The 57,671-nt window shown below is 70.2% G+C and carries 46 protein-coding genes and 1 pseudogene (2 of these 47 only partly in view); 20 read left to right on the top strand and 27 right to left on the bottom strand.

The genetic code is table 11. The features are described 5' to 3' along the window. Both pheA and WME95_RS42800 read right to left on the bottom strand, forming a co-directional pair. Positions 1 to 45: the start of a prephenate dehydratase gene (pheA, locus tag WME95_RS42805; RefSeq protein WP_437905020.1), read on the bottom strand. Its footprint begins 1,035 nt before the window's first position; 45 of the gene's 1,080 nt are visible here — the first part of the coding sequence; it begins with the start codon at positions 43 to 45; its stop codon lies beyond the left edge, outside the window. Between the two features lie 451 nt (positions 46 to 496). Beyond that, a complete protein-coding gene (locus WME95_RS42800; protein WP_437905019.1) occupies positions 497 to 892 on the bottom strand; it encodes a winged helix-turn-helix transcriptional regulator in 396 nt (131 codons plus the stop codon). 123 nt (positions 893 to 1,015) lie between these two features. Here WME95_RS42800 and WME95_RS42795 point away from each other — a divergent pair, with 123 nt between their 5' ends. After that, positions 1,016 to 1,756, top strand: coding sequence for an SDR family NAD(P)-dependent oxidoreductase (locus WME95_RS42795; RefSeq protein WP_437905018.1), 741 nt, complete (start codon positions 1,016 to 1,018; stop codon positions 1,754 to 1,756). A 166-nt stretch (positions 1,757 to 1,922) separates the two neighbouring features. Here the strand turns inward: WME95_RS42795 and WME95_RS42790 are convergent, their stop codons facing one another. Further along, on the bottom strand, positions 1,923 to 2,441 hold the full coding sequence (locus WME95_RS42790; protein WP_437905017.1) for a hypothetical protein: 519 nt from the start codon (positions 2,439 to 2,441) through the stop codon (positions 1,923 to 1,925). 559 nt (positions 2,442 to 3,000) lie between these two features. Here WME95_RS42790 and WME95_RS42785 point away from each other — a divergent pair. From WME95_RS42785 to WME95_RS42775, 3 genes are read left to right on the top strand one after another with little or no spacing between them, the layout of a single operon-like run. Next, entirely contained in the window at positions 3,001 to 4,044 is a 1,044-nt protein-coding gene (locus WME95_RS42785) for a TauD/TfdA family dioxygenase (RefSeq protein WP_437905016.1), read from the top strand. A gap of 48 nt (positions 4,045 to 4,092) precedes the next feature. Continuing rightward, positions 4,093 to 5,115 (top strand): TauD/TfdA family dioxygenase, encoded by a 1,023-nt coding sequence (locus tag WME95_RS42780; RefSeq protein ID WP_437905015.1) that lies wholly within the window; start codon positions 4,093 to 4,095, stop codon positions 5,113 to 5,115. A gap of 25 nt (positions 5,116 to 5,140) precedes the next feature. Further along, positions 5,141 to 7,270 carry a 2-aminoethylphosphonate--pyruvate transaminase gene (locus WME95_RS42775; protein WP_437905014.1) on the top strand — a complete coding sequence of 710 codons (2,130 nt, stop codon included), beginning with the start codon at positions 5,141 to 5,143 and terminating at the stop codon, positions 7,268 to 7,270. Here the strand turns inward: WME95_RS42775 and WME95_RS42770 are convergent. Continuing rightward, on the bottom strand, positions 7,263 to 8,135 hold the full coding sequence (locus WME95_RS42770) for an ATP-grasp domain-containing protein (RefSeq protein WP_437905013.1): 873 nt from the start codon (positions 8,133 to 8,135) through the stop codon (positions 7,263 to 7,265). The genes WME95_RS42775 and WME95_RS42770 overlap by 8 nt on opposite strands. Continuing rightward, on the bottom strand, positions 8,132 to 8,995 hold the full coding sequence (locus tag WME95_RS42765) for a nicotianamine synthase family protein (protein ID WP_437905012.1): 864 nt from the start codon (positions 8,993 to 8,995) through the stop codon (positions 8,132 to 8,134). Before WME95_RS42765 ends, WME95_RS42770 begins: the two co-directional genes overlap by 4 nt. A 768-nt stretch (positions 8,996 to 9,763) precedes the next feature. On the opposite strand from WME95_RS42765, the gene WME95_RS42760 reads away from it, so the two are divergent. Then, entirely contained in the window at positions 9,764 to 11,503 is a 1,740-nt protein-coding gene (locus tag WME95_RS42760; RefSeq protein WP_437905011.1) for a trypsin-like serine protease, read from the top strand. A 38-nt stretch (positions 11,504 to 11,541) separates the two neighbouring features. Here WME95_RS42760 and WME95_RS42755 read toward each other — a convergent pair whose 3' ends face one another. The 3 genes from WME95_RS42755 to WME95_RS42745 form a co-directional block, all read right to left on the bottom strand. Then, positions 11,542 to 12,717 (bottom strand): UDP-N-acetylmuramate dehydrogenase, encoded by a 1,176-nt coding sequence (locus WME95_RS42755; RefSeq protein WP_437905010.1) that lies wholly within the window; start codon positions 12,715 to 12,717, stop codon positions 11,542 to 11,544. Next, the gene (locus WME95_RS42750; RefSeq protein WP_437905009.1) at positions 12,714 to 16,829 is read right to left on the bottom strand and encodes a hypothetical protein; all 4,116 of its coding nucleotides are present in this window, start codon (positions 16,827 to 16,829) and stop codon (positions 12,714 to 12,716) included. The genes WME95_RS42755 and WME95_RS42750 overlap by 4 nt, the downstream gene beginning before the upstream one ends. A gap of 137 nt (positions 16,830 to 16,966) precedes the next feature. Continuing rightward, complete coding sequence (locus WME95_RS42745; protein ID WP_437905008.1) at positions 16,967 to 18,157, bottom strand: PAS domain-containing protein; 1,191 nt, start codon at positions 18,155 to 18,157, stop codon at positions 16,967 to 16,969. A 325-nt stretch (positions 18,158 to 18,482) separates the two neighbouring features. Here WME95_RS42745 and WME95_RS42740 point away from each other — a divergent pair, with 325 nt between their 5' ends. The 5 genes from WME95_RS42740 (at position 18,483) to WME95_RS42720 (ending at position 21,554) form a co-directional block, all read left to right on the top strand. Then, positions 18,483 to 18,956 carry a macro domain-containing protein gene (locus tag WME95_RS42740; RefSeq protein ID WP_437905007.1) on the top strand — a complete coding sequence of 158 codons (474 nt, stop codon included), beginning with the start codon at positions 18,483 to 18,485 and terminating at the stop codon, positions 18,954 to 18,956. A gap of 132 nt (positions 18,957 to 19,088) precedes the next feature. Next, complete coding sequence (locus tag WME95_RS42735) at positions 19,089 to 19,394, top strand: MafI family immunity protein (RefSeq protein WP_437905006.1); 306 nt, start codon at positions 19,089 to 19,091, stop codon at positions 19,392 to 19,394. Positions 19,395 to 19,445: 51 nt separating this feature from the next. After that, entirely contained in the window at positions 19,446 to 19,937 is a 492-nt protein-coding gene (locus tag WME95_RS42730; protein WP_437905005.1) for an N-acetyltransferase family protein, read from the top strand. A 118-nt stretch (positions 19,938 to 20,055) separates the two neighbouring features. After that, positions 20,056 to 20,850 (top strand): glutathione S-transferase family protein, encoded by a 795-nt coding sequence (locus WME95_RS42725; protein WP_437905004.1) that lies wholly within the window; start codon positions 20,056 to 20,058, stop codon positions 20,848 to 20,850. 146 nt (positions 20,851 to 20,996) lie between these two features. Then, positions 20,997 to 21,554 (top strand): flavin reductase family protein, encoded by a 558-nt coding sequence (locus WME95_RS42720; RefSeq protein ID WP_437905003.1) that lies wholly within the window; start codon positions 20,997 to 20,999, stop codon positions 21,552 to 21,554. Here the strand turns inward: WME95_RS42720 and WME95_RS42715 are convergent. Next, positions 21,535 to 22,704: a DUF4419 domain-containing protein gene (locus WME95_RS42715; protein WP_437905002.1), complete on the bottom strand. Its 1,170-nt coding sequence runs from the start codon at positions 22,702 to 22,704 to the stop codon at positions 21,535 to 21,537. The genes WME95_RS42720 and WME95_RS42715 overlap by 20 nt on opposite strands. 483 nt (positions 22,705 to 23,187) lie before the next feature. Between WME95_RS42715 and parA the strand changes: the two genes are divergently transcribed. From parA to WME95_RS42700, 3 genes are all read left to right on the top strand, one after another. Then, the gene (gene parA / locus WME95_RS42710) at positions 23,188 to 23,871 is read left to right on the top strand and encodes a ParA family partition ATPase (protein WP_437905001.1); all 684 of its coding nucleotides are present in this window, start codon (positions 23,188 to 23,190) and stop codon (positions 23,869 to 23,871) included. Continuing rightward, complete coding sequence (locus WME95_RS42705; RefSeq protein ID WP_437905000.1) at positions 23,822 to 24,502, top strand: hypothetical protein; 681 nt, start codon at positions 23,822 to 23,824, stop codon at positions 24,500 to 24,502. Before parA ends, WME95_RS42705 begins: the two co-directional genes overlap by 50 nt. Positions 24,503 to 24,607: 105 nt before the next feature. Continuing rightward, positions 24,608 to 25,030 carry a response regulator gene (locus WME95_RS42700; RefSeq protein WP_272102242.1) on the top strand — a complete coding sequence of 141 codons (423 nt, stop codon included), beginning with the start codon at positions 24,608 to 24,610 and terminating at the stop codon, positions 25,028 to 25,030. Between the two features lie 85 nt (positions 25,031 to 25,115). Here WME95_RS42700 and WME95_RS42695 read toward each other — a convergent pair whose 3' ends face one another. Beyond that, entirely contained in the window at positions 25,116 to 28,064 is a 2,949-nt protein-coding gene (locus WME95_RS42695) for a HEAT repeat domain-containing protein (protein ID WP_437904999.1), read from the bottom strand. 191 nt (positions 28,065 to 28,255) lie between these two features. Further along, positions 28,256 to 29,386 (bottom strand): alkene reductase, encoded by a 1,131-nt coding sequence (locus WME95_RS42690; RefSeq protein ID WP_437904998.1) that lies wholly within the window; start codon positions 29,384 to 29,386, stop codon positions 28,256 to 28,258. A gap of 142 nt (positions 29,387 to 29,528) precedes the next feature. On the opposite strand from WME95_RS42690, the gene WME95_RS42685 reads away from it, so the two are divergent. The 5 genes and pseudogenes from WME95_RS42685 (at position 29,529) to WME95_RS42665 (ending at position 38,989) form a co-directional block, all read left to right on the top strand. Further along, positions 29,529 to 29,933, top strand: a complete 405-nt coding sequence (locus WME95_RS42685; RefSeq protein ID WP_437546281.1) for a winged helix-turn-helix transcriptional regulator — start codon at positions 29,529 to 29,531, stop codon at positions 29,931 to 29,933. Between the two features lie 374 nt (positions 29,934 to 30,307). Continuing rightward, complete coding sequence (locus tag WME95_RS42680) at positions 30,308 to 31,900, top strand: ATP-binding protein (protein ID WP_437904997.1); 1,593 nt, start codon at positions 30,308 to 30,310, stop codon at positions 31,898 to 31,900. Then, positions 31,897 to 32,337, top strand: coding sequence for a response regulator (locus tag WME95_RS42675; protein WP_437904996.1), 441 nt, complete (start codon positions 31,897 to 31,899; stop codon positions 32,335 to 32,337). Before WME95_RS42680 ends, WME95_RS42675 begins: the two co-directional genes overlap by 4 nt. 231 nt (positions 32,338 to 32,568) lie before the next feature. Next, positions 32,569 to 36,783: pseudogene (locus WME95_RS42670) on the top strand (HAMP domain-containing protein); the annotation flags it as partial. A gap of 16 nt (positions 36,784 to 36,799) precedes the next feature. Continuing rightward, on the top strand, positions 36,800 to 38,989 hold the full coding sequence (locus tag WME95_RS42665; RefSeq protein ID WP_437904995.1) for an ATP-binding protein: 2,190 nt from the start codon (positions 36,800 to 36,802) through the stop codon (positions 38,987 to 38,989). Positions 38,990 to 39,854: 865 nt separating this feature from the next. On the opposite strand, the gene WME95_RS42660 is transcribed toward WME95_RS42665, so the two are convergent. The 9 genes from WME95_RS42660 to WME95_RS42620 form a co-directional block, all read right to left on the bottom strand. After that, positions 39,855 to 41,096, bottom strand: coding sequence for a VWA domain-containing protein (locus tag WME95_RS42660; RefSeq protein WP_437904994.1), 1,242 nt, complete (start codon positions 41,094 to 41,096; stop codon positions 39,855 to 39,857). Positions 41,097 to 41,296: 200 nt separating this feature from the next. Then, the gene (locus WME95_RS42655) at positions 41,297 to 41,683 is read right to left on the bottom strand and encodes an AgmX/PglI C-terminal domain-containing protein (protein ID WP_437904993.1); all 387 of its coding nucleotides are present in this window, start codon (positions 41,681 to 41,683) and stop codon (positions 41,297 to 41,299) included. A gap of 50 nt (positions 41,684 to 41,733) precedes the next feature. Next, positions 41,734 to 42,366 (bottom strand): OmpA family protein, encoded by a 633-nt coding sequence (locus WME95_RS42650; RefSeq protein ID WP_437904992.1) that lies wholly within the window; start codon positions 42,364 to 42,366, stop codon positions 41,734 to 41,736. 23 nt (positions 42,367 to 42,389) lie between these two features. Next, entirely contained in the window at positions 42,390 to 43,058 is a 669-nt protein-coding gene (locus WME95_RS42645) for a UPF0158 family protein (RefSeq protein WP_437904991.1), read from the bottom strand. A 231-nt stretch (positions 43,059 to 43,289) separates the two neighbouring features. Then, on the bottom strand, positions 43,290 to 44,675 hold the full coding sequence (locus WME95_RS42640) for a sigma-54-dependent transcriptional regulator (RefSeq protein WP_437904990.1): 1,386 nt from the start codon (positions 44,673 to 44,675) through the stop codon (positions 43,290 to 43,292). Further along, positions 44,672 to 46,135, bottom strand: a complete 1,464-nt coding sequence (locus WME95_RS42635) for a sensor histidine kinase (RefSeq protein WP_437904989.1) — start codon at positions 46,133 to 46,135, stop codon at positions 44,672 to 44,674. Before WME95_RS42635 ends, WME95_RS42640 begins: the two co-directional genes overlap by 4 nt. Positions 46,136 to 46,295: 160 nt before the next feature. Next, positions 46,296 to 46,541: a hypothetical protein gene (locus WME95_RS42630; protein WP_437904988.1), complete on the bottom strand. Its 246-nt coding sequence runs from the start codon at positions 46,539 to 46,541 to the stop codon at positions 46,296 to 46,298. Positions 46,542 to 46,654: 113 nt separating this feature from the next. Further along, on the bottom strand, positions 46,655 to 47,137 hold the full coding sequence (locus WME95_RS42625) for a hypothetical protein (RefSeq protein ID WP_437904987.1): 483 nt from the start codon (positions 47,135 to 47,137) through the stop codon (positions 46,655 to 46,657). A 63-nt stretch (positions 47,138 to 47,200) separates the two neighbouring features. Continuing rightward, complete coding sequence (locus WME95_RS42620; protein ID WP_437712298.1) at positions 47,201 to 47,521, bottom strand: putative quinol monooxygenase; 321 nt, start codon at positions 47,519 to 47,521, stop codon at positions 47,201 to 47,203. 162 nt (positions 47,522 to 47,683) lie between these two features. Here WME95_RS42620 and WME95_RS42615 point away from each other — a divergent pair, with 162 nt between their 5' ends. Beyond that, positions 47,684 to 48,634, top strand: coding sequence for a LysR family transcriptional regulator (locus WME95_RS42615; RefSeq protein ID WP_437904986.1), 951 nt, complete (start codon positions 47,684 to 47,686; stop codon positions 48,632 to 48,634). 43 nt (positions 48,635 to 48,677) lie between these two features. On the opposite strand, the gene WME95_RS42610 is transcribed toward WME95_RS42615, so the two are convergent. Then, positions 48,678 to 49,133 (bottom strand): hypothetical protein, encoded by a 456-nt coding sequence (locus WME95_RS42610; protein ID WP_437904985.1) that lies wholly within the window; start codon positions 49,131 to 49,133, stop codon positions 48,678 to 48,680. A gap of 237 nt (positions 49,134 to 49,370) precedes the next feature. Here WME95_RS42610 and WME95_RS42605 point away from each other — a divergent pair, with 237 nt between their 5' ends. Then, a complete protein-coding gene (locus tag WME95_RS42605; protein WP_437904984.1) occupies positions 49,371 to 50,327 on the top strand; it encodes a hypothetical protein in 957 nt (318 codons plus the stop codon). A 71-nt stretch (positions 50,328 to 50,398) separates the two neighbouring features. Here WME95_RS42605 and WME95_RS42600 read toward each other — a convergent pair whose 3' ends face one another. From WME95_RS42600 to WME95_RS42575, 6 genes are all read right to left on the bottom strand, one after another. Then, a complete protein-coding gene (locus WME95_RS42600) occupies positions 50,399 to 52,864 on the bottom strand; it encodes a DUF5682 family protein (protein ID WP_437904983.1) in 2,466 nt (821 codons plus the stop codon). 13 nt (positions 52,865 to 52,877) lie between these two features. Further along, a complete protein-coding gene (locus WME95_RS42595; protein WP_437546245.1) occupies positions 52,878 to 53,963 on the bottom strand; it encodes an ATP-binding protein in 1,086 nt (361 codons plus the stop codon). A gap of 79 nt (positions 53,964 to 54,042) precedes the next feature. After that, positions 54,043 to 55,578, bottom strand: coding sequence for an Eco57I restriction-modification methylase domain-containing protein (locus tag WME95_RS42590; protein WP_437904982.1), 1,536 nt, complete (start codon positions 55,576 to 55,578; stop codon positions 54,043 to 54,045). 169 nt (positions 55,579 to 55,747) lie between these two features. Further along, positions 55,748 to 56,731, bottom strand: coding sequence for a hypothetical protein (locus WME95_RS42585; protein ID WP_437904981.1), 984 nt, complete (start codon positions 56,729 to 56,731; stop codon positions 55,748 to 55,750). Between the two features lie 54 nt (positions 56,732 to 56,785). Beyond that, positions 56,786 to 57,211 carry a MarR family winged helix-turn-helix transcriptional regulator gene (locus WME95_RS42580; protein WP_437904980.1) on the bottom strand — a complete coding sequence of 142 codons (426 nt, stop codon included), beginning with the start codon at positions 57,209 to 57,211 and terminating at the stop codon, positions 56,786 to 56,788. A gap of 202 nt (positions 57,212 to 57,413) precedes the next feature. Beyond that, positions 57,414 to 57,671, bottom strand: partial view of a sulfatase-like hydrolase/transferase gene (locus WME95_RS42575; protein ID WP_437904979.1) — the 3' end only. It continues 2,055 nt past the right edge of the window; only the last 258 of its 2,313 coding nucleotides appear in the window; the start codon falls outside the window, past its right edge; its stop codon occupies positions 57,414 to 57,416.

Here is a 57,671-nt window from a genome sequence, read left to right as displayed (position 1 = left end):
GTCGATGCTGTCGATGCGCTCGCGAAGGTCGCCCAGGGTCGCCATGGATTGTTCCTCCTCGGATGGGGAAGGGCGGGCATCAAAGCGCAGGGGGCGCCGCAGCGCAAGGCTCGCCTCGGCGCAGGGAATGCGGCGCGGAACGCGCGCGACGGAGACGAACGTCAGGGGCGAAGCGGCACCCGTGCGGGCTCGACGCGTGGAGCGATAGAGAGAGCCGATGAGGGCGCAGAGGAGAGGAAGAGAAAGCTCTTGGCGCGTGCGCGTGCGCGGGAGGATCGGGCGCGGGAGCGAGAGGATCGGCTGCCGGAGCGAGACCCGCGGGAATTGGGTGAGGTTGACCGGTGAAGAACGCCGGCCCTGCCGGTGAAGTTGACCGGTGAAGAGCGCGTCGGAGGGCGGTGAAGGCGGACGGATCAGTGCTTCTCGGTGCGGCGCTGCTTGGAGCGGGAAGCGTTGAGCTCACCAAGAGCTCGAAGCCGTGAGACGTGGCGCGAACTCAGACACGACGGCGAGCGGCGGCCGCGACCTCGCGGTCGTAGGCTTCCTGCCGCTTCTGGATCGTATCGAGATGCGCGATGGTCCAGTCGTAGAGCGCCGCGAACGGCTCTTGGAGCGAGCGGCCCAGCGGCGTGAGCGCGTACTCGACGCCGGGCGGCGCTCCGTCGAGGACGCGCCGGTGGATCATCCCATTGCGTTCGAGCTTCCGCAGCGTCTGCGTGAGCACGCGTTGGGTGATGCCTTCGAGCCGTCGCTTGATGGCGTTGAATCGCCGTGGCCCGGGGACGAGCACAGCAAGGACCATCATCGACCACTTGTCAGCGATCTGGTCGAGGATCACGCGGCTCGGGCAGTTGGCACGGTAGACGGGCTCGTCGTCGGTATCGTTCAGCATACTAGGGATGCTCAAGGTACGTTCTTGACCCTAGGTATTCAAGAGATATCTTTTGTGAGCTGCGGCTACGCGTGTGGGACCGTCCCCGCGAGGCGGGCGGCTTCTGAAGGAGATGAAATCGAGATGACGCGTTTCAAAGACAAGGTCGTCGTTGTCACGGGTGGGAGTGACGGCATCGGGCTCGCGACGGCGAAGGCATTTGCTGCGGAGGGGGCCAAGGTCTACGTCACCGGACGCAGACGAGAGCGACTCGACGCGGCGGTCAGCGAGATCGGCGGCGGCACCGTCGGCGTCCAGGGAGACGTCGGGAAGCTCGCCGACCTCGACCGACTCTATGAACGCATCGCGCGCGATCACGGCAGGGTCGACGTCGTGTTCGCCAACGCGGGGATCTCCGAGAGCGCGACGGTCGGCGCGCTCGACGAAGAGCACTTCGATCGTGTGTTCGGCACGAACATCAAGGGCTTGGTCTTCAGCGTGCAGAAGGCGCTGCCGCTGATGACGAGCGGCGGCGCTGTGGTTCTCGCTGGCTCGGGCGCTGGAAGCAAAGGGCTCCCGAGTCTGTCCGTCTACAGCGCCACGAAGGCCGCGATCCGCTCGTTCGCGCGAACCTGGACGACCGATCTGAAGAGCCGAGGCATTCGCGTGAACGTGGTCTCGCCCGGGATGATCGACACGCCGGCGATGCAGACGTACCTCAAGAACAACGCAGGGGCGGAGGACGCGATCAAACAGATGACGCCGCTCGGGCGGTTCGGTCAGCCGGAGGACGTCGCCAACGCGGTGCTGTTCTTGGCGTCGAAAGAGAGCAGCTTCGTCGCGGGAGTCGAGCTCTTCGTGGACGGCGGAGTCATGGCCGTGTAGACCGTTCGCATGCTCAGTGCTGATGTAGTGTGAATCGAGAAGAGCCCGCCGCGGCGAGCGAGCCCGCGGCCACGTAGCCGCCCGTGCGCCGCACGCTCAAGAGCCGCGCGGCCAAGGTCTACACGCCGTCGCAAAAGGCCGCGATCCTCGAGCCCCGGAGCTCGCGTCAGAGCGAGAGGATCAGTCGGTCGACGGGGAGCAGCCGCTCCCTCATGCCATTGGCTATCGCACGGTAAATGGCTTCACCGATCGCGGTCGTGCGGCTGAGATCCACGTCGGTCACGCGCGGATTGCTCAGGCGCACATCGAAGCGCAATCCATCGAGGGGCAGCACCTTGAGCGTGATGAGCAAAGTGACCGTGCCGTGCGCGTCGCGCCGCAGACGGCGGTGGAGCGTCGCCCCCAGACGCGCGGTCAGCTCGCAACCGGTCACGCTCACGTCCTCTGCACCGTGGATGACGAACGTCTTGTTGTCGGCCGGGCCCAGATTTTCGATGCGTATCCCCGCTGCGACCGCGTCGACTCGCTCCAGCAGATCATCGTGGAACACGGTACCCAGCAAACCGACGGATTCGCACGGCAGTGGCTCCTGGGCACTGGCGGGCGCCGACGCCAACATCGAAAGCGCAGCAAATGCAAGGAATGCAAGAAACATGGCGCGAAGCGAGAAGAAACGATGGACCATTACACTATCTCCTTTGCGACTCTCCTGTTCTGCCTTTACTACATCGAGCGTGGCGCGGGTAGCACTGACCTACGGCTCATAGGCTCGGACATTCAGGACGGACGACATGACATCGCTCGGACTGAAGAGCCCACAGCTGTTCAGTACGAAGAGGTGGCGGCGCGACCATCGTTCAGTGGTAGGGGGTTCGTCAACCGAGCGGCGTGCGCTGCATCGGACGGGTGATCGCCTCGGGGCGGCGCGCGGTCGCAGGGCCGGTGCTCGGACACCGCTCGGAGGCAGCGCTGCCCGGCGTGGATGTCGCCTCAGCGGCAGCACGTGCGCGCCGCGGAGCTCTCGGGCCGAGCCTGTCGAGACGGCTGCCTGTACCGGCCCGCAACAGCACGGACGCGCTCTGGTCCGAGGCGATCGAAGCCGGTCCCCCTCAGGATCCCATGATGCCGTTGCCTGGGAAGCGGTATACTGTGCGTCGACAATGCAGCACCATCGACAGGATCAGGCGGGAAAAGACGATCTCGTCAGCCTTGCCGGCTTCACGCCCCCGAGAGGATGACCCACCATGGAAGCATCGTTTGCTCCCTCCAAGATCCAAACGAAACAAATCAAACACCCCCGGGCCTGGGATGGAAAGAACCTGACCAAGGACGAAGTTGCCTTCGATCTCGGGCCCAGACACCTGGAGGCCTTTGACCGCGTGATCCGGGAAGCCCGGAGACGCAGCGTCACGCTCGAGAACGCTTCCGACGAGGACTTTCAGCTCGAGGACATCCAGGACGATGTGCAGCTCATCGCCGACAGGATCCTGAATGGCCGCGGCGTGGTCATCGTTCGCGGATGGCCGATGGACCGCTGCACGGAAGCGGAGATCGCTCTCCTTTACTGGGCATTGGGCAAGCAATGGGGAGAGCCCATCGTTCAAAGCTGGAAAGGGGATCGTCTCGGCTATGTGACCGATGTTCCCCACCTGGTACCGGGGACGCGGGGAAAAGGTTACACCTCCGAGAACGCGATGACGCTCCATACCGACTACGGTGGCATCATGGGGCTGATGGCCATCCGGCGGGCCAAATCCGGGGGATTGAGCGGCCTGGCCAGCGGAATAGAAATTCATAACCGCATTGCCGCCACGCATCCGGAATATCTGGCGCCTCTGTACGAGGGCTATTATATTCACTGGACGGGCAACGAGAAGAAGGGTGAGCGTCCGATCAACCCCGACTACCGCGTGCCCCTCTTCAGCGAGCTCGACAGGCAGGTCAGCGTTTCTTTCATGAACAAAAGGGTCGTCGAGCAGGCGGCCGCGGAGCGGAAAGAACCGCTCACGGAGCTGCAGCGCGAGGCGCTCGACTACTTTCATGCCATCGGGGATGAACTGAAATTCACCTTCATGCTGGAAGCGGGCGAGGCGTTGTTCGTCAACAACTACGCCATTCTGCACGACCGCGCTCCCTTCGAGGACTGGCCGGAACAGGAACGCCGCCGCTTCCTCCTGCGGCTGTGGCTGAGGACTCCCCAGGAAAAGCAGCCGGTCCATTCGAGCGTCCGTCGGTTCTACGACACCATGGCTGGAAATTTCTCGCCACCGCCGGCGAAGGTGATTTAGCGGCAAATTGCCCCACTTGCCCTGCAACCCTTCACGTGGGAAATCGACATGTCGAGCAGTCTTGCAAGGTACACTGGCCATCCCGGGGCCTGGAGAGCCTCGGACCTGACGAAAGAAAAAATCTCCTTCGATCTCGGGCCCCGGCACCTGAGAGCGTTCGAAAAGGTCATGGATGAGGCGCGGAAACGCAGCCTCACGCTCCGGACCGCTTCCGAGAGCGATTTTCCCCTCGTCGAGATTCACGACGATATTCGCCGGATCGCCGACGAAGTTCTCCACAAGCGCGGTGTCATCATCGTCCGCGGCTGGCCGGTCGAGACCTATACGCCGGAGGAAATGGGATTGTTGTTCTGGGCCGTGGGCAAGCAGCTCGGAGTGCCGGTCGAGCAGAGCCATCACGGCGACCGGCTGAACCAGGTCATCGATCGCGAGGGCGGGCGGGCCTACAACTCCAACATTCCCCTGGACATGCACAGCGACTTCGGCGCGCTGGTCGGTCTTCTGGCGATCCGCAAGGCCAAGCTGGGCGGCCACAGCGGAATAGCGAGCGCCCTCGCCATTCATGACAGGATCGTCGAGACCCACCCCGAATATCTCGCCCCGCTCTATGCCGGGTACTACATCCATTGGCAGGGAGAGGAGGCGAAGGGCGAGCGGTCGCTGATAACCGATTACCGCGTTCCGGTCTTCAGCGAAGTCGAGGGCCAGCTCAGCGTCTTCATGGTCAAGCCGTTCGTCGAGCAGGCCGCGAGGAACAAGGAAATGACCCAGCTTCAGCGGGACGCGCTCGACTATTTCCAGCAAGTCGCCGACAGCGACGAGTTCGCCTACAAGTTCATGCTGGAACCGGGAGAAGCCTCGCTGATGAGCAACTACACGGTCCTTCATTCGCGCTCCACCTTCGAGGATTGGCCCGAGGTCGAGCGGCGCCGGCTCCTCCTGCGGCTCTGGCTCAAGTTGCATCCCGGGGACCGCCGTCCCCTCCATCCCAATTTGCAACGCTTGCACACCCATGACGGGTTCTACGTGTCGGCCAAGAGCGGCGAAGCGCCGCAGGTATCGGCCGCGTGACGGAGCCTCTACCTGAAAGACGTCGATGATCGACCTGGCAATCGTCGGACTTGGGCGGTGGGGCACCTTCCTCGTGGATGCCGTGCAGGGCGTCAGCCCCAAAGTCCGTTTTGTCGCCGCGGTCAGCCGTGCTCCCGGGCGCATCGAACAGGCGGCGGCCTCGCGGGGAATCAAGGTCCTCGCCTCGCTGGAAGAAGCGCTGGCTCAACCGTCGATCGCGGGCATCGTGCTCGCCACACCCCATTCCCTCCACGCCGCGCAGATCGAGGCCTGCGTCCGCGCGGGGCGCCCCGTCTTCGTCGAAAAGCCGTTCACGCTCACCTCCTCCAGCGCGGTGCAGGCTTCCGCTGCCGCCTCGGCGGCGGGAGTCGTGGTGGCCACGGGGTTCAATCGCCGGTTTCTCCCCGCGATGCGCAAACTGAAGAGCGTCGTCGGGGAGGGCGGCCTGGGCACCCTTCGTCACATCGAAAGCAACTTTACCGCGAACCTCGTCGAGCGATTTCCTTCCGGGCAATGGCGTTTGACAGCGGAAGAAAATCCGGCGGGCGGCTTCGCCGGGGGTGGCATTCATATGATCGACGCGATCATCCATCTCGGCGGTCCCGTCACAGGCGTGTTCGCGGTGGGCTCCTCGCGCATCCCGGCCCTGGGGCCTCTCGAGGACACCGTCTCCGCCCTCTTCACCCTGGCCTCCGGAGCCACGGCCTCGGTGACGACGATGATGGCCACGGCGCCGACATTTCGTCTTCAGGTATTCGGGACCCAGGGGTCCGCGGAGATTCGTGGCCCGGATACGCTCGAAATTGTCGACCTCGCTGGCAATGGTGGCCCCTTTTCCTTTGAGGCTGCCTCCACGGAGCGCGCCGAGCTCGAGGCTTTTGCCGATGCCATCTCCGGAGAGGCCCCGTATCCCATCCCCATGGACGAGGTGCTCAATGGCGTAACGGCTTTCGAAGCCGTTGGCCGATCCCTCTCCACGGGCGGCCCTGTTTCGATTGCTGAGGGTGGGTGCCCTGGAAATACATTGAATCGCCGGCACGACCACTACCTGCTCACGCCGGGGCCCCTCACGGTCCCGACGGAGATCCGTGAGACGATGCTGCTCGACCGGAACCCCTACGCGGGCGACTTCGTCGACATGACCGCCGCGATCCGCCGCTATCTGCTCGAGATCGCCAACGGCACGGAGACGCATGCCTGCGTTCCCCTGCAAGGCAGCGCCAGCTACGCCATCGAAGCGGCGATGCAGACCCTGGTGCCGCGTGCCGGCACGATCCTGATCGTGCAGAATGGCTTCTACGGAGTCCGGCTCAGGGAGATCGCCGAGGGCATTCGCCTCAAGGTCACGACCCTCGACCTTCCGATGCTGCCGCTGCCAACGCGCGACGATCTCGAAAGAGCCCTCGACGCCGACCCCTCCATCACGCACATCGCCATGTGCCACGCGGAGACCGGCACCGGCGTGCTCAATCCGATCGAGATGGTAGCGGAAGTGGCCCGGTGCAGGGGCAAGCGCCTCATCATCGATGCCGTCGCTTCCTTCGGCGGCTTTCCCATCGACGTGGCCACGCTCGATCTCGAGGCGCTCATCATCTCTCCCAACAAATGCCTTGAAAGCGTCCCGGGCATCGGCCTCGTCCTCGTCAACAAGGACGCCCTGGCCGCCTCGGCGGGCAGGTCGATGTCGCTCTCGCTCGATCTCCATGCCCAATGGAGCACGATGGAGAAGAGCGGCACCTGGCGCTGGACGCCGCCAACCCACGTTGTCGCGGCCCTGGCCAGCGCCTGCGAACGGCACCGGAGGGAAGGCGGCGTGGCCGCCCGCGGGGCACGTTACCGGCGCAACTGGCGCATCCTGATCGACGGCTTTCGCCAATGGGGATTCCGGAGCTTGATCCCCGACGAGGTGGCCATCCCCATCATCGCGACCTTCCATGTTCCCGAGCCGTTCGCGCATGACTTCCGGCCTTTTTATGAAGCGCTGGAGCGGCGCGGGATCACCATCTTCCCGGGACGACTGACCGCCGCTGGAACGTTCCGCATCGGTGTCATGGGCGATCTGGTCGAATCGGACATCCGCATGATCATGAACGTCATCCGCGAAGTCCTCGGCGAAATCGATTCTCGCTACAAGGACCTCCCGCGGATCAGCTAGGATGTATTGCCGCCACGATGGCGTCCGCCAGCGCATTTGCCGACGCGGGGACCATGTCGAGATAGAGCGCGGGATCGAGGACCTCAACCTCCATCAAAACAAAGTGACCACCGCGCAGGATGCCGTCGATCCGCGCGTAAACGGGACGACCAGGGACATGCCGCAAGACCTCTTTCGCGGCCGCCACATGCTCCTTCTCGGGAACAACGGACACCGGAGCAAGCGGGCGGTAGCGCCCGTTCACCCGAAAATCGTCGGGATTGGGACGCTTCCTCACGCCATGGGCGAAACGTCCGTCGATAAACACGAGCGACAGCTCGCCTTCGCGGATTTTCGGCATGAATTCCTGGAGCAAGAGATCGTTCCGGCCCGTTTCGGCGCGCAGGGCCTCGGCCTGCGCGGCGACCTGGTGGCGCTCAACGAGGGTCACGCCCACGCCGCTCTCCCCGATGCAGGGCTTCAAGACGAGCCGGTCTCCAGGAATTTCGGACGCCGTGGTTTCTATATCCGAATTTTGATCGACGATGCGCGTGACCGGGCAGGGTACTCCGTGGGCGATGAGGTCCAGCAAGTACCGCTTGTTTGAGTTCCATAGTAGCAGGTCGACCTCGTTGATCACGGGGATCGCCTCGTCACGCAATCCATGAATCCATCGAAAGAATTTCTCGCTCTGTTCCGTGTAGTCCCATACGGAACGGACGACCACGCCCGCCGCGTGGCCCTTGGCCTCCTCCCGCGGTTTGATCTGGTCCCAGGGACGCAAGACGGTCTCCACGCCCCGATGTTCCAGGGCCTTCTTGAGCGCCAGATCGCAGCCGATTGCCTCGGGAGGGATCTTTGCGCAGGTCGCCAGTAGCAGCTTCACGACACGCCCTGCTTCTGGTCGACGGCGGCAACCACGCCCGCCTCGCTTCGATTGTGTCGCTCAAGAAGCACGGCGTCATAGACCGCCCCGGTATGGAGAAGCGGGGTGACGTGCCAGGACCCGGAAAGCTCCTTCTCGAACGGATAATTACAGATCGATTTGATGCCGTTGCCGTAGCGAAGGATGATCTTCGCCTGCCCGTGCATCTGGCCACCTAGTTGCCGAAGAACGGCGGCCTTCTCCTTGACCAGCCCGGCGATGATGAAATGGCTCGCCTGTTTGACCCAAGGGATCGTTTCGAGCGGACGGCAGCTACACCGGATCCGCTCCGCCAGACCCTGATGCATGACAAGCTGTTTCGCGAGACGGGTCGCTTCAGGATCGATATCGTGACACAGTAACTCCGCCTCACTTTCCCGGGCGAAAAGCAGCGCCGTGACGGGCAGCGCCCCGGCCCCTATGAAAACAATCCTCGATTTTTGGCCTATCCCAGAAGCCGCCAGTTCCGCCCGGAACGACTTCCGAAACTCCGTGTAAGTCGCATCCAGATAGGCTTCCAAAGGCAAGGTTCCCTCTGCCAGTCGCTGGCAAAGGTGGCGGGAATGGTCTTTTTCGAGGTCGCAGAGAGCGCGATCCAGGACATGGCGAAGCGTCGTGGCGTCGTGAAGAAGCTCGAGATCGCCTTCCCAGCGCCGCCAGCGCGAGGCGTTCTCCGCGTCCATGACGAACTGGCGAACGGAGCCCAGCTTCTTTTCCAAGGGATCGAAATCGCCGCAACGGCCGGCTTCCTGGCGAAGCTCTTCAAGCTGGGAGCTCAGGGCGCGTAATTCAGCCAAGAAGGAATGTTTGTTTGATTGCATGAACCTTCGCGCCTGGAACCGTGTTGGGGAGATGTGTCGGAAGTTAAGCATCAACGAGGTGCTCTACAACTGGGACCGCCTCGGCGCCCATAGGTGTTGACGGAGGTGATCGCGCTCGCGGATGGCTCGGCCGGGGAGCCCGGGGTCGCGCCCCCGCATCTGGACGAGAGATCCAGGGTGCTTGCGGCTCCTCCGAGAGCGTCGCCCCGCGGCGGGCGCAGCGCGGGTTGAACGGTGAGCTGTCCGCGCTGCAGCGCCGGCAGGCAAACGACGGCGCTCTCCCCCGCGATCACGGGGCGCTCGTGCCACGCCCTGACGCCCGCCACCCTCGGCGCGGCGGCCGGAGGTCCCGATCCGAACCCCGCCTCCGCGGGGGCGCGTTCGTGCTCGAAGAGCAGGGATCCGTCGCGCTGGAACTCCGGACCCTGGCGTGATGCCTCACTCGCCCTGTCTCTGTGGAGGAGACACCTGGTCCTCCCGGGGCGACAGCTCGATCGAGACGACGGGCTCGCGGGGGGGGCCGGAAGAAGCGTCCCTCCCCGCTCATGCGCACAGGCGATCCGCGGAAGCGAGCGCCGCCCCGACCCGGCACGTGCGTTGCTGAAGCCTGAAGAGCGACGCGTTGCTGAAGAGGCCCGCTGAACGCCCTCCGAAGATCGAGGGCGCGAGCGCGCGCCAGAGCAACCGATGCGTGTCCCCTTCGCGCGCCACCACGGCGGGCGAAGCGAAAAGGAGGGTAGCGACATGACGATTGAACCGATGACTCAAATGCATGTTCGTCGACGGCGCTGGCTGTGTCCCTTGCTGGCGATGCCGCTCGTCGCCTGCGCGGCCGACCCCGGTGGGGCGGGCGACTTCGAGGAGACGGCCCAGGTCGCATCGCCGATCGTCGACCCGACGCCGGCGGGGCCCGGCGATCTGCTCGCGATGGTGAAGGTGTCGAGCTCGCAGGGGAGCTGCTCGGGCATGGTCATCGCCGCGGACACGGTCCTCACCGCCGCGCATTGCTTCTGCGAGGACGGCTACGTCGGCGGCAACGGCTGCTCCACGGACGCGACGGTGACCTTTCGCCCCGACCCGGCGACGCCGGGCGCGCGCCCGCGCGTGCTGAGCGGCGTGGCCGAGATCCAGCCGGACTACAACCCATCGTGGACCGAGCGGCAGATCGAGCATGACGTCGCGGTCATCAAGCTGAACGGCGTCGCGCCGGCGCACGTGAAGCCCTTCGTCGTGGCCAGCGATTACCCCGCAGAGGGATCGAGGGTCACGATCGCCGGCTTCGGGCGCACGGGCGCCGATTGCAGCACCCCCTTCGGCACCCTGAACTTCGACGCCGCCAAGGTCGGCGGGTACGAGGACGGCCACGACATCCTGCGCTTCAACGACCAGGTCTTCTGCGGCGGCGACTCGGGCGGGGCCGTCTTGAACGTTGAGGCGAGCCGGCTCTACGCCGTCCACTCGATGCACACGTGGACGGCGACCCACGGCTGGGTCAGCAAGGGAGTCACGACGGGCTCCGAGTTCGACTGGATCAAGTCGCACATGTGCCCGTCGTCACCCTCGAACGAGTGCAGCGGCGACGGCGACACGTGCTCCTGCTCGGCCAGCACCAACTTGCTGTGGCGGCACACCAATGGCCAGGTCGCCATCTGGTTCATGGACGGCGGCGACATCGTCGGCGAGGCCTACCCCGGCGGCCAGGACCCGAGCCTCTCCTGGAAGATTCAGGGCTCCGGAGACTTCGACGGCGACGGCCAGAGCGACCTGCTCTGGCGACACACCCATGGTCAGGTCGCCATCTGGTTCATGAATGACGGAGCCGTCGTCGGTCAGGCCTACCCCGGCGGCCAGGACCCGAGCCTGTTCTGGAAGGTGGCTGGCGTCGGCGATTTCGACGGCGACGGGCGCTCGGACGTCCTGTGGCGCGACGCCAACGGCCAGCTCGCCATCTGGTTCAAGGGCGACGCCGCTCAGGCCGCGTATCCCGGCTACAACAACCAGCCGGCGCCGGTCGACAACGCGTGGAAGGTGCAGGGCGTCGGCGACTTCGACGGTGATGCGCGCTCGGACATCCTGTGGCGAAACACGAACGGCCAGGTCGCCATCTGGTTCATGTCGGGCGGGACGCGGGTGGGCGAGGCCAACCCCGGCGGCCAGGATCCGAGCCTCTTCTGGAAGGTGCAGGCCATCGGCGACTTCGACGGCAACCTGCGCTCGGACATCCTGTGGCGGGACGAAAGTGGCCAGCTCGCCATCTGGTTCGGCGGCGAGCAGGGCTTCGACTCGCCCTCGTACAACAACGCGCACGGGCCCGGCGACCTCGCATGGCAGGTGCAAGGCGTCGGCGACTTCGATCACGATCGCCGCGACGACATCGTCTGGCGGCACACGAACGGCCAGGTCTCCATCTGGCTGATGCACGGCGCGCACTTCGTCGGCGACCTGTACCCGCGCCAGGTCGACAGCGGCTGGGCGATCAAGGGCATGCTCCACGACGCCGGGCGGTGAGCTGTCGAGGAGGGGTCCTCGGCCGCCCGGGGCCCCTCTTACAGGTGGGCGGCGCTGACGAGATCGTCGATCTCGCCGGGCGCAAACCCCACCAGATCCGGCTCGGCCGAGAGCGCCACGCCGAACCGATCGAGCACGCCGCGCCGCACGCGCCGCGCGAGGCCGAGCAGCTCCTCCGCCGTGGCGCCGCCGCGGTTCACCAGCGCGAGCGTGTGGCGCGTCGAGATGCCCGCGGCGCCGTGGCGCGTCCCCTTCGCGAAGCCGGCGCGCTCGATCAGCCAGGCCGCGGACAGCTTCACCCGGCCGCCGTCCGCCGGATACCGCGGGATCGCCTCGCCGGGCGCGAGCACGCCCGCCGCCTCGATGCGCGCGATGACGGCCGCGGCGGCGCCGGGGGCGAGCGTCGGGTTCATGAAGAACGACCCCGCGCTCCGGCCGTTCTCGTCCGCCGGATCGAGCACCATCGACTTGGCGCGGCGGAGCGCGATCACCGCGCTGCGCACCTCGCCGAGCGGCGGCGCGGCGCCCCCCGCCGGCGCGGCGAGCGCCCGCTGGAGCTCGGGGTAGCGCACCGTCGCGGCGCCCCCCGGGCGCAGCGCGAACGTGACGGCCGTGATGACGTACCGCCCGCGCCACGCGCGCTTGAACCGGCTGTCGCGGTAGCCGAAGCCGCAGTCCGCACCGGAAAGGACCACGGCCGCCCCCGTCGCGCGATCGATCGCCCGGACCTCGACGATCGTCTCCGCGACCTCCTGGCCGTACGCGCCCACGTTCTGGATAGGCGTCGCGCCGACGTCGCCCGGGATGCCCGACAGGCACTCGACGCCCGCCCAGCCCTCGGCCACCGAGCGCGCCACGAGGTCGTCCCACGCCTCGCCCGCCCCCGCGCGCACGAGGGCGCGCCCGGCTTCTCCGCCGCCACCGTCCACCCCGCCGCCGCGAGTCTCTCCGACGCCGTCCTCCCCGCGCCCGCGCAGCAGCTCGATCCCGCGGACGCGCACGCGCAGCACCAGCGCGTCGACGCCCCGGTCCGCGACCAGCAGGTTCGAGCCGCCGCCCATCACGAAGAGCGGCACGCCGCGCGCCTCGGCGAAGCGGAACGCCTCGACCACCGCGGCCTCATCGGCGGCCTCGGCGAAGTAGCGCGCCGGCCCGCCCACGCCGAGCGTCGTGAGCGGGGCCAGCGGGACCGACTCGCGGACGTCGAGGCTCACGGCTTCTTCTCCGGCGCCTGCGGCCGCTTCTCCGGCGCCTGCGGCCGCGTGCCGCGGACAGCGCCCGGCCCCTGCGCGCCGCCAGAGGGCCGCGCCGGCGCCGCCGGCCGCGCCACCCGGATGCCCGCCATGAAGCCGCTGTCGACCGCCTGCACCCGCTCGACGAACGCCTTGTACTCGTCGATCGACACCGTCCCCGTCGGCAAGCTCAGCGCGAAGTCCTCCTCGATCGCCGCGCCGTAGCTGCCCTTGCGCGACGCCGCGAGGCCCGCGTGCTCGACGCGCACGCCCTCGGGCGCGCGCGCGACCGTGTAGCCCTCGGGCAGCTCGATCCTCCGGCGCACGTGGTATTGGAGCGCGGTCTCGATCGCGAGCGCGCTCTTGCGCGCCCCCCGCGAGGCGTACGAGGCGCCGAGCGTGCTCGTGTACGCGCGCGGGAACACGAGGTGCACCGGCTCCAGCCCCGGCAGCGTCCACGCCGCGGCGTCCTTGCCCGCCGGCTGCGCGAAGCCGTGGATCGTCACGGTGGCGCGGAGCGCGACCTCCCACGAGCCCTCCGTCGACGAGACGACAACGTCCTCGACGTCGGCCCACGGGAGCCAGCCGAGCACGACGCCCCGGAGCATCTCGCGCCGCGCCGTGCCCACCACGGTCTCGAACGCCTCCGAGAGCGCCTGCGCCGCCCGCCCGTGCAGCAGAATCGTGAACGTTCCCGAGGCGTTACCTTGCGTGTCGACCGTCAGGCGGAGGTCGACCTCGTCGCCGGTCTCGCCGCTCGTCCCGGCCACGGTGACGAGCTCGCCGCTCGGCAGCATGGCGGCGCGGCCGCGCAGCTCGGGGCTGATGCGGCCGGGGGGCAGCGGCGGGCCCTCGACGTCGGCGTCGATCCACACGTCGCCGCCCGGAAGGCGGGCGATCACGAGCGGGTGGCGGAAGCGCCCCGCGTGCGGCGGGAAGTCCGCCGACGAGCTGAACGGCTCGGTCTCGGCGATCGCGAGATCGGCGCGCACGCCGAGCTCGCGCAGCGCGCGGTAGACGACCCACGACCGGCTGCCCTGGCCGAGCTCGATCATCGCGCGCGCCGTCGTGCGCTGCGGGCCGCCGCCGAGGAGCGCCGCCATGTCCGAGAGCTCGGCGCCGCCGGCGACCTTCACCGCCTTGCCGGCGGCCGCGACGACGCGCTCGAGCAGCGCGGGCGACGGCGTGCGGTCGGCGCCCGCGGCCTCCCGCGCCCAGCGGGTCATGGCGGGGTCGCGGTCCTCGAGCGCGCGGATGTTCTCGTCGAGCGCCGCGGCCACGTGGCCCCAGGTCTGCGTCCCGAGGCTGACGCCGACGCCCATCTCCACGCGAGGCACGCCGTCCTCCATGCGCCGCGGCGGCTGATCCTTGATGCGCCAGACGCTGATCGTGGAGGCGCCCTCGGCGCGCTGCTCCGCGGCGCCGAGCAGCGGGTGCGACCAGAGCGCGAGCGGGAGCGACGTCGGGCGGCTGACCTCGATCGTCGCCTCGCGGACGCTCGTGCGCTCGGGGAGCAGGTCCCACGTGTCGATGACGAGCTGGCCGCCGTCGCCCGGCAGCGCGTGGCCCTCGGTGACCTGCTCGACGTAGTCGCCCTGCTCGAGCTGGGAGAGATCGCTCTGGTCCTGCGCGGCGTTCGACGCCGCGTCGGGCGCGAGGATGCGGCCGTCGCGCTTGTGGATGCGGCGGCGCAGGAGGCGCGGCATGGCGCGGCCCTCGATGAGCGGGCCGTAGGTGGCCGCGCCCTGGGCCACGTCCGTGGTGCCGGAGACGCGGCGGAGGTCGTACGTGACGTAGTGGACGAGCCCGTCGGGCGAGATCGTGAACCGCTCGACGTGGCGGAGCACCGCGGTCGCGGCGCCGGGGAGGAACGCCTTCTGCTGGTCCTCCAGCACGAGCTTGCGGCCCTCGGCCTCGAGCGCCGGCGCCGGGTCCGGCGCGAGGCCGAGGGCGCGGGTGATGGGGCCGATCCCGGCGGGGGTGTCGCGCGCCGTCGTGCGGTCGCGGGCGAGGCGGCCCCGCACGGCGCGGGCGTCGCCGCGGCCGGCGGCGAGGCCGAGCGCCTCGAGCATCACCCGCTGCCCCGGCGGCATGGCGTCGTACACGGCGAGCGCGCCGCGCAGGTCGCCGCGGGCGACGCGCTCGCGGAGCTCGACCTCGCGCAGGGCGTCCGGCGCGCGGCGGAGCCGGCGCAGCCGCTTGATCTCGGCGAGGACCGCGTCGCGGTCGCTCGCGTCGAGGAGCGCGCCGAGGCACGCGGCGCTCGAGCGATCGAGCCCGCCCTCGCAGGCGGCCTTCACCGCGTCGACGCCGGCGCGGCCGTGGATGCGGTCGTCGACGACGGCGAGCAGCGTCGAGCCGGGCGCCGCCGCGGCGAGCTTCGCGTAGGCGGCCTCGGCGACGTCGGTGACGTTCGCGCGGCGGGCGACCACCGCGAGCTCCGCGAGGACCATGCGATCGGCGTCGGCGATGGCGGGCGCGCTCAAGCCGGCCGGCCCGGGGGGCGCGACCCGGACGCCGAGCTCGCGGAGGGCGTCCATGGTGCCCTCGCCCCGGCCGCCGCGGCGCTCGGCGAGCTCCGCCTTGTAGAGGCGCGCTTCCCAGGACGCGGGCCACGCGGCGAGCACGCGCTCGACGGCGGCGCGGGTGCGCTCGACGACCTCGGCCTCGGGAAGGTCGCCCACGCGGCGGATGGCCCTGGCGTAGAGCAGATCGAGGCGCGGCGAGCGCGGCGCGGCGGTGGCCGGAGGCGGCGCGGAGGCCGGCGGGCGGGGCGCGGCGGTGGCCGCCGGGGGCGGCGCGGAGGCCGGCGAGCGCGCGTCGCTCTGGCGGAGGCGGCCGTCGCCGTCCGGATCGAGGAGGTGCTCGGCCGCGCGCGCGTCGCCGAGCGCGAGCAGGGCCGCGGCAGCGACCTCGACGTTCGCCGCGCCCGGGCGCTGGTCCGCGGCGCCGCGCGACGCCGGCGCCAGGCTGACCGCGGCGGGCCTGGATGCGGCCGCGGTCGCGGCGGCGCCGGGGCGCGGCGCGCGGGCGCGGAGCGGCAGGCCGTTCTCGCCCCACGCGGTGAGCTCGATGGCGTCACCGTCGCCCTTCTGCGCCACGCGCACGACGACGCGCAGCGTCCCCGGCTGGGCCTCGACCGTCGCGAGGCGGGTGACCTGCGCGCCGCCGGCCGCGTAGTCGCGGTGGAGGGCGGGCACGCCGCCCACCTCGAGCACGGCGGCGGACGACGAGGCGAGCGCGAGGCTCACCCGCTGGGCGATCGGGTTGTGGAGGTCGACGACCACGGCGCGCGTCCCCTGGAGGGCGCTCACCGCGTCGATGTCGATGGCGCACGCGTCGGCGCGGACGACGATGGGCGAGGCGCTCTGCGCGAACGGCGCGAGCCCGGGGTAGGCCCTGGCGAGCGGCGCGCCCGGCGCGGAGCTCACGGGGGAGGGCCGGGCGAGGCCGTGGAGGGGCGCCGCGTCGAGCGGGCCGACGAGGGCGGCCTCGCCCGCGCAGCCGCGGCGCGCGCTCCAGGTCGCCGCCGCGGCCTCGTCGCCGACGAACAGGGCGATGCGGTGGAGGGCGCTCGCGAGCGCGCCGCGCACGAATGGCATCTCCGGCGCGCCGCGGCCGTCGACGTCCGCGAACGCCCAGGCGCGCTGGAGCCGGCGGGCGACCTCGGGGAGCGCCTCGCGCGAGCGGAAGGCGATGGCCGCGGCGTCGGGGTCGGGGCCGCCCGCGGTGCCGGCGCCGAAGACGAGCGCGTCGAGCGACGCGATCACGGTGGCGAGGGCGCCGTCGTCGCTCGGCGCCCCGACGGCGCGGTCGAGGGCGTCGAGGTACGGCGCGGCCGCGGCGGAGCTCGTGATCTCGGCCTCCAGCGCGGCGGAGAACGCGGCGGGGAGCGGCGCGTCGGCGGGGAGCGGCGATGCTGCGCCCCGCGGGGCGCACGCGGCGGGCGCGGCGGCGGCGAGCGCGAGGGGGAGCGCCAGGGCGGCGCGGCGAGCGACGAGGAGGGGGCGGCGAGCGACGGGGGGGCGCTCGGCGAGGCGAGGGCTCCCGGGGCGCTGGCCGCCGCTCCTGGGGCTGCGGGGGTGGGTGGTCACGATCGGCGTCTCCACGGCGCCGCGCGCGCGGTGCCTGTCCGCCGTTCCTTACGGGCCTGGGATTGCCGACGCAAAGGTGAACTTCCGCAGGCGACCGCGATCTACCCGACCTCCGAGGCCCCCTCGTGTCCTGGACCTCAGCGCCCGCCGCTTCCCGGGAGCCTCGGCGCCGCGCCCCCGGGGGCGCGCGGCGGCGCGCCGTTCGGCGCCGCGCCGCCCGCGGCCACGCGCTGCATGCAGAGCTTCAGGCCCGCGCGGAGGTTTCCGACGGTCGCGATGCCCGACAGATCGAGCCCGAGGGAGACCATCGTCTGCGCCACGTTGGGCCGGATGCCCGTGATGACCCCCTCGGCGCCGAGGAGCCGGATGGCGCGGATGAGCTCGATGAGATAACTCGCTGTCTTCGTGTCGACGACCTCGACGCCGGTGAGGTCCAGGATCGCGAAGCGGGCCCGCTTGTCCACGATGGCGGCCAGGAGGTCGTCCATCACGTCGGCGGCCCTCCTGCTGTCGACGACGCCCACCATGGGGAGGGTCAGCACGCTGTCCCAGACCTCGATGATGGGCGTCGACAGATCGCGGATCACCTGTTGCTGGCGCTCGATGAGGTCGAGCCGCGCCTTCAGCTCGTCTTCCCGGAGCTTCGCCTCCGTGGCGTCTTGCGTGAAGCTGACCGCGCCGTTGCGCTCCCCGCGCTCGTCGGTCAGCGGGATGATCCATGTCTCCCAGGCCATCCCGTACGCCTCGACGCGGGTGCGGACGAACTCGCCCCGGACCGCCCTTCGCATCGGATCCATGTCCATCGGCGCGGGAGGTTCGTCGAACACGTTCATTCCGACGAACTGGCCCGGCCTGAGGCCGAGGGACGGGAGCGTCTTGCCCTCGTGGAAGGTGCAGACTCCATCCCGATCCATCCGGGTCACGGCCGTGTCCACGGTGCCGAGGATGGCCCGGAGGATCATGTCGCCCTCCTTGACCTTCTCGAAGGCCTTGACCTGCTCCGTGACGTCCTGCCCGAAGCAGAGCAGCCGAATCGGCTCGCCGCCGTCGTCGAGCACGGGCGCAACCCGCCACTCGCACACGACGGCGCGCCCGTCCTTGCGGGCATGGGTGCAGCGGCGCGGGGCGCTCTCCTGCCCGAGCGAACGCCCGAAGGTCCTGGCGTCCGGCTCGCTCACGATCGTGTCCGCGAGGCGGCGGCCCACCGCTTCGTCAGCGGTATATCCAAAGATGCGCTCTGCCTCGGCGTTCCACTCCGCGACCACGAGCTCGTCGAGGTTCCCGGCGCACTCGATCACCGCGAAAGGCGCGCTGCGGACAGCCCTCATGTAGCTCTCGGCGAGGCCCGGGGAACCGGGAGCAGTGCCTGTGCTGTTCATCTTTCGTCCAAGGTAAACTGGGCCGGCTGTCGGTGTCGAGGACGACCGACCGGAGGAGGGCAAGGAGGGCGAGGGGTAAGCCGAGCTTGTGAGATGAACTTCGTCGGGGCGCCCTGCGGGGTCGAGCCCTTCGAGGCAAGGCCCCTTTCCATCGGATGAGGTCGGGGACCAGGAGCCGCCCACGTCCATCCATCCGTCCTCCTCGCGAACCCAGCCTGGCGTGCTCATCGGTGAACGGTTACATTCAGCAGGACGAGGAGGCGCGGGGTCCGCGATGAGACCGATCGACTACCGCACGGGTGACGCGACAGAGCCCGTCGGAGAGGGGGCGAGGATCATCTGCCACGTCTGCAACGACATCGGTGGCTGGGGGCGTGGGTTCGTGGTCGCGCTCTCGAAGAAGTGGCCCGAACCCGAGGCGCAGTACCGCGCCTGGCATGCCCGGGGTGAAGCAGCTGGATTCAAGCTTGGGGAAATACAGATTGTGAGCGTGAAAGACGGCCTCTCCGTCGCGAACATGATCGCCCAGCACGGCGTGCGTTCGCAGCATGGCGTTCCTCCGATCCGGTATGATGCGCTCGAGCGATGTCTCGCCATGCTCGCGGAGCACGCGCAGCGTGTCAGCGCGTCAATCCATATGCCAAGAATCGGTTGCGGACTGGCGGGCGGGGAGTGGCCAGAGGTCGAGTCCATCGTCCAGAGAACGCTCTGTGATGCCGGGCTGTCCGTGCACGTTTACGACCTCTGACGCGGGGAGCGACGCCAAGCGGATGAAGCTCATGCGCGCGGAAGACAGCCATGTGATGGTGGTCGAGAAATGGTCCCCCGAGCGGCGAAGCTGCCAGATCTGGGGGGTGGTTCGTGTCGAGGTCGTCGACTTGTGACGAAACAAGAGATCCAAGCCTTGTGTGCTGTCGCGCTTGAGTCCTTCAAGGACGTGCTCCCCCCGGAGCGCTTCCGCGATGCGCACGACTGGGTTCACCGGTACGGGGAGTGGGGGCTCGCCATGGAGTTCGTCATCGACTGGGTCGGCGACCTCGATCTCCCGGTCGACCAAGCCCAGTTTGACGCCATCGAGCGCGCCATGGTCGCGATGGGATGGGCTGAGAGCTCAAGGATGAAGTGGCTCCGTGGATATTTCGCGTCGCTCGGATCGCGGAATCCTCGTGAGGGTGAGTCCGCGTGAAGCTTCACAAGCGCCATGCTCGTGCATGGCGCCGTACAGGAGGAAAGCCAATTGACTGAGCTCCATTTCCGCCGTGCCCACCCCGAGGAAGCGGCCCGCCTTCAGGACATCCGGCGCGCGGCCTTCGCGCCCGTGTTCGCGTCGTTCCGCTCGATCCTCGGCGACGAGCTCTACGAGCTGGCGCAGCGGCGAGACGAAGAAGCGCAGGAGGGGCTGTTGACGTCGCTGATGGCGGCCGACTCGGGCTGGGAGCTGTACGTCGCGCAATCCGGCGACGAGGTCGCCGGCTTCGTGGCGCTCCGGCTCGCTCCGGAGACGCTCGTCGGCGAGATCGGCCTCAATGCCGTCGACCCCGCGCAGGCCGGCAAGGGGATCGGCACCGCGATGTACGAGTTCGCGGCGGCGCGCCTGAAGCAGGCCGGGATGAAGGTCGCCACCGTCGGCACCGGCGGCGATCCGAGCCACGCTCCGGCGCGACGCGCGTACCGGAAGGCGGGGTTCGATATCCAGATACCCAGCGTGTGGATGTACCGCAAGCTCTGATCTCGCCAGCACGACGACACGCGCGCGGCTCGCATCGCCCTCCGACAGCGAGGGCAGCCGAGCAGAACGCCGCCTGGTCAGGCCCTGCTCGGGCGCGGCGGTGGTACGCTTCGGCTCGATGAGCGCTCCCGCGAGCCCCGCACGCCTCCGCCTCCATCACGCTGCCTCGTCGTACTACTCCATGATCGCGCGCCTCGCGCTGGTCGAGCGCGGTGTCCCCTTCGAATCGGTGCGCGTCGACATCCACCGCAGGGCGCAGCAGCTCGCGCCGGACTATGCGCGTCTCAACCCGAACCTGACCGTCCCGACGCTGGAGGTCGACGGCCGCGTGCTCTCGCAGAGCCGCGACATCCTCCTGTTCGCATTCGGCACGACCGAGGCCGCGCTCGACGACGCGACGCGGGGCTGGCTCGATCGCCACTACGCCTTCCCCATCGAGGAGCTCACGTTCGGGTGGCTGCTCTCGTGGAACCCGCTCGCGCGACCGGCCGTGCGAAGGACGCTCGTGGCGACGGAGAAGCGCCTGCGCCAGCTCGCGACCGAGCACGCGGACCTCGCGGACGTCTACGCGCGGCGCGCCGAGGTGTTCGCCGGGCGCGTCAAGACGTTCGACCCGGGGGGCGTGGTGGCGATGTTCGGCGAGCGCAAGCGCGCGGCGTTCGAGCTCCTGGACGCGCTCGATGATGCGCTCGCGGATGGGCGCGAGTCGCTCGTCCCCGGCGGTCATGGGCCCGCGGACGTGGTGTGGACCGTGTTCCTCGCGCGGATGGGCTTCGTGCGCTTCGACGCCGAGATCGCCAGGCGAGCGCGCCTCGCCCGGTATGCGAAGGCCGTCAAAACGCGGCCGAGCTTTCGCGAGGCGGACGTCTGGGACCGGCTGAGCCCGCTGAAGCTGATCAAACAGGTGCTCTGACGCCGCTCGTGCGCTGGTATCCGACGTTGCTGCCCGCGACGTGCATGGCACAATGCGGTTTGTCGCCGAGCTGGCCGCTGCCGACCCGCCACGCGGGCAGCCAGGGTCGAGCCCGCTCGTATCGCATCCGTGCCTCGGGTGATCGCATGAAGATCTACAAGAAGGCAGATTTTCCGGTGGCGAAGGTCCGGCGCTTCCTGGAGCCGGGTCCTGTGGTGCTGGTGAGCTCTGCGCACAAGGGCCGGCGGAACATCATGACGATGGGCTGGCACATGGTGATGATGCAGGAGCCGTCCCTCGTGGGGTGCTTCATCTGGGACCAGAACGATAGCTATGAGATGGTGCGGCGCAGCAAGGAGTGCGTGATCAACGTGCCCAAGGTCGATCTCGTGCGCGTCGTCATCGGGATAGGGAACAGCCACGGGTCCGAGGTCGACAAGTTCGAGCAGTTCGGGCTCACCGCCGTCGAGGCGACGGAGGTCGGCGCGCCCCTCATCGCCGAGTGTCATGCGAGCTTCGAGTGCAAGCTCGTCGACACGAGCGCCGTCAAGCGCCTCAGCCTGTTCGTCTTCGAGGTGGTGAAGGCGCACGTCGCGACGTCGCCGCGCTATCCGACGACAGTCCACTACCGCGGCGATGGGGTGTTCATGGTGTCCGGTCGCAACGTGAGCTATCGGAGGCTCTTCAAACCAGAGAACCTGTAGCCGGGGCGCTCGATCCGCCGTCGTCGTGGACGATCGCCCAGCCGAACTCGGGTGCGAGCGCGCCGGTCGCGGCTTCCTGCGTGACGCCGAAGAGCCCTGCGACGAAGCGCAACGGGTGCTCCGTGCCGTCGCGCACATCGACGAAGTTGACGGGGGCGCTGGAGATCGAGCTCGGGATCCGCAGAAGGTCCGGTCCCTCGGGCTTGAAACTCCAGTCCGTGCGCTTCTCCGCGGCGCGCAGCGCCTGCTCCCACCGGCCGAAGTACGGGTTCGGCTCGATGCGCTCGCCGTTCCGATCGAACGTCTTGAGGTAGGGAAAGAGGACGAGGATCCAGCCGGTCAGCTCGCTCGGCCCGGAGCCGCTCTCGTAGCGGAAGAACGAGCGCCAGAAGCCTGGGTCGACGTGCCCCTCGGCGGTGCGGACGACCTCGTCGAGCACCGGGAGGAGCGCGTCGGTCCAGGCCTCCAGGCCGAATTCGGACAGCATCGCGGCGCGCCGGCGAACGCTCTTCCAATCGTCGACGCTGCCGAGCAGCGTGACCGAAGGGATGCCGCAACCAGCCATCATCTCGTACTCGAAGTAGGGCTGGAACGCGTCCATGAGGACGACCTCCGAGGCGGCGCGCTCCACGGCGCCGGTCGTCGAGAAGTCGGCCACGATGAGGTCGCGCAGGCGGCCGACGTGCGCGGCGATCTGATCCGAAAACGCGGCGAACGCCTCGGGCCATGGATTGAACTGGCCCAGAAAGAAGTCGGGCCGCTCGACGACGAGCTTCTTCTTCCCCTGATGACGGACGAACCGCCCGCGCAGCGCCTCGGCGTTCAGCGCGACATGGTGGGCGAACCCCTGCGCGAGGCAGAGCCACACGGCGTCCGGCGACAGAACCAGCGGGTGGTGAAGGTAAAATGCATCGTGCGCCGCGTGCGCGAGCGCGTGGGCATCGGTCGCGGAGACCAGCGGCGCGTCGCTCGACGAGAACGCCTCGATGCGCGCCACGGGAGGTCGCGGCCTGCCCCAGGGCATTCGCCGCTGCTCCGGCGCGGCGCGCTCACCCCCGCCGAGCAGGCTCGGAATGGCCTTGGCGCGATCGAGCACCTGCATGAGCTGCTGCGGCCGATCGACATCGGAGACGGCAAAGGTGATTGACATCGATGCATTCTACCCCGCGCATCGACGACACCTCAACGTCGCTTCCCGAGGCTCCCGCTGCCGCGATCCGCAGCTCGCGCGCCCCGAGGCCCACCGTCCGAAGCGTTATCGCCGCCGCCTTCGATTCAATCGCCTGCGCGATCCACCAATGGCTCCGGCCCGCTCGCTCGCCAGCGCCGCGCGCTCCCGCGGCGGCGACGTGCGGCGGGCGCGCCGGAGGCGCCGCTCGCGCTTCGTCGGCGCGGGAGAGCGCGCCTCTTCCGCGAGCGTCCTCATCATGGCGGCTATGCGACGCGCGGGTGAGGACGCTCCCGCCGGATAGAGAGCTGAACAACCTCCTGCGATGTGCGGGCCAACCCGCCGACAGCACCGAGAAATCAACGTCCTCGTCGGGAATTCCCCTCAGGACGGCTCGGTAGAAGCCCTGTCCGCGCTTGCAAGAAAGTGGACCGCCCGGCGAAGGTTCTGCTAGGGGGGTCTATCATGATCATCGCGCTCACCGGACAGAAAGGTGGGATCGGCAAGAGCACCACGGCCGTGAGCCTCGCCGTGGCCGCGCTGGCGAACGGCCGGCGTGTGCTGCTCGTCGACGCCGATCCCCAGGGGACCGTCCGCACGTGGGGCGACGTGGCCGCCGAGGCGGGGCACGATACGCCGACCGTCATGGCCATGGGCGCCTCGATGCACAAGCCGGGACAGCTGCCGGAAGTCGCCGCCGCCTACGACCTCACCGTCATCGATTGCCCGCCGCGCCACGGCGAGATCGCGCGATCGGCGCTGATGGTCGCCGACATCGCCGTCTACCCCTGCGGCCCCACGGCCGCGGACGCGTGGGCCCTCACCGCCGCGCTCGAGGTGTTCCGCGAGGCCGCCGCGCTGCGGAGCGCGCTCAAGGGCTGCATCCTCATCACGCGCAAGCAAGGCCGCACGGCGCTCGGCAAATCGGCGCGCGCGGTGCTCGAGACGTCGGGCTTGCCGGTGCTCTCCACGGAGCTCGGCTATCGCATCGCCTACCAGGAGTCCCTCGCCTGCGGGCAAGGGGTGACGGGCTACGCACCGCGGGACGCCGCGGCCAGAGAGATCACCCACCTTCTCGAAGAACTGGAGAAGCTTCACCATGGCCAAAAAGCAAGTCGCGGTCTCGCTACGAAAGCCGCCGTCGCCTGAAAAGGCCGACGCGTTCGTCGCGGGCGGCGAAGGCGGCAAAGCGGCAGACGACGTCGTGAGGTCGAAGCCCGCCGCCCATCAGCGAGCGCATGACGGCGAGAAGCCCGTCGAGGCGCGGCAGGAGCGAGCGCAGGAGGCGCCGCAGGAGCGAGCACCGGAGGCGCAGCCAGGCGCAGAGCCGCTCGCGGCGACGGCGCCGCAGGCAGCCAGCGCCGCCGCCGGGCCCCAGGCCGCCGCCGGGCCCCATGCGCTCGCCACCACCTCGGAGCCGCACGCCGGCCCGCCGGTGCTCCTCGGGAACGACGGCCGCTCCCGGCGCGCGGTCACCGTCTACCTGCCCGATCCGCTCGCGGATCGGCTGCTGCTCCATTGCATCGAAAACGACCGCGACATGAGCAACCTGGTCGGCGAGGCGGTCGAGGTCCACCTCGACAAGCGCCTCGGGCCGGCGTCCGTCTCCGCGGCCCCGGCTGAGGCCGCCGCTCCCCGCGAGGCGCCGCCCCCGAGCGCGAGCTACCGCACCGAACCGTTCCGTCCTGCGGACACCGGGCCGAAAGGGCGGGTCGGTCGCGTGGTCCAGGTCGGGCGGGTGCTGATGACGCTCTGGCGTCAGCGGCCGCGGGCGAGCTGACCGACCAGCGCGCATCGACGCCGCCCCTATCGCACCTGACTGGCGCGGCCGCCTCGCAGGGAGTTGACGTTCACGTCCATCTCGCCAATGAGAACCTAGGAGACAATGGACGTCGAAGAAAAACTCTTGAACATCCTCCTCGTCGAAGACGACGACGTCGACGTGATGAATGTCCGCCGGGCGTTCAAGCGGAACAACATCTCGAATCCCCTCTGGGTCGCCGGGAACGGCGTCGAGGCCCTCGAGATGCTGCGCAGCGGTGTCGTCCCGGTCGAACGACGGCTCATCCTGCTCGACCTGAACATGCCCAAGATGAACGGGATCGAGTTCCTGCGCGAGCTGCGGGCCGATCCAGAGCTCGGGGCCACGTCGGTCGTCGTGTTGACCACATCGAACGACGACCGCGACAAGGTGGGAGCCTACAACCTCAACGTGGCTGGCTATCTCCTCAAGCCGGTCACGTTCCTCAGCTTCGTCGAGCTCATGGCGGCGCTCAACAAGTACTGGAGACTTGTGGAGCTACCGTAGCGAAACACATCGGCTTTCCGATCCTCGTCGTGGCGAGGAGCGCCCCGCGCGGCGCGCGCGCTCACGCTCTCCGGGAGACACCGCGCTACTTGCTGCGCTTGACGACGCCGAGCGCCTTCTGCGCCGCCTTGACGGCCGCCTGCGCCTCCTTGCCGGGGGCGCTCGAGAGCGCCGAGATGAGCGCCGTCGCGACCTCGCGCCGGCTGTGCGCGTGCACGTCCGCGAGCTTGAGGTAGAGCGGCGCCTTGTCGGCGAGATCGGCGTCGCCGCGCCGCGCCTCGATCCGCTCGACGAGGCAGGCCGCCACCGCGGTGTCGTCCATCTTCTTCAGCGCGTCGAGCGCCGCCGCGCGCTTCGCGAGCTCCGGCCGCGCCTCGATGAGGTCCACGAGCGGCGTGAGCGCCACGGGGCCGAACGCGCGGATCGCGTCCGCCACGATGCCGGGCTTGTAGCCGTCGGCGTAGGCCGAGAGCAGCTCGCTCAGCCCGCGGACGTCGCCGAGGAAGCCGAGCGCGTACGCGGCGATCTTCGCCTCCCGCTCGTCCACGCCGCGGCTCGCCAGCATCCGCACGAAGGTCTCGACCATCTCGACGTCGCCGAGCTGCGCGAGCGCGTAGGCGGCCTCCTCGCGCACGTCGCGGGAGGCGTCCGCGTAGAACGCGCGGCGGAACGCCGGCAGCGCGGCGAGATCGCCGAGCTCCGAGAGCGCCTTCAGCGCCTCGAGCCGCTCCTCCTTGGTCGGCGCGGCGCCCAGCGTCTTCGCGAGCTCGTGCACGCGCCCGAGCCGCGCGGCGCGCCGGGCGCGCACCGCGTCGTTCCCCGGCCCGCCCGACGGCGCCGCGTGCGTGACGTCGATCACGTCGAGCGCGTCGCGGGCGAGCGCCCGCAGGCCCGCGTCCTTCGCGTGCTCCGCGACCTTGCCGAGCATCGCCGTGGCCTCGGCGCGGGCCGGGCCGCCGTGCAGCACGACCGCCTGCAGCACCCGCACCGCCGTCAGCTTCGCCACGCGGCCCGCCTTCACCGTGAGCGCCTTCTCCGCGGCGGCGATCGCCTCGGCCCCGAGCGGCGCGAACGTCCTCGCGATGGTCGGCGTCGCGGTGCCGTCCGCCCAGATCGGGAAGATGCTCGCCACGAGCTCGCTCGCCGGCAGCGACGCGTAGTAGCGCGCGTGGTGGACCGCGGCGACGTAGCGGTTCATCGCGCCCGCCGCGCGCCGCCGCGCCACCTCGTCCGGGGAGAGCGTCTCGTCGGGCCGCGCCACGGCGACGCTCTCGTAGGTCGGCACGCGCTCGGTCGAGGCGCGGTCGATCTGCGTCGCGCCGGCCAGGCGGACGAGCGCCATCTCGAGCACCTGGTAGAGCTTGATGAAGTCGTCGAGCCGATCGGCCGGCTCGGGCCGCTGCGGCAGCGCCTGGAGCAGCGCGGCCTGCTTCTCGAGGCGGAGGTCGCGCAGCCGCGCGGCCAGCGGGTCCGTCGCGCGCGCGCTGAGCCCTGTCAGGCCCGTGACGAGCGCCTCGGCGAGCTCCTCGCGGACCTCGCCGAGCGCGATGGCCGCGGGCGACGCGCCCGCCTCGCGGGCGGCGGCGTTCCACGCGGAGCCCTCGAGCGGCCCGCCCCGCGCGGCGAGCCCCTGATCCAGGACAGGGCGCAGCTCCAGGCCGAGCGGCCCCTCGACGACGGCGGCGAGCGGCCACAGCGTGGGCAGCGCGGCGTCGATGCCGACGTCCCCGAGCAGCGCGCGGAGCCGCGCGTCGCGGAGCGAGCCGGCGAGCCGCTCCTCGAGCGCCGGGTCGTCGGGCAGGTGGAGCGCCTCCCCCTTGTCGTCGACCGCCGCGAGCCGCGCGCCGCGCGCGAAGAGCGTGTCGGTGAGCACCGCCACGGGCACGAGGTCGGGCGCGAAGACGTCCTTGCGGTGCTCCTGGAGCGCCGCGAGCGCCGCGCCGACGTCGGGCAGCGCCCGCGCGAGCACGGCCTCGAGGGCGCCGGCGTCGAGCGGGCGCTTGTCGCCGAGATCGCTGAAGTCGACGCGGAGCGGCGGGTAGCCCGGGTAGGTCGTCGCCCGCGCCCCGGCGAGCACCTCGCCGGCGAAGCTCCGCTTCGGCTCGGTCCGCTTCGCCAGGAACACGGGGAGGATCTGCTTCTCGCTGACGTGGCGGCCCGACTCGAGGTCGATGAAGCGGCTCTCCCGGATGACGAAATCGTCGCTCGTCGTCCGCGTCGAGAAGGCGTACTCGACGAGCGTGAGGTCCCCTGCGGGCTTCCTGTCGGACGCCTTCCACGTCTTGCCGACGAGCTCCTCGACGTGGCGGTCGTCGAGCGGCTCGCCCGCGAGGTGCTTCTCGAGCTTGCGGGCGGTGAGCAGGAGATCGGCCATCACGTTCGCGTAGGCGACGGCCGGCAGCGCGCCGCGGGGGGCGCCCCGGGCCTGCCGGCCCCCTGCGGCCTGCCCGCGGAGCAGCGCGGCGAGGTCGAGCGTGCGCGCCGAGAGGCGCCGGAGGCGGTTCTCCCGGAGCGCCTCGGCGAGCTTCTCCATCTGCTCGATGCGGTCGCCCCCGATCGTCGCGACGCCGGACACGCCGAGCTCGCGCACGAGCGTGCCGACCTGCTCGACGCCGGACTTCATCATGGCCTGCGCGTCCGCGCTGCCCTTCTTCACGCTCTTGCGCGCGGTGTCGCCGCCCGGCGCGCCGGGCGGCGGCGCCTCGCTCACGGCGAACGACTCGGGCGCGCGCGCCCACGCGACGAGCAGCGCCGCCGCGTGCTTGCAGAACGCGGTGTTGAAGGTCCGCGCCGGGCAGGAGCAGCGCCCCTTGAACGCGGGCGCCGGCGCGTCGCTGTAGACGAGCGACACCTTGTAAGGCGAGGCCCCCGAGCCCTTGGCGTCGCAGAACAGCTTGTTCTCGTAGCGCGCGAGGTTCAGGAGCTGCCCGCCGTCGTAGAGCAGCGTGCCCTTCTTGAGCTCTCCCGCGTCCTGGATGAACGCCCGGAGCTCGCCGGCCCCGATGCGCTTCACGTCGCCCGGGGCCGCGCTCACGGCGCCTCCGCGGGCGAGCGCGCCGGGCGCGGCGCCGTGGGGATCTCGTCGTTCGGGAGCAGCGGATGGGCGGCCGGCATCGGCCTGGAAGGCTATCACGGGCGGCGGCGCGGGAGCTCTTTGCTGCCTCCGCCCGCCTCCGCCGGATCAGGCCATCGGATCGTGGGATCAGGCCCTCGGGCCCTCAGCCGTCAGGCCAGCTGTGCGCCGGCGCCGGCGCGCCCCACCGCGGCCTCGCCGAGGCGCGGGTAGTCGATGTAGCCGCGCGGGCCCTCGGAGTAGAAGGTCGCGACGTCGGGCGCGTTGAGCGGCGCGCGGCGCGACAGGCGCTCCGGAAGATCGGGGTTGGCCAGGAAGGGCGCGCCGAAGGAGACGAGATCCGCCGCGCCGGTCCGCAGCGCTTCCTCCGCGGTCTCCAGCGTGTAGCCGCCGTTCACGACGAGGGCGCCGCGGAACCGATCGCGGAGGAGGGGCGTCACCCGCGCCGCGGCGTCGAGCGCCTGCCCCGAGAGCGGCTCCACGACGTGCAGGTAGACGACCTTGCGCGCCGAGAGCTCGGCGGCGACGTGGCCGAAGATCGCCCTCGGATCGGAGTCGCTCATGTCGTTGAACTCGCCCAGCGGCGAGATCCGCACGCCGACCCGGTCGGCGCCGAACACCCCCGTCACGGCCTCGGTGATCTCGAGCAGGAACCGCGCCCGGTTCTCGACCGAGCCGCCGTACCGATCCGTCCTCTGGTTCACGCCGTTCCGGAGGAACTGGTCGATGAGGTAGCCGTTCGCCGCGTGGATCTCGACTCCATCGAAGCCGGCGGCCTTGGCCCGGCGCGCCCCGTCCTCGAACTGCGCGACCACGCCGGCGATCTCGCCCGTCTCCAGGGCGCGCGGGGCGGCGTACGGCTGCGGGCCCTCGGGCGTGTACGCGTGGCCGTTGCGGATGGCGACGGCCGAGGACGAGACGGGCGCCTGCCGGTTCGGCTGGAACGAGGGGTGCGACGCCCGCCCGACGTGCCAGAGCTGAAGGAAGCCGCGCCCCCCCGCCCGGTGGATCGCGTCCGTCACGAGCCGCCACCCGGCGACCTGCGCGTCCGTGTGGATGCCGGGTGTGCGGAGATATCCCACGCCCTCCGGCGTGACCTGCGTCCCCTCGGTGATGATGATGCCCGCAGAGGAGCGCTGCTCGTAGTACCGCGCGTTGAGCTCGGTCGGCACGTTGCCCTCTCCCGCGCGGCAGCGCGTCAGCGGCGCCATCACGACGCGGTTCGGCAGCGAGAGGGGGCCGAGCGCGAAGGGGCTGAAGAGCAGGTCTTTGGCGGTGGTCACGATCGATTCTCCTTGCAAAGAAGATGTAGCTTCCGAAAGGGAAGTGGCATCCGTTCGGCGGGCATCATGAATCTGCACTGCACGATGTCAAGTCACTTCCCTTTTGGAAGTGGATAGGTCATTCTGGTGTCTGGGACGACACATGAAGCACGCGTGCCAGCACCTCTGTGAGAAGTTTCAGGTCGCGATGGACGTGCTCGCGAAGCCCTGGAACGGGCTCATCATTGCGACGCTCGAGGAGGGGGCGCTGCGCTTCGGCGAGATCGGCGAGCGGCTCGACGCGATCAGCGATCGGATGCTCTCCAGCCGGCTGAAGGAGCTCGAGGCGCTGGGCCTCGTGGTGCGGCGCGTCCTGCCGGGGCCCCCCGTGCGCGTGGAGTACGAGCTGACCGACGCCGGCCGGGGATTCGGCGAGGTGGCGCAGGCCATCTCGCGGTGGGGAGAGCGGCTCGCGGTGAGCGCGGCGCGCGGCGGGGGGGCGAAGCGCGCCGCACGGGCGGCGCGGGCCGCACCGGCGGCGAAGCGCGCGCGGGCGTCATCCACGTAGCATCCACGCAGGTCGCGTGACGGATGTCACGAAGGAGTCCGCCCGGTCCTGAGCAGCGCTCAGGCAATACCTGACGCCGAGCGCTCGTGTGGCGAGGTAGCGAGAGCAGCGCTCGTGTCGATCGCGAGGTTGCGCTTGCCGCTCAGGTGGAATGGTGATGTAATTCGAGGGCTTCGCATCTCGGTGGCTGACAAAATAGGGTGCAGATTCGTGGGATACGAGCTCAGCCGTTAGGCCGGCGAGTGAGGCGTACGAAAGTACGCGGCGCGAGCCGAACGACGCGGATGAGCTCGCCAAATACACGAAGACGCGCCTCGCTATAACGCGAAGCGTTAGCACGAAGGCGTCCCCTGGGGGTCGCGGTGGATCGCCGTATGAACCTGCAGCACCAGCGCCGACCGGGGGGGATGAGGCTCGCGCACCAGTTCTGGTTGTCTCTCGTCCTCCCCATCGCGATGGCCATCCTGCTGTATGGCATCTTCGCGTCGGCGCACCGCAAGCAGGTCCTGCGGGAGGAGGCCACGGCGGAGCTCCGCAACTACGCCACCCTGCTTCAGGCGTTCGTCGAGAGCGCGCTGCAGCGCAGGGACCTCGCGCTCGTCCGGCGGCGGGCGGAGCACTTCGCGAGCGCCGAGCGCATCCTTGGCATCGCCGCGTTCACCAGGGAAGGTGAGGCGATCTTCATCACGAAGGGAGTCGAGCGCGAAGCGGAGCGCCTCGGGCAGCTCGCGCGCCGGGCGTTCCGTGAAGGAGGCGACATCGAGGAGGTCGCCAGCCTGGTCGGGCAGCCCGTGCTGCTCCGCACGGTCTCCATCCAGCCGAGCAGCGCCAATCAGCCCCTGGTCGCCGTCCTGGTGCGCGATCATCACTACGCCGAGGTGCTGGAGAATGCGTTGAATCACGGGCTCGCGGTGACCGGTGTCGTGCTGCTGCTGGTCAGCGCGGTCGTCGCCGGGCTCGTCGGGCGCTTCACGGTCGCGCTCCCGGCGCGGGCCATCCTCGCCGGGGCCGAGCGCGTCGCGAGCGGCGATCTGGACGCGGCCGTGCCCGAGCGCGGCGCGGAGGAGCTCTCTCGTCTGGCGAGCGCCTTCAACACGATGACCTGCTCTCTCCGCGAGGCGCGGGAGCGCGCCGTGCGGGAGGAGGCGGCGCGGGTGAACGGGGAGCGCAAGCTGCAGCAGGCGCAGGCGCTCGCCGCCGCCGGGCAGGTGGCGACCTCGCTCGGCCACGAGATCGGATCGCCGCTGAACGTGATCCATGGCCGCGCGCGCCGCGCGGCCGACCTGCCCGGCTGCCCGGAGCACCTGCGCGCCGAGCTGGAGACCATCGCGCGGCAATCCGAGCGGATCACGCGCGTCGTCTCTCGCCTCGTCTCCCTCGCTCGGCCGCCGAGACCGCAGCGGGCGGACAGCGATCTCCGGCGCGTCATCGACGATGTGGTCGCTTTCCTCGGCCCGGAGTGCAGGAGGCGCGGCATCGAGCCGAGCGTCGTGTGCGAGGGCGCCGCGAGGGCGCGCGTCGCCCTCGACTCCGATCGTCTGTTTCAGGTCGTGTTCAATCTGTGCTTGAACGCCGTCGAGGCCCAGGGCCGCGGCGGCGAGCTCGCGGTGCGCATCCTGCCCGAGTGTGATGGCCCAGCGGGCTCTGCCGTCGTGTGCTTCGAGGTCGCCGACGCGGGGCCGGGGATCCCCGCCGAGGATCTGCAGCAGATCTTCGACCCGTTCTTCACGACGAAGGCGGCCGGCGGCGGGAGCGGGCTCGGGCTCGCGATCGTCCGTGGCATCGTCGAGGAAGCCGGCGGCTCGGTGGAGGCCGCCGCTTCGTCGACAGGCGGGGCGCGCTTCCGTGTCACGCTACCCGCGATCGCGTCCGGTTCACCGGCGAGCGTGGAAGCGAGCTCAGAGGCGAGCTCGGAGTCGAGTAGAGGGGCCAGTCGAGGGGGTGGAGAGGAAGGGCAGAAAGCATGAGTCTGAGCTCACCGAGCGTGTTGGTTGTCGAAGACGACGATGATCTCGGCCGGTTCGTCGTTGACATCGCCAAGGACCACGGCTACCAAGCAACGCACGTGGCCGATGCGATGTCGGGCCTCGGTCTGCTGCCGTCGGGGGATTTCGACCTGCTGATCACCGACATCCGCATGCCGGGGATGGACGGCATCGAGCTGATCGCGCGGGCCAAGGAGCACGACCCGTCGCTGGCGATCATCGCGATCACGGCGTTCGGCTCCGTGGAGACCGGGATGCGCGCCCTCCGCGTCGGCGCCTCCGACTACCTCTCCAAACCTTTCCGCTCCGATGAGCTAAGCTCTCGCATGCGACGCGCGCTCGAGCGCCGTGCTCGCGATATCGAGCATGCTCGTCTCCAGCGGCAGGTCGCAGAAGTGTTGCGCCGCGGCAAGCCGTGACGGCCGTCCTCCAGGGTCTCATGACGCCGAGCTCCCCGGCGTCGACGAGGCCTGAACACCTGAAACGGGAACTAGCACTCCAGGCGCGCTATCGTCGTCAGGAAGGTGGTCATGCAATCGAACAACATCGCGGCGACCTCGAAGGACAAGCACGGGAGCGGAGCGAGCAAGAAGAAGCCGCCGCCCCGCAAGCGCGGCGCCAACGGGAGCCACCTGGATGTGCGGGAGATGCAGCTCCAGGCCGTGCTGGAGGTGCTCAAGGCGGTGAAGGCCGGCAACTTCTCCGCGCGCGTCGGCATCGGCGAGGTGCCCGGGACGATCGGTCAGATCGCCGATGAGGTGAACGACGTCGTCCAGCAGCTGCAGACCGTCGGCTCGGAGATCACGCGCGTTGCGCGCGAGGTAGGCACCGAGGGCAAGCTGGGCGCGCAGGCGGAGGTGCAGGGCGTCAGCGGGACGTGGAAGGACCTCACGGACAACGTGAATGTCCTCGCGGGCAACCTGACGAACCAGGTGCGCAACATCGCGGTCGTGACGACGGCGGTGGCGAACGGCGACCTGTCGAAGCAGATCACGGTCGAGGCGAAGGGGGAGATCCTCGAGCTGAAGAACACCATCAACAAGATGGTGGAGCAGCTGCGCGCGTTCGCGTCGGAGGTGACGCGCGTGGCGCGCGAGGTAGGCACGGAGGGCAAGCTGGGCGCGCAGGCGGAGGTGCGCGGCGTCAGCGGGACGTGGAAGGACCTCACGGACAACGTGAATGTCCTCGCGGGCAACCTGACGAACCAGGTGCGCAACATCGCGGTCGTGACGACGGCGGTGGCGAACGGCGACCTGTCGAAGCAGATCACGGTCGAGGCGAAGGGGGAGATCCTCGAGCTGAAGAACACCATCAACAAGATGGTGGAGCAGCTGCGCGCGTTCGCGTCGGAGGTGACGCGCGTGGCGCGCGAGGTAGGCACGGAGGGCAAGCTGGGCGCGCAGGCGGAGGTGCGCGGCGTCAGCGGGACGTGGAAGGACCTCACGGACAACGTGAATGTCCTCGCGGGCAACCTGACGAACCAGGTGCGCAACATCGCGGTCGTGACGACGGCGGTGGCGAACGGCGACCTGTCGAAGCAGATCACGGTCGAGGCGAAGGGGGAGATCCTCGAGCTGAAGAACACCATCAACAAGATGGTGGAGCAGCTCCGGACGTTCGCCGCGGAGGTGACGCGCGTCGCGCGCGAGGTAGGCACGGACGGCAAGCTCGGCGGTCAGGCGCAGGTGCCGGGCGTCGCCGGCACGTGGAAGGACCTCACCGACAACGTGAACCAGCTCGCCGGCAACCTGACGAACCAGGTGCGCAACATCGCCCTCGTCACGACGGCCGTCGCCAAGGGCGATCTCTCTCAGAAGATCACCGCCGAGGCGAAGGGGGAGATCCTCGAGCTGAAGGACACCATCAACAAGATGGTGGAGCAGCTGCGCGCGTTCGCGTCGGAGGTGACGCGCGTGGCGCGCGAGGTAGGCACGGAGGGCAAGCTGGGCGCGCAGGCGGAGGTGCGCGGCGTCAGCGGGACGTGGAAGGACCTCACCGACAACGTGAATGTCCTCGCGGGCAACCTGACGAACCAGGTGCGCAACATCGCCCTCGTCACGAAGGCGGTCGCGAGCGGCGACCTGTCCCAGAAGATCGCGGTCGAGGCGAAGGGGGAGATCCTCGAGCTGAAGGACACCATCAACAAGATGGTCGATCAGCTGCGCGCGTTCGCCGCGGAGGTGACGCGCGTCGCGCGCGAGGTAGGCACGGACGGCAAGCTCGGCGGCCAGGCGCAGGTGCCGGGCGTCGCCGGCACGTGGAAGGACCTCACCGACAACGTGAACCAGCTCGCGGGCAACCTGACGAACCAGGTGCGCAACATCGCCCTCGTCACGAAGGCGGTCGCGAGCGGCGACCTGTCCCAGAAGATCACGGTCGAGGCGAAGGGGGAGATCCTCGAGCTGAAGGACACCATCAACAAGATGGTCGATCAGCTGCGCGCGTTCGCCGCGGAGGTGACGCGCGTCGCGCGCGAGGTAGGCACCGAGGGCAAGCTCGGCGGCCAGGCGCAGGTGCCGGGGGTCTCCGGCACGTGGAAGGACCTGACGGAGAACGTCAACGTCATGGCCTCGAACCTCACCTCGCAGGTGCGCGGCATCGCCAAGGTCGTGACCGCGGTCGCGAACGGCGATCTCCGCCAGAAGCTCGCCCTGGAGGCCAAGGGCGAGATCGCGTCGCTGGCGGACACCATCAACGACATGACCTACACGCTCCGCGTGTTCGCCGAGCAGGTGACCACGGTCGCGCGCGAGGTCGGCATCGAGGGCAAGCTCGGCGGCCAGGCCAAGGTGCCCGGCGCGGCCGGCACGTGGAGGGACCTCACCGACAACGTGAACCAGCTCGCGGGCAACCTCACCACGCAGGTGCGCGCCATCGCCGAGGTCGCCACCGCCGTGACGAAGGGCGACCTCACGCGGGCCATCTCGGTCGAGGCGCAGGGCGAGGTCCTCCAGCTGAAGGACAACATCAACCAGATGATCTCGAACCTGCGGGACACGACGCGCGCCAACCAGGAGCAGGACTGGCTGAAGACGAACCTGGCGCGCTTCTCCGGGATGATGGCCGGCCAGCGGACGATCGAGGCGCTCTCTCGCCTCATCATGTCCGAGGTGACGCCGCTCGTGTCGGCGCAGCACGGCGCCTTCTATGTGCTCGAGTCCGAGGAGAAGTACCCGGCGCTCAAGCTCACGTCGAGCTACGCGTTCCAGAAGCGCAAGGGCATCTCCAACCGGTTCGCGCTGGGCGAGGGGCTCGTCGGGCAGTGCGGCCTGGAGAAGAAGAGCATCGTCGTCACGGATCTCCCGGACGACTACATCCGGGTGAGCTCGGGCCTCGGCGACGCGCCGCCCCGCAACATCTGCGTCCTGCCGGTGCTCTTCGAGGGCGGCCTCAAGGCGGTCATCGAGCTGGCGAGCTTCCAGAACTTCACGCCCATCCACCTCACGTTCCTCGAGCAGCTCACGCAGTCGATCGGCGTCGTGTTCAACATGATCGGCGCCAGCATGAGGACGGAGGAGCTGCTCCAGGAGCTCCAGCGGTCCAACACCGAGCTCGGCTCGCGCTCGCAGGAGCTGGAGGAGAAGGCGTCGGAGCTCGAGATCAAGAACCGCGAGATCGCGCGCGCCAGCGCCTCCCTGGAGGAGAAGGCGAGGGAGCTGTCGCGCACATCGAAGTACAAGTCCGAGTTCCTCGCGAACATGTCGCACGAGCTGCGCACGCCGCTGAACAGCCTGCTCATCCTCGCCAGGATCCTCGCGGACAACGAGGAGCACACGCTCACGCCGAAGCAGGTCGAGTACGCGAAGACGATCGCCGCGGCGGGGCAGGACCTCCTGCAGCTCATCAACGAGATCCTCGACCTGTCGAAGATCGAGGCCGGCAAGATCGACGTGAAGACCCAGCGGGTGCTGCTCTCCGAGCTGGCCGAGTACGTCGAGCGGAGCTTCCGGCAGATCGCCGAGCAGAAGGAGCTCGAGTTCTGGGTGCGGGTCGCGACCGGCGTGCCCGCGGGGATCATGACGGATCTGCAGCGGCTCCAGCAGATCCTGAAGAACCTGCTGTCCAACGCGTTCAAGTTCACGTCGTCCGGGCGGATCTCGCTCGAGATCGAGGTGGCCAGCAAGGGGCTCACGTTCAAGCGGGAGACGCTCGTCAAGGCGAAGACCGTCCTGGCGTTCGCCGTCACGGACACGGGGATCGGCATCCCGACGGAGAAGCAGACGCTCATCTTCGACGCGTTCCAGCAGGCGGACGCGTCGACCAGCCGCACCTACGGCGGCACAGGGCTCGGCCTGACGATCAGCCGGGAGCTGGCCAGCCTGCTCGGCGGGGAGATCTCGCTGAACAGCACGCCCGGGCTCGGCAGCAAGTTCACCCTGTACCTGCCGGCGGAGCGGACGGAGCCGAAGGCGACGAGGCCGGCGCGCGCCGAGCTGCCCGAGCCGGTCGCGCCGCTCCTCACGAACGGCTCCTCCTCGGTCGCGCTCGCCGGGCGCAGCGTGCTTGTCATCGACGATGACGCGCGCAACGTCTTCGCCATCACGAGCCTGCTCGAGCGGCGCGGGGCGCACGTGGTCCTGGCCGAGAACGCGAGGCACGGTATCGAGATCTTGCGCGAGGCCGATTCGTCGATCGATGTTGTCCTCATGGACATCATGATGCCCGAGCTCGACGGCTACGAGGCGACGCGGGAGATCCGGAGCGATCCTCGCTTCAACGAGCTGCCGATCATCGCGGTGACGGCCAAGGCGATGCCGGAAGATCGACAGAAGTGCCTGGACGCCGGGCTGAACGATTTCGTGGCCAAGCCGGTGGACGAGGGGCGGCTGATGTCGGCCATCCTGCACTGGGTGCGGCCGGATTGAGCCACGGAGCCGTACCGTGTCCACCCCGCCCGAGACGACCAGCATTCTCCTTGTCGACGATCAGCCGGAGAACCTGACGGCGCTCAGGGCGATCCTTGTCGACGAGAGCTACCGCCTCGTGACCGCGGCGAGCGGGAAGGACGCGCTCCTCAGGATCCTGTCCGAGGATTTCGCGGTCATCCTGCTCGACGTGCGGCTGCCGGACATCGACGGCTTCGAGGTCGCTTCGCTCGTGAAGCAGCGGGAGCGGTCGCGCCACACGCCGATCATCTTCCTGACGGCGGCGACGGACGATCTCGCGGCCATTTACAGGGCGTACGCCGTGGGCGGCGTCGACTACCTCCTGAAGCCGCTCGAGCCGGAGGTCGTCCAGGCGAAGGTCGCCGTGTTCGTCGAGCTCCACCGGCGCGGCGAGCAGATCAAGGAGCAGGCGGAGCTCCTGCGCCAGGCCGAGCAGCGGCGGCGCGACGCCGAGGTCGAGGACCTCCGGCGCGCCGCGCAGGCGAGGTACCAGAACCTGGCCGACGCCATCCCGCAGTGCGTCTTCACGGCGAAGCTCGACGGCGGCATCGATTACGTGAGCTCGCGCTGGCTGGAGTACACGGGGCTCGCGTTCGAGGCGCTCCGCGGCTGGGGCTGGCAGGCCGCCGTGCACCCGAACGATCTGAACCAGTTCGTCAGCAAGTGGCGGCGCTGCCTGGAGTCGGGCGAGCCTTTTCAGGGCGAGTGTCGCCTCAGGTCGATTCACGGCGCCTACCGCTGGCACCTGTGCCGGGCGGTCCCGGAGCGGGACGTCTGGAAGCGGGTGGTCGCCTGGCTCGGCAGCTTCACGGACATCGACGACGGCAAGCGCCACGAGCAGGAGCGCCTGCACCTCCTGACGCGCGAGCGGGCGGCCCGCGCCGAGGCCGAGGCCGCGGTGCGCCGCTCGGAGATCCTCGCGGAGGCGTCGAGCTCGTTCTCGGCGTCGCTCGACGAGGACAGCGTCGCGGCGGCCCTCGTGCGCATCTCCGCGGAGCGCGTCTGCACCTGGTGTGTGCTCGACATGCGGGAGGAGGGCGGCGCGCGCCGGCTCGCGGCCGCGCACAGGGCCCGCGACGCGGCGCGGTTCATGGCGCGGTTCGGCCCGCGGGAGCTCGCCTTGACCGCGGACGGCGTCGGCGCGGTGCTCACGACAGGCCGCCCCGACCTGCGCGTCGAGTGCGCTCCGCGCGACGTCGCCGTGGCGCTCGACATCGACGATCCCGCCGTGATCCAGGAGATCGGCGCCAGCAGCTACCTGTGCGTGCCGCTCGTCACGCGCGGCGAGGTGCTCGGCGCGCTCAGCATGGTGTGGGTCGAGCCGGGCGAGCGCTTCGAGCCGCCCGATTTCGCGGTCGCCCTCGACGTCGCGCAGCGCGCGGCGCTCTGCCTCGAGAACGCCCGGCTGCTGCGGATGACGCGCGAAGCCGTGCAGATCCGCGAGGATTTCGTGGCGGTCGCCTCGCACGAGCTGAGGACGCCGCTCAGCGCGCTGGTGCTCCAGGTCCAGGGCCTCACCCGCGCCCTCCACCGCGCGGACGGCGGGCTGCCGGCGGAGCAGGTGCTGGCGAAGCTCTCCCAGGCCGGCGGGCAGATCGACCGGCTCACGCGGCTCATCGACACGCTGCTCGACGTGGCGCGCATCAACAGCGGCCACCTCGAGCTCAGCCTCGATGACGTGGATCTGTGCGACGTGGCGCGCGACGTGGCGGGCCGCCTCGAGGCCGAGCTGGAGCGGGCCGGCTGTACGCTCGACCTGGACATGCCGGTGACCGCGGTCGGCCGGTGGGACCGCCTGCGCATCGATCAGGTGATCACCAACCTGCTCATGAACGCCATCAAATACGGGCGGGGCAAGCCGATCCAGGTGCGCATCTCGGTGGATGGGCGGTCCGCGGTGCTCCAGGTGGCAGATCAGGGCATCGGGATCGCTCAGGAGTACATCGCGCGCATCTTCGGGCGCTTCGAGCGGGCGGCGCCCACCAGCTCGTATGGCGGGCTGGGCGTCGGCCTGTACATCGTGGACCAGATCCTGAGGGCCCACGGCGGCACCATCCAGGTGGAGAGCGCCCCGGGCATGGGGGCGAGGTTTCAGGTGGCGTTGCCGCTCCCGCCCCGAGCGGCTGGTCCGTCCGGGCCCCTGGGCGAGCGCCCTGGATCGTCGTTGACCGGTCCCGCCGGCTGAGAGGCGCTCTCCTGAGCTCACCTGGCGTCTCACCTGGCGCCCGCCGGGGCAGGGATGCGGTCGCGCTGCGCCACCGTTGCAACCGGTGGTTTCAACCGTGAAAGGCGTCTCACGGTCCCCCTGGGAAAAGCGGCGATGCCGGCATCCGGCCATCGTTGGCCTGCATCGTGCAACAAGCTCGTGACAGAGCGCCCGGTGCGACACCCGGGGGCAGTCCCTCGCCGATCACCACGGAGACACGGAGGCACGGAGCAAACCCAGACCCGTGCCTTCGTGCCTCCGTGGTGCCTGCGTGCATCCGCCGTGAGAGGCGGAAGGCGAGCGGATCTCCCGGGTGGACAAGTTCACGTCCGGACGGGCGCTCAGGGCTCGTGATCTCCGCACTGCGACGCTGCGTAAAAGATCAAAACGGTTTATAGGTGATGAGCCCTCGCTGAGCGACGTGATCAGTCCGCCACACATATCGGTAGTTCAAGTGAAACTTTCTATCAGCCTAGTTGGCCCCTCGATCAGCGCCATGGACAGCGCGGGTCCCCTCCTGGTCAAGACACCCTCTCTCGAAGAGGTGGTTCGGGCGGCCGGGGCCCGTCGGCGGGTCTCTGCGACCGCTGCCCGGGGCGCCACGTCCCGGAAGCGCGCCGCCGCCCGTCGGACGGACGAGCGCTCGGCGAAGGCGACCCGCCGCGCGCGGTGACAGGGCCGGCGCGGGGCGTCGAGGACGCCCTCGCTGGCGCCGGGCGTGTCGAGAGAGCGCGCCGCCCCCGCGCTGCGGCGCGAGGGCCACGGAGGCACAGACGACGCAGAGGAAGGAAAAGAACCTCTGTGTCCTCTGTGCCTTCGTGGTCTTTGTGCCCCCGCCGGGCGCTCAGCGCGCCTCGGCGTCGAGCAGCGGGCCGAGGTCCTGACCTCGCATGAGCCGCTCTACCACCTTGACGAGGAGCTTCGGGGTGCAGCCGAAGCACGGGGTCCCGAGGGCGGCGAGCTTCTGCGCCATGTCGTGGTCGTACGACGGTTTGCCGCTGTCGGACAGCGCGAGCAGGCAGATCGACTTCACCTTGCTGTCGGCGAGCTGGCGCATGCGGGCGAGGAGCTCCTCGGCGTTGCCGCCCTCGAACAGGTCGGTGATCAGGATGAACAGCGTCTTCTCGGGGCGCTCGATGAAGTTCGCCTGGGCGTAGGCGACGGCGCGGTTGATGTCGGTGCCGCCGCCGAGCTGCGCCGTGAACAGCACGTCGACCGGATCGACGAGCATCGGAGTCACGTCGACGACCTCGGTGTCGAAGAAGAGGAGCCGAGTGCGGAGGACGTCGAGGGACGCGAAGATCGCGGCCATGATGGAGCTGTAGACGACGCTCTCGCCCATGGAGCCCGACTGGTCGACGAGGATCGCGACGTCCCACTCGTGTCTCCGCGTCTGGTTCGCCCAGAAATAGAGCTTGTCCGGGACGAGGCGGCGCCGCTCGGCGTCCCATCCTCGGAGGTTCTTGCGGATGGTGCGCTTCCAGTCGAGGTTCCTGAGGACGCGGAGCGGGCTCGTCGTGTTCCGCCGCAGGGCGCCGAGGACGGCGGTGCGGATCTCGGACTCCAGCGCGCGCCGCACCTCCTCGACGACCTCGCGCACGATCTGCCGGGCGGCCTCCCGGGCGGCGTCGGGGATGAGGCCCTTCGCGCTCATGAGGGTGGCGACGAGCTCGACGTTCTTCTCGAGGAAGGGCAGCGTCTCGGGCTCGAAGAGGAGCTGCGTCAGCCCTCGCTTCTCGATGGCGTCCTTCTGGACGAGCGCGACGATGTCGTGGCTGAAGAACTCGCGCACCGCGGAGAGCCACTCGGGGACGTACGGCCGCGAGCCGCCGAGGTTGCCGGCGCGCTCGTCGTAGATGAACGAGAGGGCCTTGTCGAGGTCACCGAGCCGCCGCGGGTCGACGTGAAGAGCGGACGCCCCGCCGCCGAGCCCCCCGAGGGAGAGCCGAGGATCGACGCGCTCGGCCTCGGGCCCGAGCGCGAGCCGCCAGCGCAGGAGGGCGTCGCGGTCGCCGTCGGTGAGGTCGTCCGTCGCGCCGGCGGGGGAGGGGGGCGGAGGGGCTTTCTTGGGGGTGCGGGCGCTCATCGCTGTGGGGTGTCGGAGGGATCGCGAGCTCTCGAGAGAGCCTGTCTGGCGGGAGCCCGATGAGCCGCCCCGCGGCGCGCGCAGCGAGCGGCCGCAAGCGCCGTGCGCGCTTGCCGCACAGCGGCAGGATAGGGGGCGTGGCCGCCTGGCACAAGGAGGACGGCGCGGCGGAGCTGCCGGGCTCCGCCGGCGCGGCGGAGCTACGCCTTCGGAGCCCCGACGGTGAACTCCCAGACGAACTTCCCCTTGCCTTGCTTCTCATCGGGCGGGGTGAGGACGAGCCCGTCGATCGACTTCACGACGCAGCTCGCCACGTCGTCCGACGCGGTGGTGCCGGCGGGGTCGACGGCGACGTTCGTGATGCGGCCGCTGTCCTCGAGCACGGTGAAACCGACGGTGACCTTGCCCTTCGCGCCGGGGTTCCGCGCGAGCTCGGCGTCATAACAAGCGCTGATCTCGTCGCGCTTCGTCTCGAACAGCGCCGCCGTATCGTCGCGGTACATCTCGGCGTTCCGCACGGCGAAGGAGCAGCCCGCGGACGCGCTCGCCAGAACCATCATGGTGAGACCCGAAAACAATTGCTTCATGCTCGCCTCCTTGCGGGGAGCGCCGCTCACGGGCGGCTTCGGACCAGCGTTCATTTCGCGGCGTCCGCGGTCTTCTGCGCGGTGTCCTGCTCGACGATGTTGAACTCGACGCGACGGTTCTTCTCGCGCCCCTCGGGCGTGTCGTTGTCCGCGATGGGCTTCGATTTGCCGAAGCCCTTGGCGGTGAGCATACCGGCGGCGATCCCGTGGTCGACGAGGTACTTCATCACGGCCTTGGCGCGGCGGTCCGAGAGCTTCAGGTTGTGGTCCTCCGACCCCTCGGCGCTCGCGTGACCCTCGATCGCGATCTTCTTGATGTGCGTGTGCTTCTTGATCGTGCTGACGACCTCGTCCAGCAAGCTGTGGGACTCCGTCCGGATCGTCGCCTGGTCGTATTCGAACTGGATCTTCTCGTTGATGATGATCTTGTCGTCCGTCACGACCACGCGCTCCGGCGGGGGCGGCGGAGGCGGCGGGGGCGGCGCGGGCGGCCGGCCCACGACGGCGAGCGCCTTCCCTCCTTCGAACGTGGTGACGCCGCCGCAGGCGATCGAGCCCAGGGCCATCGCCGTGAGCACGGCGCCGGCGACCCAGGGCCCGAGGCCCGTGGCTCGCCGCGCGACGAGCCAGCGGCGGGGGCTCGGGCGGCTCGTCACATCTCGTTTATCGTCGAACTCGTTCATGATCGCGTCTCCATGGCCCGCTGTCACGGGCCCAGGCCACCGGGGCGCTCTGCGTCGCCCCTCGATGAAACCGCGGGAATCGGCAGGCTGGAGCGCGTCGCGCGCAGGAACTCTGCGAGCGACGTGAGCGCGTGGAGATCGCCGGGCGCGAGGGCGCTCGCCGCCGCGTGGAGCCGCTGGCGAGCCGAGTCGGCGGCGTGAGATCTCCTCGGCTCAGCGCTTTCGCTGGGCCACGCATGCTCGAACGAAGCCGGTATCAGACCGCGGGTGTGAAACCACGCGAGGATGGTGGCACGGATCTGCGCGAGCCGGAAGACGCGCCAGCGTCGGAGCTGCTCCGGCCTGCCAGAGAGCACGGCCTTGAACCGCCGAAACGCCCCCCGCCCCTGGAGGCACTGCAGGAGCAGCAGCTGGAGCTCGAGGTCGTCGACCGTCGGGATGAACGCCTGCAGCCATCGGTACTGCTCCGGCGCGCCGATGGCCTCGACGCGCACGCAGCCCGGATCCTCCTCGACGCGCGCGCGCGTGTCCGGGTCGGCGAGCCCGTCGACGAGCCGGATCACCGCGCCCGTCTCGAGGTGAAGGAAATAGCGGATGTGTTGAGCGCTGTTGTCGAAGGCGTTCGCGAGAGCGTTCCAGTCGACAGCGACGCTCCGGTTCGCAGCGGCGGACTCCGGCGTGGTGGTGCTCATCTGCGCGACCGGCCCGCAGGCAGCTCGCATGCCAGTCACGCAGGAGGCGCGCGGCCGCGCGGCGCGCCTGGGAGCGTGTTTTCCGCCAGCAGCTGCGGGTGTCGCGTTGTGCAACAGGCCGACGAGGAGCGGAGTCGCGCGCCCTGGGAGGCCGCGGCGCGCGCTCGACAAGGCGCGGCGGCGCGCCTTGTCGAGCGCGCGGCCGGGCGCTGCTGCGAGGCCGCCGGGCAATCACGGCTTCGGGTCGCTCGAGCGTCCTCCGCGCATGCCGTACCGCTCGAGCTTCCGGTAGAGGGTCGCCCTGTCGAAGCCCAGGATCTGCGCCGCCTGGCTCTTGTTCCCGCCGACCACCTCGAGGACGCGCAGGATGTAGCGCCGCTCGACCTCCTCCATGGGGACGAGCTCGGTCGGGTCGTCGCTCGAGACAAGGACGTGGGAGCGCCGGTACGTGCGGATCTTCTCGGGCAGGTCGTCGACGGTGATGTGATCGTACCGCGCGAGCGCGACCGCCCGCTCGATGCAGTTCTGGAGCTCGCGCACGTTGCCGGGCCACGCATAGGCCATGAGCTTCTCCGCCGCGGGCGCCGAGAGGCCCTGGATGGGCCTCGCCTTGACGGTCGCGAAGTGCTCGAGGAAATGCTGCGCGAGAAGCAGCACGTCGGCGCCGCGGGAGCGGAGCGGCGGCAGGTCGACGTGGACCACGTTGATCCGGTAGTAGAGATCCTCGCGGAAGCGGCGCTCTTCGAACGCTGTCTCGAGGTCGCGGTTCGTCGCGGCGATGAGCCGGACGTCCACCGGGAGCTCCTCGTCGGCGCCGACGGGCCGGACGACGCGCTCCTGGAGGGCGCGCAGGAGCTTGGGCTGGAGCCCGATCGGCAGCTCGCCGATCTCGTCGAGGAACAGGGTTCCGCCGTGGGCCCGCGCGAACAGGCCGCTCCTGGCCCCTTTGGCGTCGGTGAACGCGCCCCGCGCGTGGCCAAAGAGCTCGCTCTCGAGGAGGGCGTCCGGGACCGCGGCGCAATTGACCGCCACGAACGCGCCCTCGCTCCGCCGGCTGCGCTGGTGCACGGCGCGGGCGACGAGCTCCTTGCCGGTCCCGCTCTCTCCCGTGATGAGGATCGAGGTGTCCGAGTCGGCGACGCGATCGAGCAGGTCGAACACGCTCCTCATCACCGGGCTGCCGCTGAGGATCTGCTCGTAGCCGTGGGCGTCGGCCACGGCGCGCCGCAGGCGGCGCACCTCCTCGCGGAGGGCGCGGTGGCGCAGGGCGCGCTCCACGGTGAGCCGGAGCGCGTCGAGCTCGAACGGCTTGGTCACGAAGTCGTACGCGCCGGCGCGGATGGCGGACGTGGCGGTGTCGAGGCTCCCGAACGCGGTGATGACGATGACCGGGAGATCGGGCCTGTTCTGGACGATCCGCTCGCAGAGATCGAGGCCGCTCATGCCGCGCATGGTCATGTCGGTGACCACGACGTCGAAATCCTCCATGCCGAGGAGCTCGAACGCGTCGGCGGCCGACGTCCGCCACGCCGTCCGGAACCCGCGCTTCCTGAGCCCGGCGTCGAGGAGCTCGCAGACGCCGCGCTCGTCATCGACGATCAGGACGCGCCCTGTCATGAGTTCCCCCGCGGCAGCATCATCGTGAAGCGACTCCCGGAGCCCTCCCGGCTGTCGACGTGGATCCAGCCGCCGTGCTCCTTGAGGATGCCGTAGGCGACCGACAGGCCGAGCCCGGTCCCTTCGCCCACGGGCTTGGTCGTGAAGAACGGCTCGAAGATGTGCTCCAGGACGTCGGCCGGCATGCCCTGCCCCTCGTCACGAACGGACAGCGCGACATACTCCCCTTCGGCCCCTCCCTGGTCGGCCGGGGGACTGGCGCGCTCTGCCCGGAGGCCGACGGTCAGCGTGCCGCCGGACGGCATAGCCTGGATCGCGTTGACCACCACGTTGGTGAGCGCCTGCTGGAGCTGGTCGGCGTCGGCGTGGACGACAAGCTCCGGCGTGTCTCCTTCTTCCTGGACCATCGTGACGCCCTGCTTCTCGGCCAGCGGCCTCAGCATGACGAACGTGCTGTGAATGACGCTCCTCAGCGGTGTCTCCTGCTTCTCTGCGCTACGGCGCCGGGCGAAATCGAGCAGCTGGCGGATGATCTGCGTCATCCGCTGCGACTGCTCGAGGATGATCTGCCCGTTGGCCGGCACCTCATCTCCCGTGACGTCTCCGTCGACGAGCATGCGCGCGCGCCCCGCGATGACCTGGAGGGGCGCTCCCAGCTCGTGTGCGATCCCGGACGCGAGCTTGCCGACCGTGGCGAGCCGCTCGGCGTGGCGGAGCTGCTGGAGCGCGGCGAGCCGCGCGGTCGCCTCGGACTCGAGCTTCCGGTTCGCCGCGGCGAGGCGATCACACATCGCGTCCATCTCCCGTCCGAGCTCTCCGATCTCGTCCTCCTGGCGCAGCGACAGGCGCCGGGAGAGATCGCCCGCGCCGATCCGCCGCGCCTGATCGATCAGCGTGCGCATGGGACGTCCCACCAGCCCGACTCCGAGGGACGTCGCGAGCAACCCGCATACCAGCGTCAGAGCGGCCGTCGTGACCGCCGTGTTCAGGATCATGCCGTGGATGGTGCGGCGGGCTCCCGCCAGCGACTCGGAGAGCTCCAGCGCGCCGACGCGATCGCCGGTCACCGGCACTGGCACGCACGTGACGAGCACGTCCGCGTCTTCGCGAGGGAGCCTGTGCACGACCGCCTGCCCTCGCGAGACGGGGACGAGCAGCTCCGGCGCGAGGCGGGGCCGATGGGCGTCATCCGCCTGCTCGTCGAGCCAGACCCACCGGAGGTCCACCTGCCTCTCGCGCTCGTTGGCGTCCTCGACGAGGCGCAGCGCCCGCGCGGGCCCTTCCGTGCGCCACACCCCCGTGATGGCGGCGGCCAGCGCGCGGCCCATCGCGTGATGGTCCCGCTGGACGTCGTTCTCGAAGGTCTTGGACTCTCTGCGGATCTGCACGTAGGCGCTCAGCGCGAGCACAAGGAAGACCCCGAACACCAGGGCGAGCGTGAGCTTGCGCGCCAGCTTCATGCCCGACGTCGTAGCGCAGGTGGCGCGCGGCGAGCCAACGCCGCTCGACGCCGCCGCAAAGTACGACATGCCGCATTTTGCGGCACCGGCGATGGCCCGCGCGCGGGCCGTCAGAGCGCGCTCCCCTGCGGAGCCTGGTGGTCCGCTTTGGTAGGACCTGTTACCGCGGCGCGGCGGGCGCCTTCTCCGGGCAGCAGAACAGATGATCTGGCACCAGCATGGCGCAGCCGTCTTTCCAGGGGTCGTCAGGCGCGTAGTCCGTCCGGTTCTCCGCTGGATAGAAGTACGCTTTGGGCTTCGCGGGATCCGCGCAGGCGCTGTCGCGCTCCGGCGCTGCCTCGCGGCCCTTCGGCGCGCCGGTGACCCTGGAGCAGGCCGCGAGCGTGGCGCCCGCCACGAGGAGCATGAGGAGCGCCGAGACGGGCCTATGCACCCACGGCGACGAGCGACCGGGCCGTCGCGGCGGACATGGCTGTTGTCGAGAGCTGCCCATCGCCGCGCCCTCCGGGTGCATGGACATCAGCGGGTGCATCCGGCCTGCGGGGGGCTCGATTTCAAGAGCTCGCAGGCCGTCAGAGAGCAGCCGATGCCCGCACAGGCCGCTTCGAAGCTGGGGTAGCAGCAGCCGGCGGCGAAGACCTCGCGGCCGACGCAGTCGACGAAGTCCGGAGCAGGTCGGGCCGGAGCAGCGCATCGCGCTGGTCTGGTGGGCGGCGGGAGATCCGCTCTGGGCGCGTGACCGGAGGCAGGGCTCTGGTCGGGATCGGACGTCGGCGCGCCGCCGGTCTCGGGCTCGGGCCCTCGGGCCGACCCCTGCTCGGGGGCCGGCTCGGGGCCGGGCCCCTGCTCCGCAATCGAGCCAGGCCCTCGGCCAGGCGGAGCGTCCGGGGTCGCGGCCGAGGTCGTCGGGCTCGGCGTGCTCGTGCAGTGGACGAGGAGCAGAAGCAGCGAGAGCGACCGTCCGAGAGCGAGCGCCTGGAACGATGCGATCTTCCGCGTCATCAAGGGAGCATCGCACGATGGCCTGCGCGAAACCAGGGGAGCCCGCGTCGTACGCGCGCTCGTTCAGCCGCCAGGGTGGCTCCCCGCGCCGGCGACGTCGGTCAAGGCATAGTGCCTCATCTCCTGGATGCACCCGTAGAAGGGCTTCACCTTGGCGAAGAATGACGGGAACGACGCCTCCTTGCGAAACCCCTGGAGGTGGCCTTCCAGCGAGTCCCAGCGGATGCGGACGACGAAGCTCGCCGGCTCCTCGGTGCATCGGGAGATCTCGTAGTCGAGGCAATGCACGGAGCCGCGCAGCTCCGTGGCCGCAGCGCGATAAGCGGACAGGAACGCCTGCTCTTGCTCTGCGGGGATCGTGTAGCGAATGTATTCGATGATCATGGCAGCTTCCTGGGTTGGGGGCGTCCTGGGGGCTCCGGCTCCGTGCGGCGGCACGAGCCCGCCGGAGACCAGAGATACGCGCCGGCGGATCGAACGTCGAATCGATAGCAGGCGCGCCAACACATAGGTGATGTCTATGGGTCGGCGTGGTATCCATCGACCATGCGCCTGCAGTCGGTGGACACCCACCTTGTCGTGGCCTTGCACGCTCTGCTTCAGGAGAGGAGCGTCACGCGCGCAGCGCGCCGGGTGGGCGTGACGCAGCCCTCGATGAGCCACGCGCTTTCACGGCTGCGCGCCCATTTCGGGGATCCGTTGCTCGTCCAGGTGGGCAGGCAGATGACGTTGAGCGAGCGCGCGCGGGACCTCTTGCCGAGAGCAGCCGAGGCCGTCGAGCGGCTCGAGCAGGTCTTCGGCCAGGCCGAGCGGTTCGACCCGAGGCGCTCGACCCGCACGTTCCGGCTCGTCGCGACCGACAACCTGGAGCTGCTCGTGCTCCCGCCGTTGACCAGGATCCTCGCCGCCGAGGCGCCGCACGTCAACCTGCGTTGCCGCAACATCCCGCAGGATTTCGCCGAGCTCCTGCGCCGCGGCGAGCTCGACGCCAAGCTGGGGCGCGGCGGGCCGGTGCCCGACGGATGCCGGTCCACGCAGCTCGCGGCCGAGCAGCTCGTCTGCCTGATGCGCCGGGGCCACCCGGCCTCCCGGAAGGCGCTCACGGCGGCGCGTTACGCTGCCTGCGAGCACCTGATGATCTCGCCGCACGGAGAGGACCACAACGTCATCGATCAGGAGCTGGCAGCGCGGGGGCTGCGCCGTCGGGTGACCCTGACCGTGTCGCATTTCCTCGTCGCTCCGTTCATCCTCTCCGGCTCTGACCTGCTGCTCACCGTGTCCGCGCGGGTCGCCGTGGCGCTGGCCCGGAAGCTCGATCTCGTGGTGCGTCCGTGTCCGCTCGAGGCGAGGGGCTACACCTTGACGCTCGTCTGGCCGGAGCGCTGCGAGGGCGACGAGGGCCACAGCTGGCTTCGCGCCGCCATCGAGCGCGCCGTCGCGTGCGAGCCGGTCGCGGGGCTGGGTGAGGCCGGAGGGCCCCCTGCGCGAGGGCGGTGAGCAGCTTATCGCTTCCGGTCGCGGCCGCTTGGCGGCCCAGGTGTCAGGACGAGCGCCCAGCCGGATCGGTGGCTATCGCGTCATGCACCTCGTCGCGTGTCCCGGTTCCGGCGAGCAGGTGCCACCTCCGGAGCGTCGGCAGGTCGCGCATGGCTTCCACGGCGGACCGCAGCGCTGGCGGCATGGGGCCGAACCGCGCTTCGTACAGCTCGATCGTCCCCTGCGCCATCCCCTGCGCCATCCCCTGCTTGCGCCCCTGCTCGATGAACTGCTCGACGAGCTCCTGGGTGGTCATGACAAACTCCTCTTCCTCGGGTGTCGCCGGTCCGGGCTCGACGAGCGCCGCTCGGAAGCGTAGCAGAGGGCCGAGCGCGATGGCGCGTTCCGGAGCGTCTTCCGGTAACTGGCGGAGCTCTTCGATCGCCTCACGCAGCACGCGCCGACCGCCCATCAGCCGGATCAGGAGGGTCGAGCGCTCGCGGGGCAGCTCGCCGAGCACGACGACGACCGTCACGATCGCTCTCGCTTTGGGGCGCGGATCGTCCTCGCCCGGCGAGCCATTGACCCGGGCGAGCGCGCCTTCGTGGCGACGTGGCCGACCCCTCCTGCCCCTCTGAAGGGCCATGATGGTTCCCGGCTGCCACGCGGTGTGGGCCTGCGGAGACACCCGCCCCCAGCACGGCGCGGCCTTTCCTGACAGCGCCCTGCGGCACGCGTCGTGCTGTTTCGGGCCGGCATGCCGCGCCCCCGACTCGCCACGTCGATCGCTTTGCTTGCGCTGATCTCCGGCTGCGCCGCCCGCCCGCAGTCGGCTCTTCCCGTTGCCCTCGAGGTCCCGCCTTCGCCTGCCCCGCGTTCGTCCGAGTCCAAGGGCGCTGAGGGCGCCGCGCTCGGCGGGGAGATCCTCGTCTGGGGCCGCACGGGCGATGGGCCGCCGAGGACATGGCACCTCACCGAGGAAGGCGCGGTGATCCGCGAGGAACCGGGGATCGTCGTGGCGACCGGTCGAGGGGAGTGGCGCTGGGAGGTGCGCGAGGTGAAGGTGGAGACCTCGGCCTGCGACTTCGGGCCCGACGAGACGCGCGAGCCGGGCGAGGGCACCGCGAGCCGCGCGGAGCTCGTGCTGCGCGGGACGGGCGCGCGCCAGCAGGTGATCGCGCCGTCGGACGCGGACGGGAGCAACGTGATCCAGCACGAGGCGGAGGCGATCGGGAGCGTCGGGCCGTACCTGTTCATCGAGGAGCGGACGTACACCTACGCGTGCGGCGCACACGGCTTCGTGGGCGTGGGGTTCACGGTGTGGGACGCCGACAAGGGGGCGATCGTCAACCTGCTCGCCGAGGTGTCCGGCGTGCCGGCGCTGCAGGGCGAGGCCGAGGCGCTCCTCGACGAAGACGAGGACGACCCGGAGGCCGCTCGGCAAGAGCGGGATGCGCCGGAGCTCGTGCAGATCGCGCCGGCCTACGACGCGCGGGGGGCGCTCCGGGTGACCGCGAAGCTCGCGCGCGCTGCGTGTTATGCCTGCGGCGACGGCGCGTGGAGCTCTTACTCGCGCTCGGCGGTGGTGCCCGCCAAGAAGGCGCCGGAGCGCCTCGCGGCGTGGGCGTCCCCGCCGCCCGGCCTGCAGAGCTTCCTGGCGGAGCACCCGGACGTCAACGTCGGCGGCTGGTCGCGGGCCGGCCGGGAGGAGTGAGGCGAGCGAGCCCCGCTGGCCGGCCGGCCGCGTGAGGGCGGCGGGCGGCGCGGCGCCGTCACGGCCCGGCGTCAGAGCAGGTCGTCGAGGTCGTCCATCGCCTGCGACAGGTCCTCGCTCATCTCCTTCAGCTTCTCGCGGTCCTTCTCCAGGAGCACGGCCTGCGCCGCGCGGGCCTTGTCCCCGAGCTTCCGCGAGGCGAGCACGTTCTCGAGCAGGTACCGCCGCTCGGTCGCGCCGAGCGCCCCGAACGCGCGCCGCAGGACCGGGAGCGTGTCCTTGAAGCGCTCGGGAAGGATGCCCCCGAGGAACGCGTCGAGCGCCTCGACCACGGGGCGGCTCTTCACGAGCACCAGCGCGTTCACCTCGAGGAAGCCGGCCAGGAACGACGCCGCCGCCTCGGGCGGGGCCGCGCTCCCGAGCCGCAGGCCGACGATCCGCGCTACCTCCGCGTCATCGATCACCTGCGCCAGGTAGAGCAGCCCGCACGCGAGGCCCGACGCCGTGGGGTTCACCGCGTCGCTGTCCACGAGCGCCCGCGCCGCCTCGAACCACGCGGCGCGGTCGACGATCGGCTGCGACAGGGCCACGTCGTGCAGCGTGCGCAGCGCCTCCTTGGCCGGGGCGACCGCCTCGTCGCTGCCCGTGCAGCCGCCGTGGACGCGCAGGACCGCGCGCGCGAACGTCTTCTCCAGCATCGTCGCGATCACCCCGTCGCCGAGCGACGACAGCGAGCGCGACGATCCGAACGACGCGAGCCCCGCGAAGGCGCGGCACGCCCGGGCGAGCGACGGCAGATCGCTGTCGCCCGCGGCGAACCGGTCGCACGCGTCGAGCGCCGAGGCCGCCGCGCGGGCGCTCGACGCGAGCACGGCGTTCAGCAGCACGTCGGCGGCCTCGCCGGTCGTGTGGCACGCCGCGAGATCCTCCTCGAGCAGCCGCGTCGCCACCTGCTCCAGCGTGTCGCCGAGGACGATCTTCTCGACGAGCGCCACGTCGGTCGCCGGCGTCCACTGCGCCTCCCACGTCTCGCTCAGCTGCCGGAGCAGCTCGTCCGGCGGCACCTCGTTCGCCGCCTGCCCGCGCCGCTGCCCGCGAGCGCCCGCGCCGCCCCGCCCGGCCGCCCGGGTGCCGGCGTACGCCGCGTAAGGGATCTTCGCGATGCGGAGCCGGTGCAGGAGCACGCTCGTCCCGACCTCGACCTCGTTCGTGAGCGACAGCCGGAACGACTCGGGCGCGTCGGTGGCGGGGAGCCTGCGCTCGCGCACCTCGCGCCAGAACTCCTCCTGGAGCGAGTTCTTCCCGATGCCGCCCCCGACGCGGCCCACGTTGCGCCCGATGACGGCCGGCCAGAGGAAGCCGTCGACGTGCGTGGCGTCGCCGCGGCACATCGTGGCGATCGTCGCCTCGCGCACCTCGTCGAGGCCGGGCTCCGCCTTGCCGCGGAGCTCGGCGAGCGAGACCGCGAGGCGGAAGGCCTCGATCGTGTCGGCGAGCGAGGCCATGAAGCCGCGGAGGCGGAGGTGCTCGGTGAAGTCGATCAGCACCTCGAGGGTGGCGCGCCGGAAGTCGCCGCCCGCGTCGTGCGCGCGCTGGTAGTACTGCGGCGCCCGGTTGCCCGCGCCGTAGCCGAGCTGCTCGGAGAGCCGCGGAAAGCTGAACGGGATGAGCGTCACGGCGCACGGGATCGGCGCCGGCAGCCGCGCCTCCAGCGCCGGATCGACGTCGCGCGCCGCGAACGCCGCCGCGTGCGCCGCGCCGAGCACGGCCGCGACCTCGTTCGGGGCGAGGTCCGGCCCCATGCGCTCGAGGATGCTCCGCGCCATGTACGCGTCGCGCGCCCGGTGGATCAGCCGGTCCCCGTCGCTGCGCACGAGGTCGGCGTACGCGAGCAGGGCCTCGCGGAACGGCCCGGGATCGTAGCGGGGCGCCTCGAACGAGGCCTCCCAGAACTCCTCGAACGAGCGGAAGCCCCGGGCGCGCGCGCACGCCGCATAGATGCTCTCCTGCTCCCCCTCCGCGCTGGCGGGCCCGCCGTCGCCGCCGTCCCCTGCGCCGCCGTCGTCCGCGTGCTCGCCGGGCTCGCCGTGTCCGCCGTGTCCGCCGTGTTCCCCTTGTTGCTCGCCGCGGTCCTCGTCGATCTCGCGCTCGTGGCCGCCCGGATCGTCGGCGTCGTCGTGGCCGACCAGGGCGCCGTCGAACGGCGCGAGCGTCGTGCCGACGGGGATGTCGATGAGCTCGACGCGCACGCCGTGCTCGAAGGCCCATTTCACCGCCACGTACTCGGGCGAGTAGGCGGCGAACGGCCACAGGGACGACGCGGGCTCCCCGTCGGTGCGGTAGCCGAGGATCGCCACGGGCGGGACGGTCTTCGGGTCGACGAGCGCCTCGAGGAGCGAGGTGGCGTCGCTCGGGCCCTCGACGAAGATCGCCTTCGGGCGCACCTCGTCGAGGTAGGCGCGCAGCGTCGCGCTGGAGCGCGGCGAGTGGTGGCGCACCGGGAAGAGGTGCACGGCGGCGAGCCGGTCGAGGTCCATCGGGTCCCTTCCGTCAGATCGCGAGGCGCTTCTTGGCGGAGGCGTAGAACTCCTTCCAGAGCCCTGCGCGGCCCTTGGCCACGGTCTCGCAGTACTCGCGGACGGCCTTGAGGTCGTCGCCGCCCTCCTTGCTCACGGCGCCGAGCAGCGAGCGGGAGAGGTCGTCGGCGGTCACCTTCCCGGTGCCGAAGTGCTGCGCGAGGATGCCGCTGTTGAAGAGCACGCTGATGGCCTCCGCGGTCGACAGGACGGAGCCCGGGGTCTTCACCTTGGTCTTGCCGTCCTTGGTGACGCCGGCGCGGAGCTCCTGGAAGAGCGTGACGAGCAGCTTGGCGAGCTCGGCGGGCGGCTCGACGCCGACCTGGTAGTCGCCGCGGAGCTCGGCCTCGCGCTTCTGCACGATGCTGATCTCCTGCTCGAGGTCGTCGACGACGGGGACGGTGATGAAGTTGAACCGGCGCTTGAGCGCGGCGCTCATCTCGTTGACGCCGCGGTCGCGGGTGTTGGCGGTGGCGATGAGGTTGAAGCCGCGCTGCGCGGGGACGACCTGGTCGAGCTCGGGGACGGCGATCTGCTTCTCGGACAGGATGGAGATGAGCGCGTCCTGGATCTCCGACGAGGTGCGGGTGATCTCCTCGAAGCGCGCGAAGCGCCCGTCGCGCATGGCGCGGAGGATGGGCGAGGGCACGAGCGCCTTCTGCGAGGGCCCTTCGGCGAGGAGCAGGGCGTAGTTCCAGCCGTATTTGACGTGCTCCTCGCTGGTGCCCGCGGTGCCCTGGACGACGAGGGCGCTCGTGCCGCTGATGGCGGCGGAGAGGTGCTCGGAGAGCCAGCTCTTGGCGGTGCCCGGCTCGCCGACGAGCATGAGAGCGCGGTCGGAGGCGAGCGTCGCGAGCGCGACCTGCACGAGGGCGCGATCGCCGATGTACTTGGGGGTGATCGCGACGCCGCCGACGGGTTTGTCGCTGCCGAGGATGTAGGTCTCGACGGCCCTCGGCGACAGGCGCCACCCGGGCGGCCTCGGCGCCGTGTCGTTGGCGGCGAGGGCCGCGAGCTCGTGTTCGTACTTGGTCTCGGCGGGCTGGCGGAGGTCGCTCATGGGTGGCGCAGGAGGTTACCGCAGAACGGGGCGGAGAGAGGGGGGGAGAACGGCGCGAGCGCTTTCGATCTCCTCGCCATCACAGCACCTGCTCGACGATGGGGTCGAGCTCCTCCTGTGGAAGCCCAGGATCGGGCACGCGCCGCCCGAGCCGCTCGATCTGCTCGACGGTCGGGTACCTGAGGTTCCTCAGGTCGGTCGCGTTCACCTGGGTGTGCCCGTTGAACTGCCGAACGTGCGTATCGACGAGCGTCGAGTTCAAGAAGGCCACGAGGCCGCGCGCCATCACCGCCGGCAGCCCCTTGCCGCTTCGGTGAAGCACGTTGAGGTGGTTCTCGAACCCGATCCTGTCTCCCGGCGCGCTCTCGGGCGTGAAGAGAGCGGCGACGACCCGCCGCCGCTCTTCCTTCGACGAGAAGCGCTTGACGAGCACGTAGTTCCCGCTGGGCATCCAGAGATCGGCCGTCTCAGGCGCCTCTACGAGGGCGTTCGGCTTCTTGCCGCGTTTGGGCCAGCGAACGATGCCCGACGCGAAGTGCGTCGGGTAGATCAGCGGGCCGGTGCTCCTGTCGGGCTCCTGCCGCAAGAACTCGCGCGCTCGGAAGTCGACGACCTTGCCCGTCGAAACGCTGATGTTCAAGTCCTTCAAGCGGGACGGCATGCGGGCGAACGTGGCCGCGACCCTCTCCCCGGCGTCGTCCGGCACCACATGGACAAACAGCTCGGGATCTCCAGGCCGGACGACGTCTTCAAACGGCACGGAACGGACTGACAGCAGCCCGTCTGCGGGCCCACGCGACGACGAGATGGTGACGGACGTGCACCGGCCGCCCTTGACGGCGTGAATGATGACGTTCTCTTGAAGGACCTCGTCCTCCGCGAACGCCGCTTTGCGCGACTCGAAGACGTGCACGCGTTTCAGCGCCATCTCTCGGAAGAACAGCCCCCGGAACGCTCGAAAGTAAGGACCGTTGCAGAAGCTCCGAGGGGTGATCGCCACGAGCTCCCCGCCCGGCTCCAGGAGGAGGATCGCGAGCCCAAGAAAGGCCGTGTACAGGTTGCTGGTCTCGATGCCCACGCGCCGCAGCGCCGCCCTGGCCTCGGTGCCCGAATTGAGCTTCTTGTACGGCGGATTCAGTATCGCGTGCGTGAACGAGCGCGGCAGGCTCGGGCGAAGCCGTCCGCCATCGAGCTGCTCGACGGCCGACCGGATGAAGTCGGCCTCGATGATGTGGGCAGTGAACTTGATCCTGGCGCCGGTGCACTCGTCGCGACACGCGCGCGCAGTCCGACGCAGGCGCGCTGCAAGTCGCGGGTCGATCTCGAAGCCCGTCGCGCGGATCGCGCTCGGGCGTACCTCGCGGGCACATGCCTTGGCCGTGAACGCTGCAAGGAGGCTGCCTACGCCTGCGCCGGCGTCCAGAACGCGGACTTCCTCGCAAGACCGCTCGAACAGCGACGCCATGAACGACGCCACCGGCGGTGGCGTGAGGAACTGGCCCAGCTCGGACCGCGTGCGGGGATCCAGCGCCCGCGCGGCTTCGATGCGGTGGAGGTCAACGCGGTCGAGGAGCGGCGGCGGGGGGACTGCTTCGGATCTCGCGGCCAGGCTCATCGGCGACGTGGCTACCCCAGGTGGGGCGTTGAGCCAACCGTGCCCGGACGGCAAGTGTCCCTGGTCGCCTCGCCAAGAAGGCGATGTTCACGGCGGTCGAGCTCGACGCGCACCGGGAGGCCCCCTTCTGTCGCCCGGAGGCCTCATGGACGCCGCGCAGGCGCGCCCTTCAGGCTGCCTGTTGTCGCGGCTCCCTCGCGGCGAGCGGCGGGATCCCGAACCGCTCGCGCACCTCGCCGAGCGGCAGGTGAACGACGCCCCAGAAGTCCCAGCGATCGCTCAGATCGACCTTGCAGGCCGCGCCGCGCGCCACCGCGCGCAGCACCTTGCGCGCCTCGAAGAGCCCGACCTGCGGCGCGGCGACGGGCGTGATCTGGATCCCGAGGTGGAACTGCAGCATCACGAAGAGCAGGAAGGCGAACCCGTCGCGCCGGACGAACCCCGCCTGGAACGAGCCGGCCTGGATCTCGCCCGCAGGATCGGTGTCGTACTCCGCGAGCACGTGGCCGAGATCGTGGAACACCATGCGCTCCGGGATCGCGTCCCGGCTCTCGCCGGGAAACAGGAAGCCGCGCGCTGTGCAGTGCTCCCAGAACACCCGGCCGAACGTGCCCTCGGGCAGGAGCCCGAGCTGCTTGTAGCGGAGGGCCCGCGAGCGATCCTCGGCGCCCGCGCGGAAGAAGGGCCCGAGGAGCCTGCGCACGCCGGCCAGGCCCTCTTTCCTCAGGACCTCGCCGGCGAACGCGCCGACGAGCCGGCGCCTCACGGCGGCCTTGGCGAGCCCCCTGTGGCCGCGCGCCACGAGGCGGAGCACGCCCACGCCCTGCTCGCGCACGCCGAGCGCCCGGGCGAGCGCCTCGATCGCGTCCACCTCGGCCGCCGTCACCTCGCCGTCCGCCATCGCGGTCAGGAGCGCGAGCTGCACCAGCCGCTTGCGGCGGTGCGGATCCGGGATCGCGCTGGCCACCGCCTCGGGCGCGACGCGCGGCAGCCCGTCGACGTCGGCGCGGGCGCCGTGCAGGGCCGCGAGCTCCTCCAGGACGGCGCGCTGCTCCGGGTCGAAGCGCGCGAGCGGGCCGTCGGCCAGGGCCACCTCCCGGAGCGCGCCGAGCGCCGCCGGGAGCTCATGAGACAGAAACACGACGATATCCATGCTGACCTCCTCTTCGGACAAGGGGTTTCACGCACCACGTTCCGTGAACGTGGCTCACTCTCGCTGGAACGCGCTGATCGCCGACAGGATCGCCGCCGAGATCTCCGGCGGCAGCGACCCGGCCGTCTCCAGGATCACCCGGACCCGCTCCGCGCTCGCCTGGTCGACGAAGCGGCGGCCGAGCGGCGTGAGCGCGAGCGTCTTCGCGCGGCGATCCTCGGGATCCTCCTGCCGCGCCAGGAGCCCCCGCTGCACCAGGCCATCGACGAGCCGGCTCCCGGCCGAGGCCGAGAGCCCGAGCGACGTGGCGAGCGCGGTGACGCGCACCGGGCCGTCCTGATCGACGAGGTGCAGCGCGGCCACCTGCGCCACGCTGAAGTCCTCCTCGTGCAGCGCGCGCGCGAGCCCCGCGATGATGCGCGAGAACATCATCCGCGTGAACCGCTCGAGCGGCGAGCCCAGGACCTTTTGCTTACTCACAATATTGTCTATTACGCATTAGTTGCTAATGCGCAAGTAATTTCCGGCGCGTTTGCGCGAGCCCAGCGCGGGTCCGTCCGCCGCCGAGGGCGGACCCGCGCGCCGCGCGGCCGGCCACACCGACCGGCGCTGGCGGTCAGCCGCACGGGCCGGCCGCGTCACGGGGCGGTCGCGTCGGGTGGCGGTTACCTGCGGGCGCCGGTCACTTGCGGGGGCCGGTCACGTGGACCTCGCGGAGGCGCGCCCGCGCCGCCGCGTAGTACGGCTCGATCTCCTTCGCCGCCGTCGTGCCCCAGAGGTTCTTCCGCTCCTCCGGGTCGCTCGCCAGGTCGTAGAGCTCGAACCGGGCGCCGCCCGAGATCGTCAGCTTCATGTCGCCCCGGAGGAACGACCGCCGCGCGTCGTTGTACGGCCCCGCCGGCATGTCGATCAGCACGTCGCGCGCCTGGGCCTGCTCGCC

This window comes from Sorangium sp. So ce327 (assembly GCF_051530205.1).
Lineage (GTDB): Bacteria > Myxococcota_A > Polyangia > Polyangiales > Polyangiaceae > Sorangium > Sorangium cellulosum_B.
Note: the sequence above shows the minus strand (reverse complement) of the source record. Positions and strands in the feature narration are given on the sequence as shown.

Excerpts from the sequence above, each read along its gene's own strand:
- WME95_RS42800 (WP_437905019.1), bottom strand. The coding sequence starts at position 892 with ATGCTGAACGATACCGACGACGAGCCCGTCTACCGTGCCAACTGCCCG.
- WME95_RS42795 (WP_437905018.1), top strand. The coding sequence starts at position 1,016 with ATGACGCGTTTCAAAGACAAGGTCGTCGTTGTCACGGGTGGGAGTGAC.
- WME95_RS42790 (WP_437905017.1), bottom strand. The coding sequence starts at position 2,441 with ATGGTCCATCGTTTCTTCTCGCTTCGCGCCATGTTTCTTGCATTCCTT.
- WME95_RS42785 (WP_437905016.1), top strand. The coding sequence starts at position 3,001 with ATGGAAGCATCGTTTGCTCCCTCCAAGATCCAAACGAAACAAATCAAA.
- WME95_RS42780 (WP_437905015.1), top strand. The coding sequence starts at position 4,093 with ATGTCGAGCAGTCTTGCAAGGTACACTGGCCATCCCGGGGCCTGGAGA.
- WME95_RS42775 (WP_437905014.1), top strand. The coding sequence starts at position 5,141 with ATGATCGACCTGGCAATCGTCGGACTTGGGCGGTGGGGCACCTTCCTC.
- WME95_RS42765 (WP_437905012.1), bottom strand. The coding sequence starts at position 8,995 with ATGCAATCAAACAAACATTCCTTCTTGGCTGAATTACGCGCCCTGAGC.
- WME95_RS42760 (WP_437905011.1), top strand. The coding sequence starts at position 9,764 with ATGCATGTTCGTCGACGGCGCTGGCTGTGTCCCTTGCTGGCGATGCCG.
- WME95_RS42745 (WP_437905008.1), bottom strand. The coding sequence starts at position 18,157 with ATGAGGGCTGTCCGCAGCGCGCCTTTCGCGGTGATCGAGTGCGCCGGG.
- WME95_RS42740 (WP_437905007.1), top strand. The coding sequence starts at position 18,483 with ATGAGACCGATCGACTACCGCACGGGTGACGCGACAGAGCCCGTCGGA.
- WME95_RS42725 (WP_437905004.1), top strand. The coding sequence starts at position 20,056 with ATGAGCGCTCCCGCGAGCCCCGCACGCCTCCGCCTCCATCACGCTGCC.
- WME95_RS42720 (WP_437905003.1), top strand. The coding sequence starts at position 20,997 with ATGAAGATCTACAAGAAGGCAGATTTTCCGGTGGCGAAGGTCCGGCGC.
- WME95_RS42715 (WP_437905002.1), bottom strand. The coding sequence starts at position 22,704 with ATGTCAATCACCTTTGCCGTCTCCGATGTCGATCGGCCGCAGCAGCTC.
- parA (WP_437905001.1), top strand. The coding sequence starts at position 23,188 with ATGATCATCGCGCTCACCGGACAGAAAGGTGGGATCGGCAAGAGCACC.
- WME95_RS42705 (WP_437905000.1), top strand. The coding sequence starts at position 23,822 with ATGGCCAAAAAGCAAGTCGCGGTCTCGCTACGAAAGCCGCCGTCGCCT.
- WME95_RS42700 (WP_272102242.1), top strand. The coding sequence starts at position 24,608 with ATGGACGTCGAAGAAAAACTCTTGAACATCCTCCTCGTCGAAGACGAC.
- WME95_RS42685 (WP_437546281.1), top strand. The coding sequence starts at position 29,529 with ATGAAGCACGCGTGCCAGCACCTCTGTGAGAAGTTTCAGGTCGCGATG.
- WME95_RS42680 (WP_437904997.1), top strand. The coding sequence starts at position 30,308 with ATGAACCTGCAGCACCAGCGCCGACCGGGGGGGATGAGGCTCGCGCAC.
- WME95_RS42675 (WP_437904996.1), top strand. The coding sequence starts at position 31,897 with ATGAGTCTGAGCTCACCGAGCGTGTTGGTTGTCGAAGACGACGATGAT.
- WME95_RS42660 (WP_437904994.1), bottom strand. The coding sequence starts at position 41,096 with ATGAGCGCCCGCACCCCCAAGAAAGCCCCTCCGCCCCCCTCCCCCGCC.
- WME95_RS42655 (WP_437904993.1), bottom strand. The coding sequence starts at position 41,683 with ATGAAGCAATTGTTTTCGGGTCTCACCATGATGGTTCTGGCGAGCGCG.
- WME95_RS42650 (WP_437904992.1), bottom strand. The coding sequence starts at position 42,366 with ATGAACGAGTTCGACGATAAACGAGATGTGACGAGCCGCCCGAGCCCC.
- WME95_RS42645 (WP_437904991.1), bottom strand. The coding sequence starts at position 43,058 with ATGAGCACCACCACGCCGGAGTCCGCCGCTGCGAACCGGAGCGTCGCT.
- WME95_RS42640 (WP_437904990.1), bottom strand. The coding sequence starts at position 44,675 with ATGACAGGGCGCGTCCTGATCGTCGATGACGAGCGCGGCGTCTGCGAG.
- WME95_RS42635 (WP_437904989.1), bottom strand. The coding sequence starts at position 46,135 with ATGAAGCTGGCGCGCAAGCTCACGCTCGCCCTGGTGTTCGGGGTCTTC.
- WME95_RS42630 (WP_437904988.1), bottom strand. The coding sequence starts at position 46,541 with ATGCTCCTCGTGGCGGGCGCCACGCTCGCGGCCTGCTCCAGGGTCACC.
- WME95_RS42625 (WP_437904987.1), bottom strand. The coding sequence starts at position 47,137 with ATGACGCGGAAGATCGCATCGTTCCAGGCGCTCGCTCTCGGACGGTCG.
- WME95_RS42620 (WP_437712298.1), bottom strand. The coding sequence starts at position 47,521 with ATGATCATCGAATACATTCGCTACACGATCCCCGCAGAGCAAGAGCAG.
- WME95_RS42615 (WP_437904986.1), top strand. The coding sequence starts at position 47,684 with ATGCGCCTGCAGTCGGTGGACACCCACCTTGTCGTGGCCTTGCACGCT.
- WME95_RS42605 (WP_437904984.1), top strand. The coding sequence starts at position 49,371 with ATGCCGCGCCCCCGACTCGCCACGTCGATCGCTTTGCTTGCGCTGATC.
- WME95_RS42600 (WP_437904983.1), bottom strand. The coding sequence starts at position 52,864 with ATGGACCTCGACCGGCTCGCCGCCGTGCACCTCTTCCCGGTGCGCCAC.
- WME95_RS42595 (WP_437546245.1), bottom strand. The coding sequence starts at position 53,963 with ATGAGCGACCTCCGCCAGCCCGCCGAGACCAAGTACGAACACGAGCTC.
- WME95_RS42590 (WP_437904982.1), bottom strand. The coding sequence starts at position 55,578 with ATGAGCCTGGCCGCGAGATCCGAAGCAGTCCCCCCGCCGCCGCTCCTC.
- WME95_RS42585 (WP_437904981.1), bottom strand. The coding sequence starts at position 56,731 with ATGGATATCGTCGTGTTTCTGTCTCATGAGCTCCCGGCGGCGCTCGGC.